The following is a 57671-nucleotide window of genomic DNA, read 5'->3' on the forward strand; positions in this document are numbered from 1 at the left end:
TTACAAAAGGAGACTGGGCAAATGCTGCAACTTATGCAAATGCTGCTCGTCAGGGATATGATTTAATGTCTGAAAAAGATTTTAAATCAGGATTTAATTCTTGTACAAACCCTGAATACATGTGGGGCGCTCAAATTATTGATGACCAAACGAACTGGTACATGTCTTGGTTCTATTATATTGGTACAAATAATAATGGTTCTCAAAATAGAGGTAATCCTAAGAAGATCAATATCAATCTTTATAGCCAAATTGATGCAAATGACTTCCGTCAGGATATGTGGCTTGAAAAAGCTCCAAATGTACATTCAGGATGGGAATCAGACGATAATTACGATAACTCTGATGACTTTTGGGCAGCTTGGGAAGATATTATTGAAACATATGATATGACCAAAAGCTTTTATACTCACCCATATATGGCAGTTAAATTTTTGAATGCTGATGGTGGTACAATTAATCCTGATGATGTTTTGTATATGAGAGCATCTGAAATGTATTTGATCGAAGCTGAAGCTTTAGCTCGCCAAGGTGGTAAGGATGCTGCTGCAACAACTGTTATTTCTGAATTAGGAAATGCTAGATTGCGTGAAGGTGCACCTGCTTATAATGTAGCGGCTAGAGGTTTAAGTTTACTAGAAGAGATCAAAGTAATGCGTAGAATCGAACTTTGGGGTGAAGGTCACCGTTGGTTAGATCTTTTACGTTACGATGAAGCTTTAGATCTTACAGGTAGTGGTGCTGAGCCTACTCGTTACCAAAAAGGATTTAGTCAACCTAAACCTTCTGTAAAGAATGAAAATTGGTTGTATCAAATTCCAATTGATGAGGTGAATGCAAATCCAAAAATGAATCCAAATCCAACTGCTTCTTTGTAGTTTTGATTTTTAAGTAATACTAAGAGGTTATCGAAAGATAACCTCTTTTTTTATGCAATTTTATTTACTTGTTATAGTTGATTCTAATTTTTAATATTTCTAAAGAATTCCGATATAACCGTATATTGGGTTGGGATTGACTTTCTGTATTCCTTAGCAGAGCTTATTCAGACTTAATCAATTAAAAATCAATGCAAATTATATACATAAGTTAGGTGTAACTTTTTATTATACAAACGTTTGCAAAAAGTCAGTAAAATTTCTTTTCTTTTCTTGTCTAAAATTGGGGAAACGCTACCTTTATCCATGTTAAACAACATGATAGACATACCTAGTTGTTAAACAAATTCAACAGCAATAAACTAATAAAACAGAAGAATTTAATCTAAGATTAAATCAAACAGTCATGAGTCAAAAGACAAAAGTCATTGAAAAGGAAGAAGTTGTAATTCGATTTTCTGGAGATTCCGGAGATGGTATGCAGCTAACAGGAACCCAATTTTCTGATACTTCCGCATTATTCGGAAATGATGTAGCAACCTTTCCTGATTATCCTGCGGAGATTAGAGCTCCACAAGGTACAGTAGGTGGTGTTTCGGGATTCCAATTGCATTTTGGTCACAGCGAGGTGAATACACCAGGTGATTTTGCCGATGTTTTGGTAGCAATGAACCCAGCAGCACTTAAAGCAAATTTAAGATGGGTAAAACCAAGTGGAACTATTATTGTAAACGAAGATAGTTTTACAGAGAGGAATCTTGAAAAAGCAGGTTATGATTCGGATCCTTTGCAGGATGATATGCTTGCGGATTACAATCTAATTAAAGCTAAGGTTACTACTCTAACAAAAGAATGTTTAAAGGATTCAGGACTGGATCAAAAAAGTATCATCCGAAGCAAGAACATGTTTACTTTAGGAATGGTATACTGGATGTTTGATCGTCCATTAGATCATACTGAAGAGTTTATAGGTAGTAAGTTTAAGAAGTATCCTTTAGTTGTAGATGCTAATAAAAAAGTTTTACGAGCAGGATACAATTTTGCTAAAACAATTGAGGCTTTAGCGTATAATTTTAGCGTTGCTCCTGCGAAAATTAAAAAGGGTACTTATAGAAATATTACAGGTAATAAGGCAACTGCCTGGGGATTGATTGCAGCTGCGGAGAAAGCAGGATTGGAATTGTTTTGTGGATCTTATCCCATTACACCTGCAACTGAAATTCTTCAGGAGTTAGCCGCTAGAAAAGATCTGGGTGTAAAAACATTCCAGGCTGAAGATGAGATAGCTGGTATTTGTACTTCAATAGGCGCTAGTTTTGCTGGTAACTTTGCCGTTACTACTACATCAGGACCAGGATTGGCCTTGAAAACAGAAGCTGCAGGTTTAGCTGTTATGACAGAATTGCCTTTGGTAATCGTGAATGTACAGCGAGGTGGACCATCAACAGGACTTCCTACAAAAACTGAGCAATCGGATCTATTGCAAGCCATTCACGGACGAAGTGGTGAGTGTCCAATGCCGGTAATTGCAGCAAGTACACCATCTAATTGTTTCGAGTACGCTTATCGAGCTAGTAAGATCGCATTGGAACATATGACTCCGGTTATCCTTCTTACTGATGGATTTTTAGCAAATGGAGCTGAACCTTGGCGCATTCCTAAAATGGCTGATTTATCGGATATTACTGTACCTATAGCAAAAGAAGGCGAAGAGTATCTGCCATATGCAAGAGATGAAGAGAAACTTGCAAGAAAGTGGGCTGTGCCAGGAACTAAAGGATTAGAACACAGAATTGGTGGACTTGAAAAAATGGATGTAGTTGGTACAGTATCTTATGTGCCAGAGAATCACCAGGTGATGACGGATATCAGATCGGAAAGAATTCGTCGCGTGGCTAATTTTATTCCTGATTTACCAGTAAAAGGTGAAGAAAATGCCGATGTATTGGTTGTTGGATGGGGAGGAACCTATGGGCACCTAACTACTGCAGTAAGAGAGTTAATTGCAGATGGTAAAAGCATCGCACTTGCACATTTCCATTATATTTTCCCACTACCAAAGAATACCGAAGAGGTATTAAGTAGATATAAAAAAGTTATTGTTTGTGAATTGAATGATGGACAATTTGCTGAGTATTTACGTAGCAGTTTCCAGGATATTAAATTTCACCAATACAATAAATTACAAGGATTACCATTTACAGTTTTGGAATTAAAGAAGAAGTTTAACGAATTATTGGAGGAGAAATAATCATGGCAGATTCATTATTAAAGCAAGCAGCCCCTGAGAAATTGACTCCAAAAGATTTTAAGAGTGATCAGGAAGTAAGATGGTGTCCTGGGTGTGGAGACCATGGTGTATTGAATTCGGTACAGAAAGCAATGGCAGCTTTGGAAATTCCAAAGGAAAAATTTGCCGTTATTTCTGGTATTGGTTGTTCATCTCGTTTCCCATATTATATGGATACTTACGGATTTCATTCAATTCATGGTAGAGCAGCAGCGATTGCGTCTGGTGTAAAATCAGCAAATCCTGATCTTGAAATTCTTCAGGTTTCAGGGGATGGTGATGCACTTGCAATTGGAGGTAATCACTTTATTCACGCAGTTCGTAGAAATATCGATATGACCATTCTTCTTTTCAACAATGAGATTTATGGTCTTACAAAGGGACAGTATTCACCAACCTCTAAGCAGGGAATGGTTACAAAAACATCTCCTTTTGGTACTATCGAGCAGCCTTTTCATCCAGCAGAACTTGCCTTGGGTGCACAGTCTAAATTTTATGCCAGATCAATTGATACCAATATCAAATTGACAACTGAAGTACTATTAGATGCATCAAAACATAGAGGAACTTCAATTGTAGAGGTATTGCAAAATTGTGTTATCTATAACGATGGAGCACATGCTCAGATTACAGATAGAAATACTAAAGATGAATTTCAGTTGACCTTACGTCATGGAGAACGAATGATTTTTGGTAAAGAGCGTAATAAAGGTCTTGTAATGGGAGGAAATGGTAAGTTGGTTGTTGTAACAATTGGCGAACATGGAATTGGTGAACAGGATATTTTAATTCATGATGCTCACAATCCAGATCCACATATGCACTGGTTGTTGTCTAATATGACAGCTCCGGAATATCCGGTAGCACTTGGTGTTATTCGAGATGTTGCTGCTCTTTCTTATGAAGAAAAAATGGTTCAGCAAATAAAGGATATTAAAGCACAAGCATCTATTAAGTGTATGGATGACTTGCTTAATAGCGGTGATACCTGGAAAGTAGAATAAGATTTTATTTTATAGATATTATAGTAAAGAGGAAACCATGAGTTTCCTCTTTGTTTTTTATGGATTTTTTTACCTATTTTCGGCAACCTTTTTTTAAGATAAAAATTATTCTAAAATAGTAAATATTAATATTGTTCAGGCGAAATAATGTGTCTTAAAAACAGATTGTAAACCACAATATTATTAGTATTTTGTAAGGATAATTATACTAGGAAACAAACACATTCAAAATATAAACAACACCTAATATGGAAGAGATTTCGATTTCTAAAATTTACAAAAGGAAGAAGAACGATCGGGATATATTTCAGGAATTGATGCCTTATAAAGTAAAGGAAATTCTTTTGATAGCAACCTATTACGACGCTTATACCATTGTGCGAGAAGGACAATTTTCGGATAAAATTGTGGGAGAATATCTACAGTTAAATTTGTATGCCGCACCACGATTTACGAGTGTTGCCACAAACGAAGAAGCTTTGGAAGCACTTGAAGATCGTCATTATGATATGGTGATTTTAATGGCTGGTTTGGATAAACAATCTCCTTTGGAACTAAGTCAACAAATTAAAACTGTAAATTCAGAAATTCCAGTATTGGTTTTAGTGAATAACAATAGCGATTTGGCTTATTTCGATCGCGCTGCTGATAAAATAAAGAACAATATCGATCGTGTTTTTGTTTGGAATGGTTCAACCAAGATATTCATGGCCATGACCAAGTATATCGAGGATAAAATGAATTTAGAAACAGATACCAAAAGTGGTGATGTTCGTGTGATTTTGCTTGCTGAGGATTCAGTAAAATACTATTCCAGATATCTTCCATTACTGTATACCTCGGTAATGACACAAACACAAAAAGTGATATCCGATGAAGGAGATATTGATGAGCTTCATAAAATTCTGAAAATGCGTGCCCGACCAAAAGTTATTTTGGTGAGTACTTTTGAAGATGCAGTGGATGTTGTTGATAAATATCTGGATAATTTGTTGTGTGTAATTTCTGATGTACGTTTTGCTAGAAATGGTAAACTGGATGATGATTCAGGTGTAGATTTAATAAAATATGTGCAGGCTAAAAACATGAAAATTCCATGTTTAATGCAATCGCATGATACAGATAATGCTATAAGAGCTATGCAGGTTGATGCTGATTTTATTAATAAAAACAGTGATACTTTAGCTTTAGATATTTACAATTTCATTTATACCAAATTAGGATTTGGTGATTTCGTATTTCGCAATCAAAGCGGAACTCGTGTAGCAGTTGCTAAATCAATGGAAGAGTTCGAGGAGAAATTAAAATACATTCCAGATGAATCTCTCCTGTTTCATTCCAAACGAAATGGTATTTCCACATGGCTTATGGCTCGTGGAGAAATTAATGTAGCCAAGAAATTACGACGTTATCAAATCGAAGATTTTAAATCTGTAAAGGACCTTAGAAAATTCTGTTTAGATGTATTTGAGGCTTCACGAATCAAACAATTGCGAGGTAGAATTATCCGATTTAGACCGAATATTGTAAATTCAAATCACTATATCGTCCGATTGGGACGAGGATCGCTTGGAGGAAAAGGTAGAGGATTGGCTTTCTTAAGTAACTTTATCGAAAACATTTATTTTAAGCGATTAATAAAAGACATCAATATATCTATTCCTCAAACCGCAATAATTGGTGTTGATGAGTATGATAATTTTATTGAGAAGAACAATCTTTACGATCAGATTTATCTTGATAAAAATTACAAGAAGGTAAAGGACTTGTTCCTAAAAGGTGATATTCCAGAGAAGTTGGGTAAAAAGTTGCGACAGTATTTGGAAGAAATGCACAAGCCTATTGCTGTTCGTTCTTCTGGTTTGTTTGAGGATTCCTTAATGCAGCCGTTTGCTGGAGTGTATGCAACCTATTTATTACCAAATAACGACTCTGATATTGAAGTTAGATACAATCAGTTGATTACCGCAATTAAATTGATTTACGCATCTATTTTTACTCCTGAAGCACAATCTTATTTTAGCGCCGTTGATTACAAGATTGAAGAGGAGAAAATGGCTGTAATTATTCAGGAGGTAGTTGGTCAGGAATACAATGGCAAATATTATCCAAATATTAGTGGCGTAGCTCAATCATACAATTACTATCCATTCTCTTATATGAAACCGGAAGATGGTTTTGCAGTTGTTGCAATTGGTTTAGGAAAATATGTTGTAGGAGGAGAGAAAACCCACCGTTTTTGCCCGGAGCATCCAAAATTACAATTGGCATCAATTGAGGATCAGATGAAAGATTCCCAGAAGTATTTTTATGCTATTGATATGCAAAAAGAGGATATCGATTTGATAAAAGATGGTGAAGATGCTGTTACCATTAAGTATCAATTATCAGAAGCAGAAAAAGATGGAAATCTATTGCATTGTGCATCGGTTTACGATTTTCAAAATGATCGCTTAGAGCCAGATTTATCTTTGAGAGGTCCTCGTGTTGTTGATTTTGCGAATATTTTAAAATACAATCAGGTGCCTATTGCTCACGCACTTAGTGTGATGTTGAATATCTTTAAGCAAGCAATGGGAGCGCCGGTTGAAATCGAATTTGCTGTTGATCTTACTAAAGGAAAGGATCACAATCCAACTTTCCACTTGTTACAGATTAAACCATTGATCCGTCAGGAAATGAGTGTTGATATTGATCTGTCGAAAGTAGAGCGCAATAAGTTGGTAATGTTAGCCAACAAAGGAATGGGGAATGGAAAAGTAGATCATATCCGCGATGTAATTTATATGGATTTCGATAAGTTCGACAGAATCAAAACTGAAGAAATGGCAGAGGAGATGGCTGTGTTGAATCAAAAAATGAAAGAACAAGATCGACAGTACGTTCTTTTTGGACCAGGTCGTTGGGGAACCAGAGATAAATTTACAGGAATTCCGGTACTTTGGTCTCAAATTTCTAATGCTAAGGTGATTGTAGAACAAGGATTAGAAGATTTTCCTTTGGATGCTTCCTTAGGGTCACATTTTTTCCACAATGTAACCTCAATGAATGTGGGTTATTTCTCTATAAAGAACAATTCGGAGCAGAATTTTGTAAATATGGAGTTATTGGAGAAGCAGGAGAAGATAGAACAAATGCATTACTTTAAGCACGTTCGTTTTAAAGAACCATTAGAGATTCTGATGGATGGAAAGAAACAAACTAGTGTAATTAGTTATAAATAAATGAAAGGAGGCGGTAAGCCTCCTTTTTTATTGCATAAAAAAAGCTGTTCATGTGAACAGCTTTTTAATATCTTAATGTAAGTTTTTATCCTTGATAAGAATCTACACCAGCGGTTTCCATTTTACGGTCTACTTTCTTTACTAAACCTTGGATTACTTTTCCTGGACCAACTTCGGTAAACGAAGAAGCACCATCAGCAATCATGTTCACCATTGTTTGAGTAAAACGAACAGGAGCAGTTAACTGCGCAACCAAATTCTTTTTAATCTCAGCAGGATCAGTAATTGGCATTGCATTTACATTTTGGTAAACGGCACAAGTAGGAGTTGCAAAAGTTGTATTCTCAATAGCTTCTTCCAACTCAACACGAGCAGGTTCCATTAAAGGAGAGTGGAATGCACCACCAACTTTCAAAGGTAATGCTCTTTTAGCACCAGCTTCTTTCAATTTTTCGCAAGCAACTTCGATACCTTTTATGCTACCTGAAATTACCAACTGACCTGGGCAGTTAAAGTTGGCAGGAACAACGATCTCGTCGATTTCAGCACAAACTTTCTCAACAGTTTCATCATCTAAACCGATGATAGCTGCCATAGTAGAAGGCTCCACTTCACAAGCTTTTTGCATTGCCATAGCACGCTGAGAAACCAATTTAAGACCATCTTCGAAAGATAGAGTTCCATTAGCAACCAATGCAGAAAATTCACCTAAAGAGTGACCAGCAACCATTTCAGGCTTGAAATCATCACCTAAAGTTTTAGCAAGAATAACAGAGTGCAAGAAAATTGCAGGCTGAGTTACTTTTGTTTGTCTTAGATCTTCGTCAGTTCCTTCAAACATTAAATCTGTAATGCGGAAACCTAAAATTTCATTCGCTTTTTCGAAAAGTTCCTTAGCAAGTTCCGAATTTTCGTATAGGTCTTTTCCCATACCAACAAATTGGGCACCTTGTCCCGGAAATACATATGCTTTCATATTCATTCTCAATTTAAATGTTTAATCCGTTAGACGGATCAATCATCATGGTAAGTTTTGAATTATTCGGGCACAAAGATATCTAATCCGTTCGCAATGTGCAATTTTAGTTTGCTTTCTGCCAACGGATTAATGTCGAAGTACCCTAAGTATTATTTATTTTAGATTGTCTTCGTAGATATTAGTCGTATAAACTCTTCACGAGTTGCAACTTTCTCAAATGCACCTGTAAAGTCAGAGGTAGTTGTTGTAGAATTTTGTTTTTGAACACCACGCATAGACATGCACATGTGTTGAGCTTCGATAACAACAGCAACTCCTAAAGGGTTTAAAGTATCCTGAATGCAGTCTTTAATTTGTGTAGTTAATCTTTCCTGCACTTGTAAACGACGCGCAAAGGCATCAACAACGCGAGCAATTTTGCTTAATCCGGTAATGTGACCATTTGGAATATAGGCAACATGAGCTCTTCCAACAAAAGGTAACATGTGATGCTCACACATCGAATAAACTTCGATATCTTTCACAATCACCATTTGTTTGTAATCTTCCTTAAACATTGCCGAGCGCAAAATATCTTCCGGCTTTATATGATATCCCTGAGTTAAAAATTGCATTGCTTTAGCAACACGCAAAGGAGTTTTTTCCAGACCTTCACGTTCCGCGTCTTCACCAAGTAATTCCAATACTTTTTTATAGTGATACATCAGTTCTTCTATGGTTTCCTGATCGTATTTTTCTATTTTTGTGAATCCCTTATTTTCTTGTCCGTTGATTGAAAATTCCATTCGTACTTTGTGTTTTAATTTAAGTCGATCTTTCGATCTGCAAAATAAGTATAAATTTCACCTATATAACAAACTTTTACGTGCTTTGTTTTAGCTAAGTTCTTGCATTGATGGATATTTTAATAGTAACTGATGGTTTTGAGAGTTTAAAGAGTTTCATAGGAAAGTTAATTCTTGTGGAAAATTTAGGTTCGAATTACGCTCGATTTAAATATAATGATTGTCAATTAGATATCTTGATCTCAGGATTAGGAAGTTCTATGGCAACCTACGAATTAACTAAGGCTGTAAATTCTCATGATTATGATTTGATAGTACATATTGGCAAGTGTTTTTCATTGAAAGATCAGATTGAAACAGAGAATTTTGTTTGTATAATAGATGATTATTTTGGTGATTTAGGCTTTGGAGTTGGAAGCGAATTTGGATCCTTATTTGATTTGAAGATTCGAAAGAAAAACGAATTGCCATTTAAGGATGAAATATTGGAAAATCATTTTATTTTGCCTGACTTGTTTCAGCAATTTAGAAAGGTAAGTGGTATTACATGTAATAGCATTCCATCAAAGCTTAATGATATTTCGAACAGTTATTTTAAAAATTATCCAGATGTAATTAGTATGGAGGCTGCTAATGTATTATATGTTTGCTTGAAAGAAAATGTGAAGTTGATTCAATGGTATTACGTTGTAGACAGAATTGAAAACTCCAGATCTAACTTTTCAACAAGTGAAAAGATGAGTAATGGAATTACCGAAAACCTGGAACTGTTTCTATCTGAAATGAAATTACAAGTGAATTAATTAAAGTGAACTAATACTGCTTTTCTGTAATAGATCGCTTGTAATAGACCACGAGCCAACATAAATCCTAACATGGCAATCCAAAGACCATGGTTTTCGAGAATGCCATTTAATGAATAGTAAAGTGGAATAAAAATTAATAATGTTGCTGCCATCATTGTTTTTCTCATGTAAACAGAGGCAGTAGCGCCAATAAATATTCCATCCATTAAGAAGGATGCAAAACTTAAGATAGGCAATAAAATAACCCACTTCAGATATTCCTGAGCAATTGAAATGGTTGATTCCGCATCGGTCAGAATGGATAGAAGATTAAGTCCAAAAAATCCATAAGCCGCGGTAAAAATACCACTTATTCCTAATCCCCAAATAAATAAAAGACGAATTACACGGGCTAAATTTTTGGAATTGTTTGCTCCAATAAATTTACCAACCAATGCTTCAGCGGCAAATGCAAAACCATCCATAAAGTAGGAGAAAATAAATAGAAATTGCAGCAGGAGAGAGTTAACCGCTAATATTTCCTTATTCACACTTGCTGATTCGGTTGTGAAAAAAGTAAAAACAAAAATAATGCACAAAGTTCTTATAAAAATATCCTTGTTGACCAAAAAGAAGTGTTTCAACTCATTCACTTTCGTCATGCCTTTTGCACTCCAATATTTGAATAATCTCCGGTAATATTTAGAAACAAAAAATATGGCTAGAGCTAAACTACAATATTGTGCAATAACAGTACCTAAAGCCACACCTCTAGCGTCCATTTGTAATCCATAGACAAAATAGGCAGAAAGACTAATGTTGATAACATTTCCTGTAATTGCTATCATCATTGGGATTTTAGCATTTTGCATGCCTATAAACCATCCGGTAAATGCATATAAACCTATTGTAGCTGGCGCTGCCCAAACCCGAATATAGAAATAGGATTTAGCAATTGTTTCTACAGAGCTCTCACTATCAATCAGCCAAAAACTAAGATTGGCAATTGGTTTTTGTAATACTAAAATGATAATACTTCCTGCAAATGCAACAGCTAAAGCTCTGGATAAAGAGAGAATACTTTCTCTTAAATTCCTGGCTCCATAGGCTTGTGCGGTTATTCCTGTTGTTCCCATTCTTAAAAATGCGAATCCCCAGTATAAGAAATTGAAAATAGTTCCTCCTAAAGCAATAGCACCAATAAAATCTACCTTTCCCAAATGTCCCATCAATGCCAAATCAACTATTCCTAATAAAGGAATGGTAATGTTGCTCACAATGTTTGGTACTGCTATGTTAAGAATTTTCTTATTCACTTCATGTTGCTTTTATTCGAGCACGAAAGTAGCTAAAAATCTCGGTTTTACCGATCGTAATACTGCGTGTAAAAATAAAAGACAAAAAAGTCTTTAAATTAATTGGATTTAATCTAGATAAAAATTAGTTTTGTTTTAGTGTTAATAAAATAGATCAATATTGTGAGTAAAACAGATACATATATGGCTTTTAAGCTACCAGAGTTAGCTTATTCATACGACGGATTAGAGCCGCATATAGATGCTAGAACGATGGAGATTCATCACTCAAAACATCATGCGGGATATACAAATAATTTAAATGTTGCAATTGCTGGAACCAATTTAGAAGGTGAAAGTATTGAAAGTATTCTTGAAAATATTTCAAAACATTCAGTAGCCGTTCGAAATAATGGTGGAGGTTTTTTTAATCACGACTTGTTTTGGAAGGTTATGTCACCAAATGGTGGAGGAAAACCAACCGGTGATTTATTTGCAGCTATCGAAAAAGATTTTGGATCGTTTGATTCATTTAAGGAAATATTTGCCAAAGCAGCAGCAACTAGATTTGGTTCGGGTTGGGCTTGGCTAGTAAAGCAGGCTGACGGAAAACTAGTTGTGTCATCTACTGCAAACCAGGATAATCCGCTTATGGATGTTGCCGATGTAAAGGGAACACCAATTTTAGGATTAGATGTTTGGGAACATGCATATTATTTAAAGTTTCAGAATAAAAGACCAGACTACATCTCAGTTTTTTGGGAAGTAGTAAATTGGGAGGAAGTGGCTAAACGCTTTCAGGATTAGTTTTGTTTATTGTTTTTTTGATTTTGGGGCCGGTTCTAATTTTAGAATCGGCCTTTTTGTATTTTTTTATTGAATAATTGAATTTTTATTGTGAAATTAAAGCTTAAATCAAAAAAGCAAAATCATGGAACACAAACTACCTAAATTGCCTTATGGTTTAAGTGATCTTGAGCCACACATTAGTCAAAAAACATTAGAGTATCATTATGGAAAGCACCATCAGGCTTACGTAACAAACCTAAACAAACTGATTAAAGGTACTGCATTTGAAATAGCAAGTCTTGAAGATATTGTGAAGCATTCCGAAGGTGGAATTTTTAATAATGGAGCACAAGTATACAATCATACGTTTTACTTTGAAGCGTTTCTACCTAATGGAGGAGGTGAACCAAAGGGATCATTACTAAAAGCGATAAAGGATAAGTTTACTTCTTTTGATGCTTTTAAAGAAGAATTCTCGAAAGCTGGTGCCACTCTTTTTGGTTCCGGCTGGGTTTGGTTAGTAGTTGATTCTGCAGGAAAGTTGAGTATAATTAAAAAATCAAATGCAGGCACTCCATTACGTGACGGATATAAGCCAATTTTAACAATGGATGTATGGGAACATGCATATTATTTAGATACTCAAAATGCTCGTCCGAAATATATTGAGAATTTTTGGAGTATTCTTAATTGGGGAGTTATTGAAAAACGATTTGAAGAATAATCTTGTAGTAAAATATCTAAAATAAAAAGGGGATTTCTGATTGAAATCCCCTTTTACTGCTATAAAAAGTTTATTTATAATCCTATCGAGAATCCTGCTTTGATATATAAATTGTTATCCAAGTCAAAATCTACTACTTTATCAGAGCCATCATTAAATTCAAAATTTCGTGTCAATGTGTAACCTGAATTCACGTTAAGGCTAATCTTTTTTGTAATTTTTTGATTTAAGAACAAACCTACGGCAACATTCATCATACGAATGTTATCAACTTTTTGATCGCTTCCGTCAGCAACAATATCATCCGTTAAGGTGAAATTTTCCCCAGCTAGAATTAAATTGGTTCCTATTAGAGTCGATTCACTTGCTTTGTAGTTGATATCAAATCTTGGAAATCCAAAGTTAATTGTCCACTTATTATTTGGCTTCCACATTAAACTTACAACAGGTAATGGCGCTGGAAATCCTAATGAATTTGAATACAATGCACCTAAACTTAGCATTAGATTTTTCTGTTTATTTATTGGTTTTGTAAACAAAGCCATTCCAAACAAATTTAATTCATCAAAATTAATAGATGATTCAAAATTTGAAGCCACGCTAGGACTAATGAAAGCATTAAAATACCATCCATTTTTTAATGGTTTTGCAAAACCAAAAGTGTAAGAAATAGAATGGAAACTTTCTAGTTCTGCATCTACAATTGGAGTTGTACCATAATCGATATTGGTTTTAGCATATTCAAATTTGTGAAAGAGCCTCGAACCTGGATTTTTTAACTTTTTAGGGAAAGTAATTCTAAAGTCATACTTTTCAAAAGAGACATCTCCTCCTTCATCTGAATTACCTTTACCTATAAAAGTATAATCTGCTCCATATCTTTCTTTATTAAATTGAGCTTGGGCAACGTAGGATGTGATAAAGAATACGATCGATAATAAAATTAACTTTTTGTGCATGATATTAAATTTGTATAGAAACAATTATAAGTGGGATTTGTTTACTTTGAATATACTTACTTTTTCTTTTTTTCCCTTTAACTGAATGTTATCTATAAAACTATAGCTAAAGGTATTTTGGTTTTCCAGTTCGCTAACTATCAATTTTGATGCCAAAAATTCTTCCCGGAACGAATTACATACACCTTGAATACGTGCAGCGGTATTTATTACATCTCCATGATATGCAACAGATCTTTTAATTACACCGACCTCTGCAGCCATAAGGGTGCCACCATTTAATCCAGCTTTAAATTGTGGGAGAAAACCATAGTTTTTAAGATAATGCTCCGATTTATTTTGTATTAATTCTTTAAATCGATAAAAAACTTTGATACAGTTTAAATTTTTGATTCCTTCATGATAAGGCCACATTAATACAACTTCATCACCAATGTATTGATAAATTGTTGCATCATATTCTTTTACTGCATTAGTTAAATCTGTAAAACAGTCTTGAATTAATTCACTGTATTTTACATGACCTAGTTTTTCCGCATAAGTGGTTGATGATTTTAGATCCATGAACAGAAAAATCAATTTGGTTTCTTTAGGATTACGAAATTTACCTAAGAGCAGATCGATAAGTACACCAGGTCCAAATTTTTGATTGATGATCTGCATAAGGATTATTCCTGAACTGACCAGGTAGGTATAAATTAAGATTTTAAAGAAATTACTTGATTTCACGAATGCTTTAATATCTAAAATATCAGATCTACTGATTTCCCCTTCAATTATGTATTGAGAGAGAATACCAATTACGAAAATACTAAATACCGTTAGCACGATATGCATAATGCTGTAAGTAAGAATTATTCGACCATATGATTGTTTCCTCAATTGATCTTGCTTCTTGTTTATTCTCATATTCATCAAACTAAATATGGTTCCCATTAAAAGACCAGCTAATAATAGATTTAATCCTTCCATTCTCTCCTTAAAAGGATCTTTAAGTTCTACTGGAATATCTACTTCCGGATTCATTTGTAGAAAATTCCACAGATAGATCAATAGAATCCAAATGGCGTTAATAGTGAGAAAACTCTTTATTTTATCTTTCGTAGATTTCTTAAGACTTAGCATTTGATTAGCAGGTGTTAACAGTTAAATACCTAGTTGTGTTTAGAATAAAGATAAAATAGATTTGATGAATTCTTTGATCAATAAAGAAAAATCAATTATTTTATACCGTAGTGGAGTATTGATCGTGCAAATAAAATATAAATTAATAAGATTTTAAATTAAATAATGTTAAAAGAATTAGTTGCTAAGAACAGAAGTTACAGGAGATTTTTTGAAGATGTTACCATTTCATCAGAACAAATTAGAGGCTGGATTGATCTGGCTCGATTGGGCGCATCGGGGAGAAATGCACAAAGTTTGAAGTATAAAGTGATATTATCTGAAGAAAAGAGAGAAAAAGTATTTGAAACTTTAGCTTGGGCAGGATATTTGAAGGATTGGTCGGGACCTGTAAAGGGAGAAAGACCATCGGCTTATGTAATCATGTTTAATGATGAAAAAATAGGTGAGAATTTTTTTAGTGATGATGGAATTGCAGCACAGAATTTGTTGTTAGGAGCTGTAGAAGATGGATTTGGCGGATGCATTATTCGTGCATTTAAAAATAAAGAACTTAGTTCTATCGTTAGTACTGAGGAAGGAAATAAAATTATTCAGGTTATTGCTTTAGGAAAACCAAAAGAGGAAGTGGTAATTGAAGAAATGAAAGATGATGATATTAAATATTGGCGTGATGAAAAAGGTGTTCATCATGTTCCCAAAAGAGCTCTTGATGAAATTATATTGGGAGAATTATAAATAACGACCAAGTTTTTTATTGGTTTTAAAAATATTTTCAAATGAAAAAGTTAATTATTAGTGGCCTGGCATTTGTTTGCTTGATTTTGGTGTCTGATTTACTTTCAGCTCAGAAATTAAGAGCCGATTCAATATTTTTCACTGGTGCTGTAATGGATCAAAAAGAATTAACAACTCTGCCTTATGCACATTACAAAGTGAATACAAAACAGGCAGGAACATCGAATGCTTTTGGTCGATTTTCGTTTTGGGTGAATTCAGGTGATACCATTCGTTATTCATATGTTGGTTATCAGGATGTTAATTTAATTGTTAGCGATACGCTGAAACAAGAAACTTATTTGTTTGGAGTATTTATGACCAAGGATACAGTTGCTCTTCAGGAAGTATTGATTTTGCCACGTTTTGGTAATTTTAAGGAGGCATTCATTAATGCAAAAGTGAATACTCCTGAATATGTTAGAGCAAAAAACAATGTAAATTCTGCTACTTATCAGGCATTAACCACACGACCGGAAAAGATGGATGCGAAAGCAAATACAGATTTACTAATCAACCAGCATGTGGTTGAAAGCCAGAATAAGACTATGGTACCTACCGAGATGGTTGCAGGATTGAGTACTGATAGAACTTTGCCTGAAATTAAACGATTAAAACGAAAGCGAGATCTTAAAATTCCTGATAATATTGTAACAGATAAAGAGGTAACAACTTTAAAGCAGATGTACAGGTACGGCATTAAGGAAGGGAAATAAAAAAAGCGGTGAATTTTCACCGCTTTTTATTTATCCTCTACTAAATAAAGCTTTTATTATTAGCATAGCCATTTTAGGATTTTCTTTTAACCTGCGAGTTGAATAACCAAACCAATCTTTTCCGAATGGAACGTAAACTCTCATGCTGTGACCTTTATCGAGTATCGATTTTCTTAGTTCTGGAGTAACTCCGTATAGCATTTGGAATTCGTACTGATCTTTTGGAACATTATACTTTTCAATCAATTTGTAAGCTCCTTCAACTAATGGTTTATCATGAGTTGCAATACCAGGGTACACCTTGTTGGCAAACATGAACTCCAAATCTTTCACAAAATTCTCGTTGATTTCTTCGTATTTTTTATAAGCAATTTCTTCAGGCTCAACATAAATACCTTTACACAAACGGTAATTTAGGTTGGAAGTTCCGTTCTGCATGTCCATCATGTTTTGCAGATCGTCTAGTGTTCTTTTCAGATAAGCCTGAACTACTAAACCAACATTATTAGGAAATTCAGCCTTAAGTTTTCTAAACATGGCAATTTCTTTATCAACACAAGGAGAATCTTCCATATCTATACGAATGAAATTGTTGTATTCTGCAGCTTTAGCAACAACAGTCCTGATGTTTTGATAGCAAACTTCTTCATCAATTAATAAACCAAAAAATGTAGGTTTTACTGAGTAGTTTCCGTCAATTTTATTGGCTTCAAAAGTTTCAATTATCTCAAGATAGGCTTCTTTATTTTCAGTTGCCTGATCTAAGTTTTTAATAAATTCACCTAATAAGTCTACGGTAACTTTAATGCCTTGATCGTTTAGTTTTTTTGATTCGTTTACAGCATCCTGTATGGTTTCACCTGCGATGTATCTTTTCGAAAAAATCCATACTAACTTTTTAGGCATATAGGGTAGGGTTGCTGCTATAAGTTTATTGAACATTGGGTATAATTTTTAATGGTTATTGTTTTTTTCTTGATCACAATGTAAATAGTATGAAGAAAAAAAAGAATGATGTTTATCAGCATATAAAAATTTGACCAGTTTGATAAGCAGTAATTATATAAGTGTAAATTTTGAATGAATAAGTATTTTTTAGTCTCCTTAGAAAAGCTATATTTGTTAGGCAAAATCAAAAAGACAAGATATCTGCCCTTTGTTATTAGGATATCTGATAAAACTTGAAAATTAAATTCTAAAATACCTATGAAAAATTTATCTATTGCATTAAATGCTGTGTTAGTTGTTGCTGTAGCAATTCTTTACTTTGTTCAATTCTCTGGTAAAGAAGAGACAAAAGAAGTTAAATCGGTAGCAGGCGAAGGTGCTGTAGTGTACATCAATACAGATTCATTGCTTAACAATTATAATTTTTCTCGTGATTTAAATGAGAAATTTCTAAAGAAGCAGGAAGATTCAAGAACTGATTTCAACTTTAAAGCACAGAAATTAGAGAAAGAAGCTATGGAGTTTCAGCGAAAGCTTCAAAACAATGGTTTCTTGTCACGCCAAAGAGCCGAAGAAGCTCAGCAAAAATTAATTGCAAAGCAGCAGAACTTACAACAGTTAGATCGTGAATTAAGCGCACAATTAATGGGTGAGCAAAACGAGAACAGCAAGCGTTTATTCGATAGCGTAACCAACTACTTGAAAGAGTACAATTCAACTCATAACTACAGTTTAATTTTGAGTACTACTAAAGGTGGAAATGTGTTGTTATCGCAAGATGGATTGGATATTACTAAAGAAGTTCTTGATGGCTTAAACGCGAGATATACTCCGGAAGCTAAGTAATATAAAATATCAAAAATATATGGGGCAGATTGGCATTTAAGCTATCTGCCCTTTTTTGTATCTTTGCCGCTTTAACAGAAATGAGATTATAGATGTGAGATATTAGATGGAAATGTGATAAAACACCAGTCTATTTCTAATAGGTCACTTGTCATAGCAAGATTATGAATGATAATCGTCTCATATCTAACGTCTCATATTTCATATTTAAATTAGAATGGCTTTTGCAGATAAATACCTAAAGAAACAAAGAATGTACTCTGAGTACATTTCAGATCCTGTTTCGGAAAAACTGAATATGATTGTAACGATTCCCTGTTACGATGAACCGGATTTGATTCCAAGTTTGGAGGCATTATGGAATTGTGATCGTCCGATAAATGAGGTGGAAGTAATTGTGATTGTGAATTCAGGGGAGCAGACAGGTGAAAGAGAACTTGCACAAAATGCAAAAACTATTGAGGAAGCAGAATCCTGGATGAAAGAGCATCAGGATGAAAAATTAAAATTTTACCTGATTCATCAACCCAATTTGCCAAAGAAATTCGCAGGGGTAGGTTTTGCTAGAAAGATTGCAATGGATGAGGCGGTAAGTCGTTTCAATAAAATTGATAAGGCAAATGGTATCATTACAGGTTTCGATGCCGATTCTGCTTGCGATGCAAATTACCTGACCGAAATAGAGAAGCTTTTTAAGAAATTTCCCAAAGCCAATGGCGCCAATATTTTTTACGAGCATCCATTAGAAGGGGAGGAATTTGAAAATCAGATTTACGATGCCATTTCTCAATACGAATTGTATTTACGATATTACATGTTGGCGATGCGTTTTGCTGGTCACCCACATGCATTTCATACGGTAGGATCTAGCTTTGCAGTATCCGCTAGTGCATACATCAAGCAAGGAGGAATGAATCGCCGACAGGCAGGAGAGGATTTTTATTTCTTACAAAAGATCATTCCGCTTGGAAAGTTTTACGAAATCAATACTACGCGTGTTATTCCATCACCGAGAGTTTCCGATCGAGTTCCTTTTGGTACAGGAAAAGCTATTTCCACTTTTGTTGATGAGGGAATTGTTGATTATCAAACCTACAATTATTCTGCTTTTAAAGAATTGAAATCCTTTTTCGATAAGGTCGATGATTTTTTTGGAGTCGATTACGATACTTATTTGAATGATTTGTTGGTATCTCTGCCAGGATCGGTTCGCAGTTATTTGAAAGAAGATAACTTCTTTGAAGCTTTGGACGAAATCAATAAGAACTGTGCTTCGATAGAAACATTTAGAAAGAAATTTTTTGCTGCCTTCAATGCCTTTAAAGTATTGAAGTATCTGAACAATGTTCACGAACAGTTTATCGATGAGGAGAGTATTGTTGTTTGTGCTAAACAGTTATTAGCTGATTTAGGAATCGATACCAAAGGAATTTATTCGGCAAAAGAGTTGCTGGAAATTTATAGGGAATACGAAAAGCGGGATTAATTATAAACAGTTTGAAAATATATAAAAGGGAGTTTTAGAACTCTCTTTTTTTATTTAATGAATTGAACTATAGTGAGTTTTTTAAGGAGAGTATATTTAAAATTCAACAATTACTCTAGTAAGTGTTAAAAAGATAGTATACTAAGTTTAGAAAAGATACTCTACTAAAAATATTTATTTGGAGGTATAAAGATTCTACACTGAAGAAAGGGAGTATTAATCTTCTTCAATCACAATGAAAATATCCTCATTTTCCTTTTTCATGAGATATTGTTCACGTGCATACTTTTCCAGGTTTTTACGATTGGTTTTTAACTCGTGAATTCTCTTTTTGTCATTTTCTATCTTCTCCAGAAAATAAGTTTTTTCCTTTTCTAGGGCTTCAATGGTTGACTCGTTTGATTTTCTTTCTAAAATCGAATTATGATCTCCTATAAACAACCAGGTATAAAAAATCAGGAAGGTAATGGTGTATTTACTCCTGATCATCCGAGGGATATATTTTTTTGCTTGTTTAAGAATCATTGATTTATCTTTCGGGCTAAATTACGAATAAAGTACAAAAGTAGAAAGGTGAAAAAGTAGAAATATATTTTAATAAAAAAACGATCGAAGTAAACTCCGATCGTTTTAATCCAAAATAAATCATGTCATTGGAAATCGGAACAAATCCGATTTAACTTTCCAATATTTTTAAGCTTGAAATTAGAATTTATTTTCTCAAATCTTACATCTAATATCTCGCATCTCTTTTTTTAGTCTTCCAAAAAGTTTGGATACATATAATCTACTGGAGGAACAAATGTTTCTTTGATAGTTCGTGGAGAAACCCAACGAAGTAGGTTAATCATAGAACCAGCTTTATCATTTGTACCAGAACCTCTAGAGCCACCGAATGGCTGCTGACCTACAACTGCACCAGTTGGCTTGTCGTTGATATAGAAGTTACCAGCAGTGTGAGTCAAACGCTTCACTAATTTTTCAATTGCATAACGACAGTTAGCGAAAATACCACCTGTTAGTGCATACATTGAAGTTTGATCCAAAATATCCAAAGTCTCATCTACTTTCTCATCATCGTAAACGAAGATGGTAATAACAGGACCGAATAACTCTTCTTCCATTGTAATGTAATCAGCTTTTTTAGCTAGAATTACAGTAGGTGCGATAAAGTAACCTACAGACTTGTCGTAAGTACCACCAGCTACGATTTCAGCATCAGGAGAAGCTTTTGCTTCGTCAATTGCAGAAGCCAATTTGTCGAAAGAAGCCTCGTCGATAACTGCATTGTGGAAGTTTGTGAAATCTTCAGTTCCACCCATTTTGATCTCAGCCAAGTCAGCTTGAACCAATTCTAACACCTCAGCCCATTTGCTTTCAGGAATGTAAGCTCTTGAAGCAGCAGAACATTTTTGTCCTTGATATTCGAAAGCACCGCGAATAATTCCGGTAGCTACATCTGTTGCATCAGCAGTTGGATGCATAAAAATGTAATCTTTACCACCAGTCTCACCTACGATACGTGGATAAGTTTTGTATTTGTGAATGTTGTTACCAATAGTTTTCCAGATATCCTGGAATACACCTGTTGAACCAGTAAAGTGAATACCAGCAAAATCAGGAGAATTGAAAATAACATCAGAAGCATCAGGACCTGATACATATACCAAGTTAATTACTCCATCAGGTACACCAGCTTTTTTGAAAATCTCCATTAAAACCTGAGCAGAATAAACTGCAGTTTTAGATGGTTTCCAAACAACAGTATTACCCATCATTGCAGGAGCACTTGGAAGGTTACCAGCAATAGCAGTAAAGTTGAAAGGAGTTAATGCGAAAATAAATCCTTCTAATGGACGCTGCTCAACGCGATTCCAAACACCTTTTGAAGAAACAGGCTGTTGCTTGTAAATCTCAGTCATATACTGAACATTGAAACGCAAGAAGTCAGCAATCTCACAAGCAGAGTCGATCTCAGCCTGGAAAGCATTCTTTGATTGTCCCAACATTGTAGCTGCATTAATTTTCATGCGGTAAGGACCAGAAATTAATTCAGCTGCTTTCAAGAAGATAGAAGCACGATGTTCCCAAGCAAGATTTTCCCATGCTGGCTTAGCCGCTAGAGCAGCATCAATAGCCATTTGGATGTTTTCCTTACTTCCTTGGTGGTAATGTCCCAAAACGTGCTGGTGATCGTGCGGAGGAGTCATGGCTTTTAAATTACCAGTTCTAACTTCTTCGCTACCAATGTACATAGGTACATCAATCACTTCAGAACGCATGTTTTTAATTGTAGCTTGCAATTCAGCTCTTTCAGGAGTTCCTGGTGCATATGAGTAGATAGGCTCGTTGGTTGCAACCGGAACATTGTATATACCTTTTGGCATGATAATATTTGTTTAAGGGTTATTTTATTTCTGTTTTCTTATACTCTCTGAGCAAATCTAAAAAAAAAACAATTCATGATTTATGAGTATTATCATGAATTAAAATTTCATGAAAATACCTCAGGTTTAGAATTTCACAAGAATTTGTGGAAAAGAGTAATTTTATACTTATGATTTTTATTTGTCGTCGGATAGTTTTCGAATCTTAATATTAAGATATGCCATTGTAATGGTAACTATGGGACTGAGAATATTAAAAAAGCAAAATGGAGCGAAAGCTGCCGTTGCAATTCCAAGTGCACCTGCTTGTGCAGCACCACATGTATTCCACGGAACCAAAACGGAGGTAACCGTTCCCGAATCTTCAAGAGTACGACTCAATACCTCAGGTTTTAAATCTTGATCTTTATACGATTTGGCAAACATTCTACCAGTTACTACTATAGAAATGTATTGATCGGAAGCAGTTAAATTTAAGAATCCACAACTAACAGCTGTGGTTGTAACCAACGAGCCCGTAGAATGTACAGCCTTTAACATGGTTTCGGTGATTTTCTTTAAAATTCCAGCAGTTTCCAGTATGCCACTAAAAACCATGGCGGTTAAAATTAGCCATATTGTGTTTAGCATTCCTTTCATACCTCCAGTAGATAGTAAATCTTGAATGTTTTCATTTTCAACAGGAACGCTTATATCTGTAAATATGGATTTCATAACTGTATCGTATGAAGCCTGAATAAATGAAGTGCTATCAGATAATTGATAGATGATCTGAGGTTGAAAGATGATGGCAAAAATCCCTCCTATTAATGTACCGGCAAAAATTGCAGGCAATGCAGGTACTTTTTTACTGATGATTACAAATAATAGTACAGGAACCAAAAACAACCAAGGAGTAATGGTGAAGTTTTCTTTTATGGCTGATTGTACTTGTCGAATGCTTTCAGGGTCTATTTCACCATGCTTGGTCAAACCTATTACCAGAAAAATTACGAGTGTTATTAATATAGAGGGTACTGTAGTGTACATCATGTATCGGATGTGTACAAACAGATCCACATTAGCCATAGCGGGAGCCAGGTTTGTTGTATCGGAGAGAGGAGAGATCTTGTCACCAAAATAAGCCCCGGATATTATTGCTCCTGCAACCAAAGGAGGATTGATTTCCATGGCATTTCCAATTCCCAATAAGGCTACACCTATGGTTGCAATGGTTGACCAGGAACTACCGGATACTACGGAAACAATAGCACATATAACAACCGATAGCATTAGGAATAACTTAGGATTCAGGAATTCCAATCCATAATAGATCATTGCAGGCACAACACCCGATATCATCCAGGTTCCTGCCAAAGAACCTATCAGTAATAAAATCAGCATAGAAGGCATGGCAGTACCAATACTTTTCACAAAACCCTTTTGAATGTCTTCCCAACCTTTCCCATGACGAATGGCAATTATTCCACCAACTGCTGCCGCAATGAGTAAAGAAAATTGATTGGCTCCGGAAATAGCATTATCGCCAAAAACTATTGCATTAATACTAAGAAGTAGGATTAGCAGAATTATAGGAATAAGGGCTTCGCCCAAAGAGAGGCTTTTCTTTTGCAGGTTCATATTTTGGGTGTTGGGTTAGTTTTAGAGTGCATGAACTTACAAAAAACTATCGGAAAGTACAGATTATGTTTTAATTATTACTTTCTTACTATTAAGTTTGATAGTTAAGATGAGGTGACAAATGTTGAAATCGAAATATTTTGACTTTGTAACGATACATTGGTCGTATCCATCGAAAAAAATTCAATAAAGAAAACACATTCTCTTATTTTGATTGTAGATAATGGTAGTCTCCGCGGATAGCCAATTGTTCACAAATAAAAATATTGACACATGAAAACTAAACAATTTAAATTCAGCTGTCTGTTTCTGCTAATTCTTTTTGCCACTCAATCTTGTGTGGTGAGTTCCTTACATCCTTTATATACCGATAGTGATAGAGTGCATTTGGATGAATTGAATGGCGTATGGATGGAAGAAGATAAAACCAGATATGAGATTACTACGATTGTAGATTCTACAGGATTAGAAGTAAAAAAAGATAAAACAACCCCTAAAGGAATGAGTAAGGAAGAAGCTTTTTTTAATGGATCTGGTGGTAAAAAGAAGAAAGCTAGCATTGAAGAAGAAAATGCATTTTTTGAAGGGAAATCAAAAAAAAGAAACTATAGCGAGGCAGATAAGAATAAAATTGAAAATTTCTTTTTTAATCCTCAATTGAGAAAACATTATCAGATAAAAATTTTCTCGGAGAAGGATACCAGTATATTCGATGGAAAACTTTCTAAATTAGATGGGAATTATTTTCTGGATATCATACCAAATAAAAAATGCTTGGAGAATAAACTAGAAGAGAGTTATATGAGTGCGTTAATTGCCAGAACACATGGTTTTTTCAAACTTGATATTAAAGATGATGAATTAATGATTAATGGCATAGAGTATGACGATTTTGAAGAACTATTAAAGAAAAAAAGAATCAGAATTGAATATGTGGAACGAGATGATAATATCATTATTACTGCAAAGACGCCAGATATTCAAAAATTCCTGATCAAGTTCGCAGATGACAAGATGTTTAATGATCCTAAGGAAGCATTGATTTTAAAGCGTGTAAAAAATTAAACTCAATTTAAAGACGGATTCTCCATAAAAGAATAAAATGATCGATCGAGTTAAAAATAGTTTAAGCAAGTTCATTCAGAACAGAATTCTTCAACACTTTCTGTTTTGGATGGCTTCCTTCTATGTGTTGGTGCAGTTTTTTGCTCTTGAGGATGAAATAACGGATATAGATATTGTTTATACATTGCTTTTTCATATTAGTTTGGTAATTGGTGTTTACTTGAATACTGCAATATTGATTCAATTTTTACTGAAAAGAGAAAAGTATAGCTTGTATTTTATAGGCTTGGTGACTTTATGGTATGGTACTGCTTTTATCAATCAACTTACTTTCGAAAAGTTAAGCGATAAAATTGCGCCAAATTATTTTTTCATATCCTCTTACGAAATCGATGATTTGTTAAAGTTTAGTTTTGTATACATTGCTATGAGTACTTTGTTAAAATTATCTAAATCGTGGTTTCAGGTTCTGGAAACAGAAAAGGAATTGGAAGCCTTAAAACGAGAGCAAGCCGAAACAGAGCTGCAGGCATTAAAATCGAATATCAATCCGCATTTTTTATTCAACAACCTAACCTCATTGTATGGATTGGCAAGAAAGAAGGCTGACGAAACACCGGAATACATTTTAAAGTTATCGGCTTTAATGCGATACATGATTTACGATACCAAAGATAAATTGGTCTCTTTAGATAAGGAGTTGGATTACATTGTGAATTACCTTGAATTGCAAAAGCTACGATGCGACAAGACAACCAAGATTAAATACGTAATCACTGGAGAATTGGATTCACATCAGATTGTGCCTTTTTTGTTAATTCCTTTTATCGAAAACAGTTTCAAGCACGGAGGAATGAATCAAAACGATAAAAATATCATCGATTTATCGGTAAAAATTGATGAGGAGGTTTTAGAAATGCATTTGAAGAATTCCATACCAATAAGTGTAGGATCAGAGATTGATGGAATTGGTGGATTTGGAATTGAGAATGTGAAAAGCCGATTGCAATCATTTTACCAAGATCGATACAGTTTAGATCTAAGTAAAAATGAGGTGGAATTTACCGTAAAACTCAAACTAAACCTAAAATGAACACACCCAAAGAAAATACATATACCTGCCTGATTGTTGAGGATGAACCCATATCTCAAGAAATATTGGAAGTTTACATACAGGATTGTCCGCAATTGTTACTTAAGGGCGTTTGTAATGATGCCATTGAGGCAAATACTATATTACTCAATCAAAAAATTGATCTTTTGTTTTTGGATATCAATATGCCCAAACTAAACGGTATTGAATGGCTTAAAAGTTTAGATGAGGTGCCTGAGGTAATTTTTACCACCGCTTATCCCGAGTATGCAGTTGAAGGATTCGATCTGAATGCATTAGATTATCTGTTGAAACCATTTTCGTTTAATCGATTTTTAAAAGCGGTAAACAAGTTTACAGGTTTGCAAAAAAACTTGGCAATAAGTGATTTATCTTCAGATCTCACAATTACTGTAAAGTCGAATAAGAAAACCTACTTGATGAAAACATCCGAACTTAATTTTATTGAATCGGATGGAGATTACCTAAAGCTTTACCGCGATGAGGATTGCATTGTGATTCATGAAACGCTTAAAGCATTTCAGTCCAAACTTCCCCAAAATAACTTTTTGCGTGTGCATCGATCCTTTATCATTAATCTTAAAAAGATAGATTATTTGGAGGGGAATCAGGTGTGTATTGCAAATCAGATGATCCCCGTTGCAGTGAGTTATCGGGAAGGGCTGAAAGAATTACTCTAAACTAGTGGACGGACCTTTAAAAGGGGAGGAATTTGTTACAAGATGCGGGGAAATGTGAAATGAGTTGGAGAAAATGCCTCCGGAGTGCGGGAAATTACATCAAAGCACAGGAAAACCACTCACAAGTGACAGAAAGTCAGACAAAAGTGAGGGGAATTGCTAAAAAGCTGGGGGAACTGCTAAAAAGTGACAGAAAGTCATAAAAAAAGAGCATCACCAGTTGTGAAGCTCTATATTTGTTTTTGATGTTCCCACTTTAGGTGAGGATACCAATAATGAGTAATTATTTTTATTCTTCCAATGTTGTTAGTTCGTGATAACGAGTAGGAACCATTCCAATGGTATCCAATAAATGCTGATCTTCGTTAATGGTCATGTTTTCTACCGTTAGTAGTTTGTCACCAAAGAAAATTGAGTTAGCACCGGCAAGGAAACAAAGCGCCTGACCTTCCTGACTGTAGTGAGTTCTACCGGCAGCAAAGGCAATTACCGTTTTAGGCATTAGGATACGAGCTGTTGCAACTGCACGAACCATTTCAAAAATGCCAATGGTTTCTTTCCCGTAAAATGGAGTTCCTTCAACCGGAACCAAAGAATTCAGAGGAACATTGTAAGGGTGAACTTCCTGGTTCGATAGGGTACGAAGCATTTCAATTCTGTCTTCGTCGGTTTCACCCATTCCTAAAATTCCACCTGAGCAATAAGAAATACCAGCTTCTTGTAAATTGGCAAGAGTCTCTAAACGATCGGCATAAGTTCTGGTTGTGGTAATGTTAGGATAATGACGCTCCGAAGTGTCGATATTGTGATTTACGGCAGTAATTCCCAAATCAGCCAATTTCTTCGCTTTGTCTTTGTTGATCATTCCCATGGTACAACATACCTCCAATCCCATTTTCTTAACTTCTGTAATCATTTCAGCCATTTCGTCGAAACGATCGTCACGATTTCCATCTCTACCAGCCGAGCTCAAACAAACACGTTTTACACCGTTTTCTTTTGCGAATCGGGCTTCTTCCAAAACCTTTTCCAAACTTAATTTTTCTGGTTTAACATGAGTGTTGTAACGAGCCGATTGTGCACAATACTTACAATCTTGAGAACACGCTCCGGTACGAACCGAAATTAATGTGTTCATGTTCATTTTTGTAGAATCATGATATTGGCGATGCAGATTAGCTGCACGATTTACTAAATCTAAAAGTGGAAGGTCATAAATTTCTTTAACTTCTTCGTAGGTCCAGTTGTTTCTAATGTCAGTCATAATAGAGGTTCTTTAATTTTTTAATTTACGGGAATAAAAATGTGCCGAAAGAACCTTGCTAACTTTTTTAGAGGATGCTATTCGACCAATTGTACTATTGCTTGTGTTTTGCACAACAAGCATTTGAATGAATTCTGCACTGAGTGCTTCCAATTCATCCGTTTCATTTTTCTCCCGTCCGTTTTCAGGTAAAAAGCAAAATCCGGAAAAACCGCATTCTTTCGATGGAACCAGTAGATTGTAACTGGTGTTCATGTTGGAAATTTTAATCTCTTGATTCATGCTGGCAAATGCCGCATACGATTTCCTGCTCCATCGTCTGAATACCTGTAAATCCGACCTTTGATTACCGATGTTTGATACAGACGTCATAAATTCTTTTTTTTATTGAAGATAGTAAGATAATGATTCTTGCTAATTCGGAGTCAAAAGTATTATTTTTTTTCTTTTTGGATATGATTATACAACATATAGATCGCGATGATGAAGGAGTGTTATATTGCAGGGTGCCAAATATTATCAAAGGTGTTCAATGTGTTCTCATCATTAGTTTAGAACACTGTCGTGATTTTTTATTTGGGGATAATTCCCTATTGGATGTTTAATTAAAACATCTAATTTTAGCCTTCCAATTCACACTTTGTGATGTCAAAATCTTCTAAATACTCTCTTTTTTTCTGATTAAGAAATCATTTTAATCAGGTTACAGTTTGTATGAAAAGAGAAATTGTTTTGCAACCTATTTTAAATTAGAAAAATGAGATACCTGAGTTTACTACTATTATTAGCGATAAGTTTATCGGCATGTAATTTACAAAGCCCCAATAAAAGCGAAATAGATAAACAGGGATTACTGGGTAAAGCAATTCAAGAAAGAGATAGAGATTTAGCCAATGGTTTAATTGAAAAGGGAGGTTCTGTGAATTTAGCAGATTCGTTAGGAATAACGCCTTTACATTGGGCTGCCAGAAGAGCAATGAAACAGGTCGCTTATACATTAATACAAAATGGAGCAGAGGTTAATACCGTTGACAGTTTTGGTTTTACAGCATTCGATTATGCAAGAAAAACGAACAGTAAGGAACTGGTTCGAATACTTTTGGAAAATGGAGCGTCTGCGTTTTGTAATGAGGAAAACGATATTTTCGATGGACCGTTTGTAGATTTAAGACCGGAAGGTAGATATGCATACTATCTTAAAAATAATCCTACCAAAAAAAGTGTATTTCTGGAGGGGAAATATCTTGCTGATACTTGTTCAACTTTTACAAGTTGGTTAGGAAAACAAGAGGTTTATCCATTAATTAAACCTGAAATACCTGCATGGAAAACTAATACTAAAGAGCCAATTGTTGTTTTAGGTGACGTGCATGGAGAATTCGACCGTTTGATTAATACACTGCGAGAACAAAATGTAATTGATACAGAAAATAAATGGAGTTTTGGTAAAGGGCATCTTGTTTTTGTTGGCGATATATTCGATAGAGGAGCTAAAGTAACAGAGATTCTTTGGTTCATATATCGATTGGAGCACGAAGCTAAAAAAGCTGGTGGAAACCTGCATTTTGTCTTTGGAAATCATGAGTTAATGATTTTAAACAATGATAATCGTTACATTAATGATAGGTATAAGAGTTTGTGTAAGCCATTAGGATTGGAATACGCTTCCTTATTTCATTCCAATTCGGTATTAGGAGAGTGGTTAAGAACCCGAAATTCCATTGTCCAAATTAATGATTATCTGTTTGTGCATGGAGGAATATCAGAAGATCTTTTAGATAATGATCATACTGCTGATAAAGTAAATCACACAACTCGTCAGTATTTGACTGGTGGAATTAATGCTGATAATATGGAAGATTGTAAAGAAATTTTCTCTTCTACAGGTCCATTTTGGTATAGAGGCTATTTTATGGAACGATCAAAATACGACAAGATTAGTAAGGAAGGTGTTGATCGTATTTTAGAAAAGCTAAATGTTAAGACCATTGTGGTTGGACATACCGAAGTAGATCAGATATCTGAATTCTTTAGTGGGAAAATTATTGATGTGAACATTCCAATGCGAGATGGAGATTTGCCATTGCAGGCACTTTTAATTCAGGATGGAGAAATAGTAATAACGGGAAATTAAAATCAATAGTTGACAAGCAATTTGATTAGAAATATATAGAATGAAAAGAGTGATAGTGTGTAATCTATCACTCTTTTTTATTTGTTAAAAGTTTTTAGTAGAATTCAGTGTTTTCACGCCAATCAGCATGTCGTAATTTAGGGCGATATCGTGATAATATACATAAATCACATAATCATTCTCAGTTTCCCAGTGATTGCCTTCGATATAACCGGTATCTGGAATTTTACTGCCATGTTCAACCAATGCATATTGATAGTTGTAATATCCCTGTTTAAGGAAAATTGTAGCTAAATAAGAACCGGAATCAAAATCGTAATGCATCTTGTTTCGTTCGTTGCATTGCCAGTTGTTAAAATTTCCATGAACGTAAAGGTCCCCGTGCTTCAATTCATTATCGAATGGAAGTTGAAATGTAATGTATGCATAATCGGCTTCGGTGGCAGGCTCATCTCTTTCCTGTACTTCAACCAAATAGTTTCCATTTATATCCTGATCGAAAATGTATTGCTTAAAATGGCGATTATTTCCAGGCGAGGTTATAACATGAGTTGTATCGTCTTTTGTTGTAATTTCTCTAATAAAACGGGTTTGATATCTAAAACTTTTAAGGTCGAAATGGCGAAATTCATTGCCTCCCGGAAATACATTTTCCGATTCGTAATCGAAAACCAATTCGTTTTTACGGATAAAAATCGGTTTTAAAACTTTTTCGGTTCCATCAATTCGTCTGTTTTGTGTTAAAACCACATGCAAATCAAGATGAGGATTGTCAATCGAAAAACTTGGGTGATGAATGCTAAAATCTACTTCCTGATGTGTTTCACGTTTATCTATCGCTATAGGATGCTTAATTTCTCCAGTGATTTCTACCTTTTTATCAATTATCTTGAACCGTTGTCTAATCACTACTTTTTCAGGATCGTAGTCTTCGTATACTTCAATAACATAGTTGCCCGATAGTTTTAGTTGGATATCATCATTAGGGATTTTTAGTTGATAATGTACGTAATTGATATTGGTATTGAATGAATGTTCGTAATCTGTGATCTGATTTTCGGTAAATCCATCGATATAATCAAACTCACTTAATCCGGAAGAGTACCAATTTTTGTCACAATGGACGATTCTGTAAGAGTAATCCTGAATATTTTCTTTAATTTCATCAAAAGAAAAAAGGATTTGATTGTCTCCTTTTAGCTCAATTACTGCTTCGGCAAGCTCCCATCCTAAAGGATAAGCTTGAACAGTATAAATACTCTTTTTCTTTATTTGATTGGTGTAAATGAATTCATTATCGTATTCGGAAGCAAATAAAGAAGATGATATTATGGTTAAATATAATATTGTTGATATAAGGAAAATATTACGCATATTGATATGTATATATATTGGTTAAAAATAAACTAAAAACTAAGAAATTAAGAAATTGCTTTATATATTTGTGTTCGAAAAAATTACATGTATTATAGAACATTTAAACAAACGTTTTAAAACACATGTACTTACTGCACTATATTATGAATTAGTGTTTAATTTAGTAATTTTGTCGCAAATTAATAAAATCAAATAGTTTAACATGTCTGAAGTTAAAAAGATCAAAAAAGGCTTAGATATTAAGCTGATAGGAAAGGCTGAAAAAGTACTTGAAAAAGCTGATCGTTCTGAGACATACGCAATTAAACCTACCGATTTCCCCGGATTAACACCAAAATTAAAAGTTAAGGTTGATGCTGAAGTAAAGGCTGGAAGTCCTTTATTCTTCGATAAGTATTGCCCTGAAGTTAATTTTGCTTCGCCGGTGAGTGGTAAGGTAATAGCCGTAAACAGAGGAGAACGAAGAAAGATTTTAGAAGTAGTAATTCAAGCCGACGCAGAAATCCAGTACGAAGAGTTTAAAAAAGCTGATCCGAATGGTCTTTCTCGCGAAGAGATTAAAGAAGAATTGTTAAAAAGTGGTTTGTGGTCATTCGTGCGTCAGCGTCCTTACGACGTTATCGCGAATCCATCAGATACACCAAAGGCAATTTTTATCTCGGCTTTCGATACTGCACCATTGGCTGCTGATGTCGATTTCCTATTAGAGGGAGAAGCGGAAGCTTTCCAGGCTGGTATCGATGCACTTGCAAAACTAACCGATGGTAAGGTTCATTTGAATATTAATCCAAACATGAATCAGGCTAAAGTATTTTCTGATGTGAAAAATGCTAGCGTGAATCAATTCTCAGGAGCTCATCCTGCAGGAAATGCTGGAGTTCAAATTCACCACCTTGATCCAATCAATAAAGGAGAAATTGCTTGGGTGGTAAGTCCACAAGAAGTTGTTTTCATCGGTCGTTTGTTCAATAAAGGTATTTACGATGTGAGTCGTAAAGTAGCTCTTTGTGGTTCAGAAGTAAAAACCCCATGTTATTTCGAAATGATTTCGGGTGCTTCGGTTCGCAATGTATTGAAAGGAAAATTGAAAGATGATGAAAAGATCCGTGTAATCTCAGGTAATGTTCTTACAGGAACTCATATTTCGGAAGACAATTATTTAGGAGCATACGATTCTCAAATTACTGTAATTCCTGAAGGAGATCAATTTGAATTTTTGGGATGGGCTATGCCAGGATTGAAGAAATTTTCAATGTCGAAAACTTTCTTCTCATGGATGACTCCAAAGCGTGAGTACAGATTAGATGCTAACCTTAATGGTGAGCACCGTGCTTATGTTGTAACTGGAGAATACGAGAAGGTTCTTCCAATGGATGTATTACCAGTACACTTAATCAAATCTATTTTGATTGAAGATATTGATCAAATGGAGCAACTAGGTATTTATGAAGTAGCTCCTGAAGATTTTGCTCTTTGCGAATTTGTTTGTACGTCGAAAATTAATGTACAAGATATCATTCGTAAAGGAATTGATCTGATGATTAAGGAAATGAGCTAAGAAAAAACGGATAATATTATATAATGAAAGCACTAAGAAAATTTCTTGATAAAAAGAAACCTTTATTTGAAAAAGGAGGGAAATATGCGAAGTTGCAGTCTACTTTCGAGGCTTTTGAAACTTTCCTATATGTTCCTGATATCACGTCAAAAACGGGTACTCATGTAAAGGACGCTATCGATTTGAAGCGTACTATGTCAGTAGTTGTTTTGGCATTGATACCATCTTTGTTGTTCGGTATGTACAACATTGGATATCAGCACTTCCTTTCGACTGGAGAATTGGCTTCAGCTGGATTGGTTGAGTTGTTTGTATATGGTTTAATTAAAGTATTACCAATTGTTGTAGTCTCATACGTAGTTGGTTTGGGAATTGAATTTGCTTTTGCTCAGGCAAGAGGACACCAGGTTAACGAGGGTTTCCTTGTTTCGGGTATGTTAATTCCTTTGGTTATGCCTATTGATGCACCACTTTGGATGGTTGCAGTTTCTACTGCATTTGCAGTTGTTATTGGTAAAGAAGTATTCGGTGGAACCGGAATGAACATTTGGAACCCTGCTTTGGTTGCTCGTGCATTCTTCTTCTTTGCTTATCCATCGAAAATGTCTGGTGATGCGGTTTGGATTGCAGAGAAAGCAGATAGTTTTTCGGGAGCAACTCCATTGGCACATGCTGCTTCTTTGGCAGATTTTAAAGGAGGAACAGATGCTGCTACCTCAATCATTGAACAACATTTAAGCAATTCATGGGATATGTTTGTTGGATTAATCCCTGGATCGATTGGTGAAACTTCTACAATTGCGATTCTTATTGGAGCAGTTATTTTAATTGCCTCAGGAATTGGAAGCTGGAGAATCATGTTGTCAGTATTTGCTGGAGGTTTCGTAATGGGAACGATCTTTAATTTAATCGGATCTAATGCTTATATGACTGATATACCTGCCTATCAACACTTAATTATGGGAGGATTTGCATTTGGTGCGGTATTTATGGCTACCGATCCTGTTTCAGCAACTCAAACAGCTCGAGGAAAATACATTTACGGATTTTTAATAGGTCTATTGGCTGTATTAATTCGAGTGGTGAATGCAGGTTTCCCTGAAGCTATGATGTTGGCTATACTTTTTATGAACACATTCGCTCCATTGATCGACCACTATGTTGTTCAAGGCAACATTAAGAGAAGATTGAAACGTGTTAAGGTAAATGCTTAATTAAAAAAAACGTTTAAAAATGAATACTCAAAGCAATACATATACATTTCTTTATGCTGCCATTATGGTAGTTGTAGTTGCGGCTGTGCTTTCTTTTACATCATTGTCATTGAAGCCACGCCAAAACATGAATAAAGAAATTGAGAAAAAGCAAAACATTCTTAAGGCTGTGAATGTTGCTTCGACTCCGGCAAATGCGGTTGAGCTTTACGACAAATACATTGTGAAAGCTTTAATTGTAAATGTTGAGGGTGAAACTACATCAAACGATAAGTCTGAAACTTTTAAAGTGGATTTGAAAAAGGAAAATAAGAAAGATCTTGCTGTAAGAAAACTTCCTGTTTTTGTTTTTAATAAAGAAGGAGTTGGCGAAAAATTAATTATTCCTGTTCGAGGTAAAGGTATGTGGGGTCCTATTTGGGGTTTCATCTCTATGGAATCGGATCGTAAAACCATTTTTGGTGCTACTTTCGATCACCAAGGAGAAACACCAGGTTTGGGTGCTGAAATTGCAAATGCAGAATTTCTTGCTCCATTCACCGGAAAACAGATTTTTGATCAAGCTGGCGTGTTTACTTCACTAAAATTGGTGAAAGGAACAGCTTCTACTAATCCACATGCATTTGATGCTGTATCAGGTGGTACTGTTACTTCAAAAGGTTTAGAAGCTATGCTTCAGGATAACCTAAGTAGTTATGAAAAGTTTTTAAAATCTTCAAAATAAGCAAAAGATGAGCGATAAAGAACCATTATTCTCAGCTAAGAATCGAAAATTGCTTACCAATCCGATTGGTACAGACAACCCGATTACCATTCAGGTATTGGGTATCTGTTCGGCCTTAGCTGTAACAGCAAAATTGGAGCCAGCGGTTGTCTTAACAATTTCTGTTATGGCCGTTTTGGCACTTGCTAATGTTATAGTTTCACTACTTAGAAATACTATCCCTTCACGAATTCGTATCATTGTTCAACTTGTAATTGTTGCAGCATTGGTAATTCTTGTAGATCAAATTCTTAAAGCATTTGCTTATGAGGTAAGTAAACAGCTTTCGGTATTTGTCGGTTTGATTATTACCAACTGTATTATCATGGGACGTTTAGAGGCTTTTGCTCTTGGAAACAAACCATGGCCAGCTTTTCTTGATGGAATTGGAAATGCTGCTGGATACGGTATCATTCTTGTGATCGTAGCTTTTTTCCGTGAATTATTAGGATCTGGAACCCTTTATGGATATAAGGTAATTCCTGATGCTGTTTATGCAATGGGATACGAGAACAACGGGTTAATGATTCTACCTCCAATGGCTTTGGTAACTGTAGGTATTATTATCTGGGTTCAAAGATCAAGAGATAAATCTTTAATTGAGTCGAACTAGTAAAGAAAAATCGAAACATGGAAAATCTGATTAATATATTTATCAAGTCGATTTTTATCGACAACATGGTGTTCGCATTCTTCTTTGGAATGTGTTCATATCTTGCAGTTTCTAAAACTGTAAAAACTTCTATGGGACTTGGTTTGGCAGTTATTTTTGTATTGGGTATTACAGTACCTATGAATTACATGCTAAACAAATACATATTGGCTGAAGGAGCTCTTGTATGGCTTGATCCTTCAATGGCAGATGTTGACTTAAGCTTCTTAAGTTTCATCATGTTTATTGCGGTTATTGCCTCAATGGTACAATTGGTTGAAATGATTGTTGAGAAATTTGCTCCGGCACTTTACTCATCTCTAGGTATTTTCTTACCTCTTATTGCTGTAAACTGTGCAATTTTGGGTGGATCTCTTTTCATGCAAGAAAGAGACTATTCAACTTTGGCTGAAGCGACTTCATTTGGTCTTGGATCAGGTATTGGTTGGTTACTTGCAATTGTTGGTATTGCAGCTATTCGCGAGAAAATTCGTTACTCTAACATTCCTGCTCCTCTAAGAGGTCTTGGAATTACATTTATTGTAACCGGATTAATGGGAATTGCTTTTATGAGTTTTATGGGAATTAAACTATAAGCTGATAAAAAACAGTAAAATTTAGTTTTAAAAATTAATCGAACTAGAGATGATATTATTAACAACACAGGGAACTGTTATTTCCATAAGTATAGCTGTATTCTTACTTGTGACCCTGATTCTAGTTTCTATACTTTTGTTTGCAAAGAAGAAACTAACTCCATCAGGAGAAGTAACGATTGATATTAACGATGGTAATCAAAAATTAGTTGTAGAGCCAGGTAATACTCTATTGGGTACTTTAGGTGCTGCTAAAATCTTTCTTCCATCCGCTTGTGGTGGAGGTGGAACATGTGCAATGTGTAAGTGTCAGGTTCATGACGGTGCAGGTAGCATTCTTCCAACAGAAGTTGATTACTTTACTCGTAAAGAAGCACAAACCAATTGGCGTTTGGCTTGTCAGGTAAAGGTGAAAGAAGACATGTCTATGTCGATTCCTCAGGAAATTTTAGGAATAAAGAAATGGGAATGTGAAGTTGTTTCAAACGGAAACGTTGCTACTTTCATTAAAGAATTTGTTGTAAAATTGCCAGAAGGCGAAATTCTTGATTTTAAATCGGGTGGATACATTCAGATTGATGTACCAAAGATCGATGTTGATTTCAAGGATATGGACATAGAGGAACAGTATAGATCTGATTGGGATCAGTTTAAGTTGTGGGATCTTAAGATGAAGAATCCAGAGCCAACTTATCGTGCTTACTCAATGGCTAACCACCCAGCAGAGGGAAATATTGTAATGTTGAACATTCGTATTGCAACTCCACCTTGGGATAGAGTTAACAACACATGGCTGAATGTAAATCCAGGAATTTGTTCATCTTTCATCTTCTCGCGTAAGCCAGGGGATAAGGTAACAATATCGGGACCTTACGGTGAGTTCTTTATTAAAGAAACCAATAACGAAATGATGTTTATTGGTGGTGGTGCTGGTATGGCTCCAATGCGTTCTCACATCTTCCACTTGTTCCACACTGTGAAAACGGGTCGTAAGGCGACTTTCTGGTATGGTGCTCGTTCATTGAAAGAGGTGTTCTATGCAGATCAGTTCGATGCTATCGCAGCTGATTTCCCTAACTTCGAATGGCATTTGGCACTTTCTGAGCCACTACCAGAGGATAATTGGGAAGGACCTACAGGGTTTATTCACCAGGTGATTTACGATAACTACTTATCTAAACATGATGAGCCGGAAGATATCGAATATTATTTGTGTGGACCTCCTATGATGAATTCAGCTGTTGAAAACATGCTGTATGATATGGGAGTACCAGATGAAATGGTTGAGTTTGACGATTTCGGATGATAAAAAATATAAAACAAGCCTCGAGAAATCGAGGCTTGTTTGTTTTACAGAGCTTGTGTATTTTCATAGCGAATTAAGAATTAAATCATGAGAAAAACATTTCTTCTTACCCTTGTTGGTTTAAGTGTTCTTTTAGGAGCATGTCAGGATCAAAAGGAAAAATATCATTTTAATGAAGGTCAGATTTTTGGCACCTTCTATCATATCATTTATGAGTATCCACATCAGGAAGGATTACAAACTGAAATTTTAGAAAAACTAAATGAGTTTGATTATTCCTTATCAACTTATAAAGTAGAATCGGTAATTTCAAAAGTGAATAACAACGATTCTACTGTTGTATTGGATCATTATTTTAAAACGGTTTTTGAAAAAAGTGAAGAGGTCGCTAAAATTACAGATGGCGCTTTTGATTGGACGGTTGCTCCTTTGGCTAATGCCTGGGGATTTGGATTTAAAAATAAGTTGGATCCAGACCAAATTCCGGTTGATAGTTTATTGGCTATAGTTGGATATCAAAAAGTGAAATTAGAGGCTGGAAAAGTGATTAAAGAGGATCCTAGAATCATGTTTGATGCCAGTGCCATTGCCAAAGGTTATGGTGTTGATGTTGTAGCTGATTTTTTGGAAACAAAAGGGATTACCAATTACATGGTTGAAATTGGTGGTGAAATTCGAGCAAAAGGACTAAGTAATAAGGAAAGATTATGGAGGGTTGGAATTGATAAACCAATCGATGATCCATCGAGCTTATCCCGACAAATTCAAGATGTAATAGAATTGGATAATGGCGCAATGGCTACTTCTGGTAATTACCGACAATTCTACGTGAAGGATGGTAAAAAATATGCTCACACTATCGATCCAAGACTGGGATATCCTGTGCAGCACAGTTTGCTTTCTGCTTCGGTTATAGCACCTGAATGTATGACGGCAGATGCTTATGCAACAGCATTTATGGTTCTGGGATTAGAGAAAAGTATTGAGATTGTAGAGAAAGATCCGCAAATGGAAGCTTATTTTATTTATGCTGACGATAAAGGAAATCTTAAAGTTTACATTACCGAAAGTTTAAAGGGTAAAATTTTACAATAAGATCTAGAAGTTATCGGTTTTCTGTCTGCCTACGTCTGCAAAAATGTAGTTGTTATGAAATAATACAAACAGAGATCAACGGAAAACCGATAACCATAATAGCATAATTACTTTACTTCGCAATTTTCTGACTCTTCATCTTCACACCCACAAGAACTACATCCTCCACCTGTGAATTTTGCATTTTTGTCGAATAGTAGTTTAATTGCAAAACCAGCAAATGCAAGCAGCAATAAGAAAAGCGAAAGCAATAATATTTTAAAAAATACAAGCATGGTTTTTAGTTTTGTACTACTAACTAATTACGAACTTAAATCGTGTAAGGTTGTATTTTGGAAAGAGATTTAGATCTTTTTAACTTTTAAGATTAGTTAAGTACTTATAAAGATTGTAGTTCTTTATCAAGAAGACTCATTTTACTGCTCTGTTTAGCATTTCTTCCTTTTGCTTGCTCCATTTTGTGCTGAGTAGTTGCACACGCAATTCCCCTCTTTTTCAGCTCTTCATTTTTTCCAATGTGTAGTTCAGGAAATCTACCATTCTTTTTAATTAGTATAGATATTGCTAATCCTATAAAGGCAATTCCCAAAATAACTACAGTTATAAGTAAAACTTTTACAATCATTTGAATAATTCTTAATAATTTAAAGGCAAAGATATCATTTCAGTCTTGTAAGACCAAATGAATGCAGATTTTAAGGTCTGAAATACTTGTTGAGAATTTTCTTATTTAGAATTATTCTTGCTAAATTTGATTTTGATAAAATCAAAATAATTCTGTTAAATAAACACACTAACATACTTAGGATATTGAAATAAGGGGGAAACTATTTCAAGTCCGACAAATACAAAAATATGTCTGAAACAATAAAGGAAAACAAAGAAGCGAATGATGAAAATTTATCCTTTGAAGATTTTACTTCCGAAGTTCTTAAGGATTATCGCATAGCAAATATTAGTCGTCAGTTAAGTATTTTGGGGCGGAAAGAAGTACTTACCGGAAAAGCTAAATTTGGAATTTTTGGTGACGGAAAGGAAATTGCTCAAATCGCAATGGCAAAATCGTTCAAGGAGGGTGATTGGAGATCTGGATATTATCGAGATCAAACATTTATGCTTGCATCAGGAATGCTAACTCCAGAGGAATTTTTCGCACAATTATTTGGAGAAACACAGCTAGACAAGAATCCTGCAAATGGAGGTCGCTTAATGAATAACCATTATGCTTCCCGAAGTTTAAATGAAGATGGGAGTTGGAAGAATTTAACCAAGCAGAAAAATTCATCTGCCGACATTTCTCCAACAGCGGGTCAAATGCCACGTTTATTGGGATTGGCATATGCTTCTAAATTGTTCAGGGAAAATAAGGAATTACATCAATTTAACGAATTTTCTATAAAGGGAAATGAAGTTGCATTTGGAACCATTGGCGATTCAAGTACATCTGAAGGACATTTTTGGGAGACCATTAATGCAGCTGGTGTTTTAAAAGTACCAATGGCAATGAGTGTTTGGGATGATGGTTGGGGGATTTCTGTCCCGAACAAATATCAAACAACCAAATCGAATATATCCGAAGTTTTAAAAGGCTTTGAGCAAGATGAAAAAGGAGATGGATATTTAATATACAAAGCTAAAGGATGGGATTATCCAGCTCTTTGTAAAATGTATGTAGAAGGAGTTGAACTTTGCCGTAGAGATCATACACCAACATTATTTCACGTGACTGAAATGACTCAACCTTTAGGACATTCAACTTCAGGATCGCATGAAAGATACAAGACAAAGGAGCGATTGGAATGGGAGAAAGAATTTGATCCAATCAAAAAAATGAGAGAATGGATTCTTTCAATGGAGTTGGTTGAAGGTGCAAAATTGGATGAAATAGAAGCTGATGCCATCGAAGAAGTGAAACAAGCCCGTAAGGCGGCATGGAAAACTTTTATCGATCCGATTAAAAAAGAACGTGATAATTTGATCAAGTTGGTTGAAAATGCCGGCTGTGATTGCAAAAAAACGGAAAGAATTGACGCTATCACCAATGGATTAAAGAAAATTATTAATCCGGTACGTAAAGATAATGTTAGTGCGGCAAAGAAAATTCTAAGACACATTTGTTCAACCTGTGAAAGTTTTAAACCATTAAAATCTCAGTTGCAAGAATGGTTAAAGAATACAATAGAAGAGAATCATGAAAGATACAGCAGTTACTTGTATTCTGAAACAGAATTAGGCATCCAGAATATAAAAGCTGTTGATCCAATATATAGTGATACCTCTAAAACTGTGAATGGTCGGGAAGTACTTCGTGATAATTTTGAGAAACTATTTACTAAATATCCATTGCTTTTGACCTTTGGTGAAGATACTGGCTTTATTGGCGGTGTGAATCAAAGTTTAGAAGGAATGCAGGAAAAGTTTGGAGAGTTAAGAGTTACCGATACCGGAATTCGCGAAGCTACCATTCTAGGGCAAGGTATTGGCTTAGCTTTACGAGGAATGCGTCCAATTGCTGAAATTCAGTATTTTGATTATCTATTGTATGCTTTGCAAACCATGAGTGATGATTTGGCAACCATGCAATATCGTACCAAAGGTGGTCAAAAAGCGCCGGTGATAATTCGTACGCGTGGTCATAGACTTGAGGGAATTTGGCATTCAGGTTCTCCGTTAAGTATGGTTATAAATTCTATCCGTGGGGTACATGTTTGTGTTCCAAGAAACATGACTATTGCCGCAGGATTATACAATACACTTTTAGAATCGGATGAACCAGCTTTGGTTATTGAACCATTGAATGGATATCGATTGAAGGAAAAGCTTCCTGACAATTTGGGAGAGTTTAAAACTTCGTTGGGAGTACCTGAGGTTTTAAATGAGGGTTCGGATATTACTTTGGTAACTTATGGATCATGTGTTCGAATTGCAGAAGATGCAGTTAAGCAATTGAAAGATTTTGATATTTCAGTGGAACTAATTGATGTACAAACATTACTGCCATTTGATGTGAACAGTCGAATTCTTGAATCTGTTAAAAAGACAAATCGAATTGTATTTTTCGATGAGGATGTTCCAGGTGGAGCAACTGCATTTATGATGCAGAAGGTTTTGGAAGATCAGAAGGCATACTTTTACCTAGATTCAGAGCCTAAAACAATTACAGCAAAAGATCATCGTCCGGCTTATGGAACAGATGGAGATTATTTTTCAAATCCTAACGCAGAGGATGTCTTTGAATTGATCTATGAGATAATGAGGGAATCAAATCCAGATAAATTTCCTTCGATATATATTAACTAGGCTTATTTTTAAGTAAAGTTTTAATCCGTAAAAATTTATTTACGGATTTTTTGTGTTCCCTGTCACCCATTATTACTTGCAACTTGTTATATAAGTGTTCGAAAGATTTTAAGTAGTTTTTCGAAAAAACTTTTAGTTAGTAATAGTTGGATGTAATGTGGTAATTCTTACAACGATAATGACTAATCGAGCTCAAATATAAAGAGCAACAGCCGTTTCATTGAGACGGCTGTTTTTTGTTTGTCAAGTTTTTTATTCTATGAATTGAAATTTTCCAATTCTTTGTCACCCATTTTTTAGATGAACCTGTTTTAGTATTGTTCGAGGCGAGAATTAGGGGTCTTAAATCGAATGTTTTTAGTATGTAGTGCCTATGTAATTAGGTGATGTAAAAATATCAGGGCACAATTTTAAAGGCTATATTATATAGCAATAAGCAGTCATTCTTAGGGGGAGTGACTGTTTTTTTATGTGTAAATCTCAGTTATAAAATAGTTAGTACTAAGGCAAGCATGTTAAATTTTGTTAAAAATGAATTTTCCTGTCACCTTTTTACAATTTTACACGTCTTTAGGGTATAAGTTTTTAGTTAGTGTTGGTTTGATACATTGTGGTTAGTGGTAAAATTGTCGTAATAGATAATTACAAATCAACATAAAATATAAACCTGGCATTATTCTTTTCTGTAGAATGCCAGGTTTTTTGTTTTAATATCTTTTTCCAATAAATTTTACAATTAAAAATAGAATAGTAAAGCCCAGTGGAATTAAAAGCCATGAAGAAACTCCGTAAGCTGCAGGTAATAAACCAGCAAATATTGCAACTGATCCAACGGTTAATGCATATGGAAGTTGGGTTCTGACGTGTTCTATATGATTACATGAACTTGCTAAAGAACTTAGGATGGTTGTATCTGAAATAGGAGAACAATGATCACCTAAAACAGAACCTGCCAGAATTGCTGAGACCGTTATATAGAAAATGTTCATACTCTCAATGTTATTCATTCCAGCGGAGTGACAAAGAGCCCAGGAGGCTGGTAATATTAAGGGATAAAGAATAGCCATCGTACCCCAGGATGATCCTGTCGAAAAAGCAATTAATGCGGATAATATAAATGTAAATGTAGGCAAGAATTCAGGTGGAACATCTGTGGCAATTAATAAATTGGATATAAAATCAGCAGTATGCATGTCTTTTGTAATATCAGCCAGAGCCCAAGCCAAAATTAAAATAAGTATTGCTGTAAGCATAGTTTTAAAACCGCTTACCAACGCATCAATGGTTTTTTTAAGGTTTAAAATACCTTGACTAATACTTAATGCTGCAGCTACCAAGACAGCAGAAAGTGATGACCATAATAAGGCTAAATAAGAATCGGAAGATCCTATGATATGGGATAGTTTGGTGCCAAATGCTATGTTTGAATCATTCCAAATAGTTGTATCCCAACCAGTATATATTAATCCTGCAAAAGTTCCTAATATTACTATTAATACAGGAATTCCAGCATTGTACCAACGCGTCGGTATATTCTCTGATATATGGATGCTTTCTTCTTCATTTAATTTTTCTTTTGAGACTATATTTTCAGGATTTCTTTCACCGGTTCGACTTCTTTTTTCGGCTTTATACATTGGACCAAAATCCCTTTTCATGATAACTAACATTAGAATGAAAAATAGGGTAAAGAAAGGATAAAAGCGGGTCGGCAATGAATTCAAAAATATACTATAAGGACTTTCGATGATATTTATTTGAGAGGTAGCTGATTGAATGTAACTTAACTCAATTCCAATCCAGGTTGTAATCATTGCAATAGAGGCAACAGGAGCAGCTGTAGAATCAACAATATAAGCCAATTTTTCTCTTGAGATTTTCAACTTATCGGTTACAGGTCTCATTGTATTACCCACTACCAAGGTATTTGCATAGTCATCAAAGAAAATAAGTACGCCCAATATCCAGGTAACTAATTGTCCTGATCGGTGACTGTTTGCAAATTTTGATAGTTTATTTACTACACCTTGCATTCCACCATTTTTTGTAATAAGGTTCACCATAGCACCTATTAACATTGAAAATACAATTATTGATATATGACCTGAGTCGGTTAAAGATTGAATGATATATGTATCAGATATCGCAAAAATTGCTTTAAAAAATGCAGTTAAAATTGATCCTTCCTGAAAGGAATAAATAATCAAAGTACCTGAAAATAAACCTACAAATAAAGCTGAAAACACTTCCTTAAATAACAAAGCCATAACAATGGCAATTAAAGGAGGTAATATCGACATCCATAAGGGGATGGCTGAAAAAGATTTGGATTGTTCTATATTGTATATTTGAACATTCACCTGCTGTTTTCCTTTAAAAACATATGGAATATGAATGTTGTTTTTAGTTGGAACGAGCTTAAAATGTTTTTGATTGACAACCACTTCTAAACTGTCATTCGTATTTTGCCATTCTTGATCAAGTAGAATTTTAATTTCAGAATTTATGTCGGCAACTATTATTTTCGGCAATTCTATTTCAAAAGATGTAATTTGTTTTTTTTGTTGAATTGTAGAGGAAAAAACATAGTGAAAATTGGACAATAAAAATAGAAGGAGTATAGTTCGGACTAAGTATTTGTACATTGTATAGGTATTTTAATAGGATGAAATAAATATACCGATTTTGTTTACTTTATGCTAATAAATTCTACTTATAGCTTAAGAAGTTTACATTATGAAATTCTTTTTTTCTTTGGTAAAATTGGTTATTTTGTAATCAGGAACTTAATTTAATAGGTGTGGACGAAACTTCAGATATTTTTAGAATCGAGAACAATAATATTAATCCGGAAAAGGGAAAAATACTTATAGCTGAACCTTTTTTAGAAGGACGTTATTTCAAGCGATCCATTATATTATTGGCAGAGTTTAATGAAGACGGAGCTGTAGGTTTTGTTTTAAATAAGCCGATAAACTTATCGGTTGATGAGGTATTAATAAATATTGCCCACTTCGACGGTGATGTTTATATAGGTGGACCCGTTGATACCAATCGAATTTACTACATACATACTATTCCAAAGCTGATACCGAATAGCATTCACATTTTTGATAGTCTCTATTGGGGAGGTGATTTTACTGTTTTAAAAGACCTTATAGAGGAGAAAAAGGTATTGCCGCATCAGGTTCGTTTTTTTGCAGGATATGCCGGTTGGAGTGCTGGTCAGTTGGGAGAGGAAATTCAAGAGCACTCATGGTTAGTTAGCCAAACAGAAGTGAATAAAATTATGAATCTGGAGAATCAGAATTTGTGGGAAGAATGTTTAAGAAATTTGGGTGGGAAATATAGAATGTGGTCCAATTTCCCAGAAAACCCGAGTATGAATTAAGAACTAAAAGCAGTTCTATTCAATTCTTCGATTAAAAGTTTAGCGGTTTTATTAAAAAACCTTCTTTCCTGAAAAGCAACAACCCAATTGATACCTACAATAGCATTGGTAAGGAAAATTTCGTCTGCATTTAGTAGGTCATCAACGGATAAATCACAATCGTCGTAAATTGTTATTCCCAGATTAATTGCCGCTTCAATAATTTGCTCTCGCATTATTCCAGAAACCGCACCACTATCGGTACCTGGTGTTAAAAGAATATTATCTTTTACAATAAACAGATTGGAGCTAATGCTTTCAACAAGATTTCCTCTCTCATTAAGTAACAAACAGTCATCCAATTGTAATTTCTTTTTGTGATTTCCAGCCATTATAAACAGAAGAGAATTTCCTGTTTTAAACTGCGAAAGAATACCATTTGTTTTTTTTATATCCTGATAAATATCAATTTGTAATCCTTTTTTATTAAGATGATAATGATCGTGATCCAGACGAGAAGTCTCAATTAAATAGGATATAGTATTGTCAGTAGGAGTGTATAATCCACCATCATTTCTAAATACAGATAAACGAATTCGTGTTCCGCTAAAAGCTTTATTTTTATTGATTAAATAAGTAATATCTGTACGAACTTTCTCTTTAAAATTGGAAGGATAAACCATACCAATAGTTCTCATTGCCTTTGAAATTCGATTCAGGTGTTGATCTAGAAATTGAATTTCGGTGCCGTTGGCATGTATGGTTTCAAATAGCGAGTCTCCATACTTAAAAGCTCTGTTTTGAGCGCTAAAAATAGCTTCGTTTTTTAAAAATAATTCTCCGTTAAGACTGATGTATTCCTCAGGTTTCATATTAAATTTCTCCTCTTAGAATTTGATCGCAATACTTACTAATATTCTCGTTAGCATCAACTTTAATACCTTTTATACCAGCAGCTTCAGATGCTTGCTTGTCTCTGGGACTATCTCCAATCATATAAGATTTTTCCTTATCAATGTCAAACTCATTTATTGCCTGCTGAAAGAAATAAGGGCTTGGTTTACGACATTGACAAGCAGCAACACTATCGTGATGAGGACAAAAGTAGATTTTCTCAATTTTAATATTCTCCTTTTCCAGAATACATAGGAGGTGAGAATGAACTTTGTTTACATCATCTTCCGTGTAAATACCTTTTGCTACACCTCCCTGATTGGTAACAATGAACAATAGGTAACCAGCATCAGAGAATTTTTTCAAAGAAGGAATTATACCTTCATTGATAAGAAAATCTTCAACACGGTAGATGTAATAATGACCAATATCGGAGTTTATTACTCCGTCTCGATCAAGAAATATAGCTTTTTGCATGTCCTAAAAATTGAGAATCTTCTGCAAAAATACTGAGAATAATTGTGGATTAAGGAGGATTGGAAAGAGAAATCCAAACAAGGCACCATAGAAATGGGCACTGTGACCGATATTATCAATATTTTTTTTCCCCATGTAATAGGAGTAATAAAGATAAGCAGCTCCAAAAATAATACCTGGAATAGGTATCACAAAGAACAAATAAACGGGTTGTAATGGAGCAAAAAATATAGTAGCAAATACAACTGCTGAAGTTGCGCCTGAAGCTCCAACCGCATTGTAATGATAATGATCGCGATGTTTTCTTAAATCGTATAAGGTGGAAATTACAATGGCACTTAAATATAAAGTGAAAAAATAGAACACTCCAGCAGATCCAAAATTGTCAGTTAAATAGTATTCTATGGCATCACCAAAAAAATAGAGGACGATCATATTTACCAATAAGTGATCCCAATTTGCATGTAAAAAACCATAGGTAATTAATCGGTACCATTGATTTCTTTTTAGAATTTGATACGCATTAAACTGATATTTGTACAGTAATTCATTGTTTTTAAATGCTGCAATTGAAGTTAATACTGTAATGGCAATTATTATAATGGTCATATATTTCTTTCTTAAAATGCTTCGACAAGTTTCACTGTAAGTGCCGATCTTCCTTGATCGTAACCTGCCGATTTGTATTGAACTCTGTTATTGGTTATCCCTTTTGAAACAATATATTCAGATGCTTTTTTTGCCCTTTCTAAACTTAGGCTTTTATTTTCTCTCTTTCCTAGATCTGAATTGGTGCAACCAATTATTTCTATTGCAATATTAGGATTTACTTTTAACAAACCCGCCAAATTATTTAATTCATTTATTGTGTGTTCTCCTAAATTTGAAGAACCATTTTCAAATTCTACACCATATAGCTGCATCAATTCATTTCGATTGAATTTTTGAAGTTCAATTTGCTCATATTTGTCTGATGTATATCTGTAATTGTTTAAGACTTTGGTGAAATAGCCTTCTTTATAGATGATAATGTCATATGATTTTGAAGGATCCATCTCTTTTTCAAAATCACCATAATCATCCGATTCGCAGAAACTATTGATTTTATAAGTTTGATTGATAATTTCAACACTTGCATTTTCAACCGATCGACCAGTATACTGATTAATTATGCTACCCTTGAATATTACCCAAGGAGTTTGTTCCATTGCAATATTTAATTGTTTGGTGTTTTGTGTTTGGTTGGCGAAATATAAAATTCGTTTGGTTTTGTAACCTGGTTTGCTCACTATTAAGCTGTAATTTTTTCCTTTATAAATATCCAAGTTGAAAATGCCTTTCTCATTGGTAAGATCAATTTTTTCTTTCGAGAGATTATCAATAAGGACAACTTCAACACTATCTAAGGCTTGTTTGTTTTTAACATCTACAATTCTGCCTTTTAGAATTTTAATTTTATCCGGATTGCGCTCAAATAAGAAAATATCATCGTTTCCATCTCTATTGGAAGAAAAATAGCCCATTTCTTTATTTGCTTCGATAAGATATGCGAAATCATCTTTTTGAGAATTAAAAGGAGGACCTAAATTGATTGGGTAGGTCCATTCGTTTTGAGTAAATGTAGTTTTAAAGATATCTAAACCACCAAAACCAATATGACCATCGGATGCAAAATACAAATAGTTATCAGCTGCAATAAACGGAAACATTTCGTTTCCGGAAGTATTTACAGCAGGACCAAGATTAATTGGTTTACTCCAAACAAAGCCTAATTTTCTACATACATAAATGTCAGTTCCTCCATATCCACCTTTCATATTAGATATGAAATAAAGGTTTCTACCGTCAGGAGAAATGCTTGGATGTCCTATTGAATAGTTTTGTCCTGAGAAGAGAAACAATTCTGGTTTGTCCCACGATTTGCCATTAAATCGAGCAGTATAGATATTTAATTCCGATTTTCCTTCCAAATTCAAATTCCCTTTGTTTCGAGTGAAGTAAACGAATTTTTCATTGGGTGTAAAACAAGCTGGTCCCTCGTGATATTTTGTGTTGAATGCGCCATTGAAAGGAACTGGCGAAAGAAACTTTTCATCGCTTCTTTCAGAATAATACAAGTCTAAATAATGCTCACCAGTTCTACCATCTTTTGTTCTGGATGTTTCATTTGGTCGTCCCGATACAATTACCAATCCATCTTTAAATAGTGCAGATGGAAAATCGGATTGTGGAGTATTTATATTTAGAGAACTGACAGTGTACAATTCCTGATCTTCCAATTCTTTTATACGTTTACAAGACAGTATAAGATTGGCAATATTTTCATCTTTAGGATTGTATTTGATGTATTTGCTATACCAGATTAAAGCTTCAGTATAGTTTCTGTTTCTTTTTAATAAATTTGCATACATCAGAAAATCTTTTGAGTCAGCATTCTCTTGTCCAACCAAATTTTCTATTAAATTGATAGCTTTAGCATGATTATCGGTTTGAATGTAACAGCAGGCAAGCTTTCTTTTTACATCAATATTATTTGTAGTTTCAAGTACCTTCTTGTAATAATATTCAGCATTTGAATATTCTTCATTATTGAAAAAACGATCGCCTTTTTGTACAAGTTGACTTTGGGCAAAAACACTAAAGTTTCCTGCCAAAATTAGAAGTGTTGCAAATAGAAAATTCAATCCCGGGTTACTGTTCATAGTCCTTAAAAATAACGAGGTGAAGTAATTCGGCTCTTTTTTAATGATAGATTGTAATTTAATATTATTTCATGATTTGTGAAGCCTTTTGAACGATATTTTCCAAAATATTTTTCATAAGAATATGAAAATCTTAGTTTTTGACTTAATTGATATCCTAACAATCCAGCCCAGGAATCATCAGTTCTGTATCCAGCTCCAATCGATACTCCTGATCTGTGCAAAAATTCAAGATTAACATTAGCAATAGCCTTACCCGAATGTTGTTTTACTAATAATAGTGATGGTGCTAATTTCAATTCATGATTTAAATCCAACTTTGTACCGGCACCAACATAAAAAGGAATATTTTTTGCTTCGAATTTCATATTTTCCGAAAAACCTTCCGTTGATGGTTGATCGTTGGATAACAATCGGGGAGCAGAAAATCCTACATAGAATTTTGGTGTATAGTAGTAAAAACCTATCCCAAAGTTAGGAACCCAAGTTGAGACATCCTGATCTGGAAAAGCAGGATCATCAGGCGAAGGAAAATTGGGATCAAAAGTTGTTAAATCACTCCACTTAATTTGTTTGTTAATAACTCCAGCCTGAATTCCCAGTGATAAAATTCCCTCATAACTTAACTGTAGATGATAGGCATAGTTTAGAAAAATGGCATTGTCTTTCTGAATTCCAAAGCTATTATTGTAGACAACTGCACCTAAGCCAAAATTGGTGCGGTTTATAGGAGCTTGAATTGAAACTACAGCAGTTTCAGGTGAGCCTTCAACATCAACCCATTGATTTCTGTATGCTAAAACAGCTTCCATAAACTGGCTACTTCCAGCATAGGCAGGATTGTAAAAAAGACGATTATATGTATAATTTGAAAAACGGATGTCCTCCTGTGCCACTGAGTTTTCAATGGATATAAGTAAACATCCGATATATAATACAGTTCTTAGGGTTCGATTCATTCTCAGTATTTAACAACGATATAACCACTTTTTACATACTCTTTATCTTTAATAATTAACTTAAAGAAATAGGTTCCTTTGGGCAGTTTGTCCCCAGGACCAAGTTTAACTCCGGTGCTGTTATAGCCACCATCCCAAGCATCTTGGTTACTGTAGTTTCTTTTTTCAAAAACTTTTGTTCCCCAGCGTGAGAAAACGATAAACTCGTTTTCGGGATAGTTTTCGATACCCTTGATGTAAAATTTGTCGTTAATGTTATCGTTGTTAGGCGAAAACGAAGAAGGTATAAACAATTCAACCTGATTAGGATCTAACACATTTACCAAAATCAAAGCTTTATCGCACTGATTGGCTGCATTACACACTTCATAGTAAATGGTATCCGTACCAAAACTCATTTCGTAAGGATAGTATACCATTAGAGTATTATCTTCTATCAAATAAGCCTTTCCAAATTGATCTGTTTGTTTAAGAATGCTCGTTTCAATATCTCCATTATCTGATATTTTATCATTCTTAAGAAAATCAATTTCAATATAAACCACTTCATTGTTTGAACTTAGATTCGTAATAGATACGGTATCGTTACGTACAATAGGTGATTGCCCGAAACTTGCTTGTGCGCTAAGCAAAAGTACAAGTAGTAGTAGGTGAATGGGTAAATTTACTCTCATATTAGGGTATTGCGTACAACTTAAGTTTTTTTAATGTTACGCTGCCTCTAATGGAGAATCTTAAAAATTAATTCTTTTAATAGATCTCCATGTTTGGTACTTACATCGCCATATCCTTTCGATTTTAAATCGTACTCCCGCAACATCTCAATAATTGATACCAATTTCTTGGGATTGTATTTTGCCGAAGCTTGTTTATAATCTTTTACGAAATACGGATTGATTCGTAAGCTTGAAGCAACAACTTTTTCGTTTGTTTTATTTTTTATAAAATAATACTTCAAAACTTTGGAGAAATACGAGTGCAATAGGGCAATGGTTACAACCATTGGATGATTTTTTTCGTTTGTCGAAAAGAAATTTATGATTTGATTGGCTTTAAACACATCTTTTTTACCTAATGCATTTTGGAGCTCAAAATTATTGTAATCCTTTGATATACCGATATTTTTCTCGATGTCATCGGGAGTAATTGTACTTCTGTTGGTAATATTTATGGTTAACTTTTCAAGGGCATTAGTTATTTTGCCTAAATCGTTACCTAAAAACTCGGCAAGAAGGAATGCTCCCTTTGTATCTATATTGTATTTTAATCCTGATGCATATTTTTTTATCCAATCAGGAACCTGATTATCATAGATTTTTTTGGATTCGAAAAGTACTCCATTTTGGGCGACTTCCTTGGTGAAATTCTTTCGTTTATCTAATGATTTGTATTTGTAATTGATCACCAGAATAGTAGATTTCAAAGGATTCTTAACATAGGAAGATAATTGATCGATATTCTTAATATTTTGAGCCTCTCGAATCACTACCAACTGTTTTTCAGCCATCATAGGAAAACGTCTTGCGGTTGTCACAATGGTTCCTATATCAGTATCCTTGCCATAAAGAATGGTCTGATTAAAGTCCCGTTCCGATTCGGCAAGTGCATTTTCAATAATGTAATCGGTAATTTTATCAATAAAAAAACTTTCATCTCCCATTAAAAAATATACAGGAGCGTACTCTTTCTTTTTAAGGCTTCGTAATATCTCTTCGTAAGTCATTTTGCTGATCTTAAAATCTAAGGTGTTTTACCGATTGACGGTTGTGCATGATTTCTTTTAAAGCTTCAATTCCCACTTCCAAATGTTCATTTACGAAATTACTGGTCACATCAGCATCACTTTTATCTGTTTTAACACCCTCTGAAATCATCGGCTGATCTGATACTAAAAGCAAAGCTCCAACAGGAATTTCATTGTAAAAACCCACTGTAAATATGGTTGCCGTTTCCATATCAATCGCCATAGCTCTTGTTTTGGTCAGATATTTTTTAAAACGCTCATCGTATTCCCACACTCTTTTATTTGTAGTAAATACAGTTCCGGTATAGTAATCTTTATTTCTATCGGATATTACCTGAGAAACTGCCATTTGAAGACTGTAGGCAGGTAATGCCGGTACTTCAGGTGGCAAATAGTCATTTGATGTTCCTTCGCTTCTAATCGCTGCTATCGGCAGTATAAGATCTCCTAATTTGTTCTTTCTTTTTAAGCCACCACATTTACCCAAAAACAATACTCCTTTAGGTTTAATCGCACTTAATAAATCCAAAACCGTTGCAGCATTCGGACTACCCATTCCAAAGTTGATAATCGTTATTCCATTTGCTGAGGCATTAGGCATTGCCTTATCCTCACCCACAATTTCACAATTATGCCATTCAGCAAACAACTCAACGTAATGGTTGAAGTTCGTTAATAGAATATAGGGTGTGAAATCAGCAAGCTCTCTTCCTGTATATCTGGATAACCAGTTTTTAACAATTTCTTCTTTAGTCTTCATTTGTTGGAGTAATTTAAATAGGAATAATCTTGTACCTTTAGCCTGTTAATGGCTTTTTATGGAAAACTTAAATTTACCAACTTATTCCTTCAAAATAAAATCTGAGCTGCAAAGAAAACTAATTTTTGACAGTATTCGAAAGAAGTATATTGTATTAACACCAGAAGAATGGGTGAGACAAAATTTCATTCGATATTTGATTGAAGAAAAAGGTTATCCTGCCTCATTAATAGCAGTCGAGAAAAAGGTAGATGTCAATCTTTTACCTCAACGTAGCGATATCGTTTTATACAATAGCAAAGCAAACCCTGTAATGATTGTGGAGTGCAAATCAGTAAAAATTAAAATTACGCAGGATGTGTTCAATCAGGTTGCACGATACAATATGAAACTTAGAGTTCCATTTTTAGTAGTGACGAATGGACTAAGACATTTTTGCTGTTATATGGATTATGAGAAGAAGAGTTTTCGTTTTTTGGAAGATATTCCTGAATACAAAACTATTAAAGATCTCTAGAGTTTATTTTCTGTAGAAGGTATTCATCCAGCCAGCCATCAGAAGTACTGATCCAATCTTTTTTTGAACCAATAATCTCAAATCCATTGTTCTGAAATAACCTTAAGCTATTTTCATTTTTAGAAGTTATATTGCAATACAATTGATGTAATTGAAGAACTTTAAACGCATACTCGCAAAGTGTTTGTAAAGCTTCCGAGGCGTATCCTTTTTGTTGGTTTTCTTTGTTGTGAATTAAAATGCCAACTCCTGCTCGACGATGGTATGGATCAAAATCAAAAATATCAATTAAGCCAACAGGATTTTCATTATCAGCTCTTTCAATTACAAGTCGTAATTGTTTGGTTTCAAAAATATCAAGATGCGAACTTTCCAGATATTGTTTTAATACAAACAGAGAAAAGGGTTTCAATGTATGGCTAACCTCCCAAATAGAGGAATCGTTTTCCCATTTGTATAATAGTTTTAAATCGGTTGGTTCCAGTGCCCGCAGACGAATATTTTTATTGTTGAGAACTTGCATTATTAGTGTTTCTTATACCATTTAAGTTCACGGGTAAAGGCATCTAAATAACCTTTTTTGGTTACCGATGACAATCGACTTTTAGCCTGAGAAAGAGAAGAGAATTTTTGGAAGGTATACCTCGATAAACCATCATTTCCTTTATAGACTGACATGTTACTTTGATCTAAATTTTTAAAATAATTTAATGGGCGGGCATTTTGCAATGCCATTACCTGTATGGTATAATAATTCGAATTATTACCCACTTTATTTTCAGGTAAGCTTTCACCGTGTAACGATTTTCTCACGAAAGCATCCCAATACCCATTTTTAAGAGCAGTTCCCAAATCTCTTATAGCCTCACTCTTGGAAGAATATGATCCAAAGGTATATCTGTACAGACCGTTTTGGTCAACGAACATATTTACATTACCCAAATCTTTAAAATAGGACAAAGGGCGAGGATGTCTTAGGGCCATTAACTGAATGGTATAGTTTGAGTTTTCGCGATATTTCATACCCGAATACAGTAATTGATCATTGATCACCGTACGAACAAAAGCGTCCCAATATCCCATTCGAATCAAACGATTCATTTCTTGAATAGCTTTGTGATATGACTTGAATTTACGATAGGTATATCGTGTAAATCCATCACTACCTTTAAAAACTTTTACATTGTCAAGATTATCGAAAAATTCAGCTTCAATTGGCAGGTTTAATGCCATAATCTGAATGGTATAATAGGTTTCACCACCAGATTTTTCTTTCACCAAATTGTTTTTAGATAAAATTCTGATTTTTGTAGTTTTAAACCCTTTTTTAACAATTGTTTTTTGCGCTTTTGAGGCTTCTTTATAATTTTTAAATTTTCCGTAGGTATAATGATAACGCTTATTAGGACCAAGCGTTTCGATAACTCCAGCAAGTTCTTCAAACAATTCTGGTTGAGGCGAATTAAAGTTTCCTAAGTCCAAAGTAAAGGCAAGATCACCTGCTGCAATTGCTTCCACATTTGCTTTTTGATTGTCAATAGCGGAACCTTTACTCAGTTTTTTATCAGTAATTATTTTCTTCTTATTGATTGTCTTTTTCTTTTCTTCCTCTTTTCTATTGGTATTTGTTTTTTTCTTGTTTGCTCCAATTACAGGAAGTCCAGGAGTAACTTTTGGGACTATTGGAGTAAAAGTTTTTGTATCACTTCCACTAGTTGTCGATTTCTGATTAGGTGTATTAGTTTCCTTTTTATCCTCAACTTTTGTAATAGGTTTTTTAACCGAAGTTAAACTGTCTTTTTGAACCATATTGTTGATGATCTCATCCACAGCTTTTGTGCTAGGTTCAGTCAAAATACTGTCTTTTGTTAATGGTTCAGTAAATGTTTTATCCTCAGGAATTGAATCTACCTTGGAAGCAATAGAACCAACTTCATTCAATTTACTCTCTTCAAAATCGATCAACTCAATAGTTTGAGGATAATCTGGTTCATCCTTAGTTCTTAATGTGAGTGGCAATAAGGTAATTACACTGTGGTTTTCCTTATTGGCAAACTCAGGTGGAATATTTAAAACTGTACGAAGCGTACGATATCCTTCGGCTACAATTTCAATATCATATTTTTTTCCAGCATCGATAATAAACAGGAATTTTCCTGTTGCTGAATTCGGAGTATAAATTCCAATGGTTTGATTGTTTTGACTTACCGTAATCTTGGAATTTCCAACAGGAGTACCATTTGAGGTCACAATTTTTCCTTTTAAAACAAATAATCCAACCTTATCGGCGTCGGGAGTTTTTATTAGGAAAATATCGGTTCGTCCCAAACTACCTTTTCTATAAGAAGCGAAATAAGCTCGCTTTCCATCAGGTGTTGGCGTGTAATAAATATCGTCATCAGTCGAATTAATTGGATAACCAATATTTATAGGAGTTGTCCATCTTCCCTTAATTTTCACACTTTTAAAGATATCTAAACCACCCATAGTTTTATGACCGGCTGAACTAAAGTAAAGTGTCTTCCCATCAGGATGAATAAAAGGAGCATCATCGTTGTATTCAGTATTGATTGCGGGACCTAGATTTTTGGCTTTTCCCCATTTTCCGTTAGGAAGTTTGGTAACAGTATAGACATCCATTCCACCATATCCGCCAGGACGGTCGCTCGAAAAATAAATGGTTCTACTATCAGCCGAAACAGAAATATGACTCTCTTTACTTTTAGAGTTGATGTTTGGTCCAAGTTTTTTAGGATCAGACCATGTACTACCATTTAATTTACTCACATAAATGTCTCCACCTTCAGATTCTTTTCGATTTAAATATCCTGCTTTGTATATATATAGTTCTTGTCCGTCAGCGGATATTGAGATAGAGGCATCGTGATCGATGGTATTTAAATTGGCGATACCTGTTGGCATGGACCAGGAGCCATTTACCAAATGTGAAATGTAAATATCTTCGAAATATTGTCCATCTATGTCAATTTTACTACCGGTTCCGTTTCTTCTTGAAGTAAAAACCATTGTACTTTCATCAGCAGTAACTCCAGGACTGTGTTCAGCAAATTCAGTATTAATTTTATTTCCCAGATTTACGATAGAGATATTGATCGGATTTTTGACCAATTCCAATCCATTCTTACACATTTTAATTTCACGTTGAATTTCATTTCTGAAACTGGTGTTTTGTGGTGAAATGATTTGTAGTAAATCTTTGTAAACCCTTAATGCTTCTCTAAATTGATAGTTGGTATGATATGCTTTTGCAAGATTGTAGTACACATCCATTGAAACATTGTTCTTTGAGTTAGTGTACTGAATTGATTTTTCAAGGTAGGCAACGGCTTTTCCTTTTTCCGATACGATGTTTAGGTAGCAAACACCTAATTTAAAATTAAGATCTGCATTTCGCGAGGATTGCTCTAAAAGTTCTCTGTATATACCAGCAGCTTTGGAATAATTTCCATTTTCTAGAAATCTTTCTGCTAATTGATACCTTCTCTTATCTGCAATCTTTTGTTTTTTGGGACTGGCATTAAGAGAGTATGGGGTACACACCCCTATTAAAATAGAGAGTAGGACCATAAACAAGAACTTCGTAAGTGAAGAATTCTTATTCAAACAAAGGTCTGTAGGGCAGTTTATATGGTTTAAATTAATTAACAATAACTAAATATAACAGATACGAGTTAATATTCAATAGAGATTTAGTAAAAAATACCAATTTGTTAATAAAAAAGTACCTTTTACCAGCTATTTCTAAAATCTTATAAAAGTAAGGAACATAAAACTACTTTCGATTGCAATTCGGATAAAAAAATTACAATTTTTGAGTAATTGCTTAATTCGGGGCAATAAAAAACCGCTGAACTAGGTTCAACGGCTCTTTTTATAGTGTATTTGTAAGATTATACAGTTCTGCTGATATCGAAATTCTCCAGGTATTCAGCAATTCTTTTTAGGAACATTCCACCTAAAGCACCATCTACCACGCGATGATCGTAAGAAAGAGAAAGAACCATAATATTCCTGATTCCAATTGTGTCTCCTTGCGGTGTTTCAATTACAGCAGGTTTCTTTTTTATTGCTCCAACGGCTAAAATTGCAACCTCAGGCTGATTAATAATAGGAGTACCAGTTGTGCTACCAAAAGCACCTAAATTGGTAATGGTAAATGTACTTCCTTTAATTTCATCCGGTTGTAGATTGTTTGAACGAGCTCTGTCTGCTAAATCATTAACCGTTTTGGTAATGCCGGTCAGGTTTTTCTCATCTGCAGATTTAATAACTGGAACAATTAAATTGCCACTTGGCAGCGCAGTAGCCATTCCAATATTGATGAATTTTTTACGAATGATTTTATCTCCATCAACCGAAACATTAACCATTGGATAGTCTTTCAAAGCTTTAGTAACAGCTTCAACAAAAATAGGAGTGAAGGTTAATTTCTGACCTTCTTTCTGCAAAAATTCATTCTTTACTTTATTTCTCCATTGTACCAAACCAGTAA

The 57671-nt window shown here is 34.6% G+C and carries 51 protein-coding genes (2 of these 51 running past the window's edge); 25 read left to right on the forward strand and 26 right to left on the reverse strand.

Annotated features, from left to right (window positions below):
* From GCQ56_RS02485 to GCQ56_RS02500, 4 genes are all read left to right on the forward strand, one after another.
* Positions 1-878, forward strand: partial view of a RagB/SusD family nutrient uptake outer membrane protein gene (locus GCQ56_RS02485; RefSeq protein WP_152732809.1) — the 3' portion only. It extends 736 nt beyond the left edge of the window; 878 of the gene's 1614 nt are visible here — the last part of the coding sequence; its start codon lies off the left edge, out of view; its stop codon occupies positions 876-878.
* 406 nt (positions 879-1284) lie between these two features.
* A complete protein-coding gene (locus GCQ56_RS02490) occupies positions 1285-3129 on the forward strand; it encodes a 2-oxoacid:acceptor oxidoreductase subunit alpha (RefSeq protein WP_152732810.1) in 1845 nt (614 codons plus the stop codon).
* A gap of 2 nt (positions 3130-3131) precedes the next feature.
* Positions 3132-4172, forward strand: coding sequence for a 2-oxoacid:ferredoxin oxidoreductase subunit beta (locus tag GCQ56_RS02495; protein WP_152732811.1), 1041 nt, complete (start codon positions 3132-3134; stop codon positions 4170-4172).
* A 248-nt stretch (positions 4173-4420) separates the two neighbouring features.
* The gene (locus tag GCQ56_RS02500) at positions 4421-7396 is read left to right on the forward strand and encodes a PEP/pyruvate-binding domain-containing protein (protein ID WP_152732812.1); all 2976 of its coding nucleotides are present in this window, start codon (positions 4421-4423) and stop codon (positions 7394-7396) included.
* Between the two features lie 85 nt (positions 7397-7481).
* Here the strand turns inward: GCQ56_RS02500 and fabD are convergent, their stop codons facing one another.
* Entirely contained in the window at positions 7482-8372 is an 891-nt protein-coding gene (fabD, locus tag GCQ56_RS02505; protein ID WP_152732813.1) for an ACP S-malonyltransferase, read from the reverse strand.
* Positions 8373-8533: 161 nt separating this feature from the next.
* Complete coding sequence (gene folE / locus GCQ56_RS02510) at positions 8534-9160, reverse strand: GTP cyclohydrolase I FolE (RefSeq protein ID WP_152732814.1); 627 nt, start codon at positions 9158-9160, stop codon at positions 8534-8536.
* A gap of 110 nt (positions 9161-9270) precedes the next feature.
* Here folE and GCQ56_RS02515 point away from each other — a divergent pair, with 110 nt between their 5' ends.
* Positions 9271-9963: a hypothetical protein gene (locus GCQ56_RS02515; protein ID WP_152732815.1), complete on the forward strand. Its 693-nt coding sequence runs from the start codon at positions 9271-9273 to the stop codon at positions 9961-9963.
* Here GCQ56_RS02515 and GCQ56_RS02520 read toward each other — a convergent pair.
* Positions 9960-11261 (reverse strand): MATE family efflux transporter, encoded by a 1302-nt coding sequence (locus GCQ56_RS02520; protein ID WP_299992960.1) that lies wholly within the window; start codon positions 11259-11261, stop codon positions 9960-9962. The genes GCQ56_RS02515 and GCQ56_RS02520 overlap by 4 nt on opposite strands.
* Positions 11262-11444: 183 nt before the next feature.
* On the opposite strand from GCQ56_RS02520, the gene GCQ56_RS02525 reads away from it, so the two are divergent.
* Both GCQ56_RS02525 and GCQ56_RS02530 read left to right on the forward strand, forming a co-directional pair.
* Entirely contained in the window at positions 11445-12047 is a 603-nt protein-coding gene (locus GCQ56_RS02525) for a superoxide dismutase (protein WP_152733299.1), read from the forward strand.
* A gap of 124 nt (positions 12048-12171) precedes the next feature.
* Positions 12172-12753 carry a superoxide dismutase gene (locus GCQ56_RS02530; RefSeq protein ID WP_152732816.1) on the forward strand — a complete coding sequence of 194 codons (582 nt, stop codon included), beginning with the start codon at positions 12172-12174 and terminating at the stop codon, positions 12751-12753.
* A gap of 74 nt (positions 12754-12827) precedes the next feature.
* Here the strand turns inward: GCQ56_RS02530 and GCQ56_RS02535 are convergent, their stop codons facing one another.
* Positions 12828-13712: a DUF6268 family outer membrane beta-barrel protein gene (locus GCQ56_RS02535; RefSeq protein WP_152732817.1), complete on the reverse strand. Its 885-nt coding sequence runs from the start codon at positions 13710-13712 to the stop codon at positions 12828-12830.
* 24 nt (positions 13713-13736) lie between these two features.
* Positions 13737-14738, reverse strand: a complete 1002-nt coding sequence (locus GCQ56_RS02540) for an adenylate/guanylate cyclase domain-containing protein (RefSeq protein ID WP_193323694.1) — start codon at positions 14736-14738, stop codon at positions 13737-13739.
* A gap of 264 nt (positions 14739-15002) precedes the next feature.
* Here GCQ56_RS02540 and GCQ56_RS02545 point away from each other — a divergent pair, with 264 nt between their 5' ends.
* Positions 15003-15575, forward strand: a complete 573-nt coding sequence (locus tag GCQ56_RS02545) for a nitroreductase family protein (protein WP_152732819.1) — start codon at positions 15003-15005, stop codon at positions 15573-15575.
* Positions 15576-15616: 41 nt separating this feature from the next.
* Positions 15617-16330 carry a hypothetical protein gene (locus GCQ56_RS02550; protein ID WP_152732820.1) on the forward strand — a complete coding sequence of 238 codons (714 nt, stop codon included), beginning with the start codon at positions 15617-15619 and terminating at the stop codon, positions 16328-16330.
* Between the two features lie 30 nt (positions 16331-16360).
* On the opposite strand, the gene GCQ56_RS02555 is transcribed toward GCQ56_RS02550, so the two are convergent.
* A complete protein-coding gene (locus GCQ56_RS02555) occupies positions 16361-17272 on the reverse strand; it encodes a proline dehydrogenase family protein (protein WP_152732821.1) in 912 nt (303 codons plus the stop codon).
* A 264-nt stretch (positions 17273-17536) separates the two neighbouring features.
* Here GCQ56_RS02555 and GCQ56_RS02560 point away from each other — a divergent pair, with 264 nt between their 5' ends.
* Both GCQ56_RS02560 and GCQ56_RS02565 read left to right on the forward strand, forming a co-directional pair.
* Entirely contained in the window at positions 17537-18124 is a 588-nt protein-coding gene (locus GCQ56_RS02560; RefSeq protein WP_152732822.1) for an OmpH family outer membrane protein, read from the forward strand.
* Positions 18125-18341: 217 nt separating this feature from the next.
* Positions 18342-19610 (forward strand): glycosyltransferase family 2 protein, encoded by a 1269-nt coding sequence (locus GCQ56_RS02565; RefSeq protein WP_152732823.1) that lies wholly within the window; start codon positions 18342-18344, stop codon positions 19608-19610.
* A 216-nt stretch (positions 19611-19826) separates the two neighbouring features.
* Here the strand turns inward: GCQ56_RS02565 and GCQ56_RS02570 are convergent, their stop codons facing one another.
* The 3 genes from GCQ56_RS02570 to nhaC form a co-directional block, all read right to left on the reverse strand.
* Entirely contained in the window at positions 19827-20099 is a 273-nt protein-coding gene (locus GCQ56_RS02570; protein ID WP_193323695.1) for a septum formation initiator family protein, read from the reverse strand.
* A gap of 266 nt (positions 20100-20365) precedes the next feature.
* Positions 20366-21997 carry an L-glutamate gamma-semialdehyde dehydrogenase gene (pruA, locus tag GCQ56_RS02575; RefSeq protein ID WP_152732825.1) on the reverse strand — a complete coding sequence of 544 codons (1632 nt, stop codon included), beginning with the start codon at positions 21995-21997 and terminating at the stop codon, positions 20366-20368.
* Between the two features lie 177 nt (positions 21998-22174).
* Positions 22175-23617, reverse strand: coding sequence for a Na+/H+ antiporter NhaC (gene nhaC / locus GCQ56_RS02580; RefSeq protein WP_152732826.1), 1443 nt, complete (start codon positions 23615-23617; stop codon positions 22175-22177).
* 273 nt (positions 23618-23890) lie between these two features.
* On the opposite strand from nhaC, the gene GCQ56_RS02585 reads away from it, so the two are divergent.
* From GCQ56_RS02585 to GCQ56_RS02595, 3 genes are read left to right on the forward strand one after another with little or no spacing between them, the layout of a single operon-like run.
* On the forward strand, positions 23891-24682 hold the full coding sequence (locus GCQ56_RS02585; protein ID WP_152732827.1) for a hypothetical protein: 792 nt from the start codon (positions 23891-23893) through the stop codon (positions 24680-24682).
* 37 nt (positions 24683-24719) lie between these two features.
* Entirely contained in the window at positions 24720-25775 is a 1056-nt protein-coding gene (locus tag GCQ56_RS02590; protein ID WP_152732828.1) for a sensor histidine kinase, read from the forward strand.
* Positions 25772-26476 carry a LytTR family DNA-binding domain-containing protein gene (locus tag GCQ56_RS02595; RefSeq protein ID WP_152732829.1) on the forward strand — a complete coding sequence of 235 codons (705 nt, stop codon included), beginning with the start codon at positions 25772-25774 and terminating at the stop codon, positions 26474-26476. Before GCQ56_RS02590 ends, GCQ56_RS02595 begins: the two co-directional genes overlap by 4 nt.
* 289 nt (positions 26477-26765) lie before the next feature.
* Here the strand turns inward: GCQ56_RS02595 and bioB are convergent, their stop codons facing one another.
* Together bioB and GCQ56_RS02605 are read right to left on the reverse strand one after the other, a co-directional pair.
* Positions 26766-27740, reverse strand: a complete 975-nt coding sequence (gene bioB / locus GCQ56_RS02600) for a biotin synthase BioB (RefSeq protein WP_152732830.1) — start codon at positions 27738-27740, stop codon at positions 26766-26768.
* Between the two features lie 12 nt (positions 27741-27752).
* Positions 27753-28112, reverse strand: a complete 360-nt coding sequence (locus GCQ56_RS02605; protein ID WP_152732831.1) for a hypothetical protein — start codon at positions 28110-28112, stop codon at positions 27753-27755.
* Between the two features lie 385 nt (positions 28113-28497).
* Between GCQ56_RS02605 and GCQ56_RS02610 the strand changes: the two genes are divergently transcribed.
* Positions 28498-29874, forward strand: coding sequence for a metallophosphoesterase (locus GCQ56_RS02610; protein ID WP_152732832.1), 1377 nt, complete (start codon positions 28498-28500; stop codon positions 29872-29874).
* An 84-nt stretch (positions 29875-29958) separates the two neighbouring features.
* Here the strand turns inward: GCQ56_RS02610 and GCQ56_RS02615 are convergent, their stop codons facing one another.
* Positions 29959-31248 carry a DUF5103 domain-containing protein gene (locus tag GCQ56_RS02615; protein ID WP_152732833.1) on the reverse strand — a complete coding sequence of 430 codons (1290 nt, stop codon included), beginning with the start codon at positions 31246-31248 and terminating at the stop codon, positions 29959-29961.
* A gap of 205 nt (positions 31249-31453) precedes the next feature.
* Between GCQ56_RS02615 and GCQ56_RS02620 the strand changes: the two genes are divergently transcribed.
* The 7 genes from GCQ56_RS02620 to GCQ56_RS02650 all read left to right on the forward strand — a co-directional run bounded on the left by GCQ56_RS02620 (position 31454) and on the right by GCQ56_RS02650 (position 38435).
* Positions 31454-32809: a Na(+)-translocating NADH-quinone reductase subunit A gene (locus tag GCQ56_RS02620; RefSeq protein WP_152732834.1), complete on the forward strand. Its 1356-nt coding sequence runs from the start codon at positions 31454-31456 to the stop codon at positions 32807-32809.
* Positions 32810-32832: 23 nt separating this feature from the next.
* Positions 32833-34023: an NADH:ubiquinone reductase (Na(+)-transporting) subunit B gene (locus tag GCQ56_RS02625; RefSeq protein ID WP_152732835.1), complete on the forward strand. Its 1191-nt coding sequence runs from the start codon at positions 32833-32835 to the stop codon at positions 34021-34023.
* Between the two features lie 19 nt (positions 34024-34042).
* Positions 34043-34747, forward strand: coding sequence for an NADH:ubiquinone reductase (Na(+)-transporting) subunit C (gene nqrC / locus GCQ56_RS02630; RefSeq protein WP_152732836.1), 705 nt, complete (start codon positions 34043-34045; stop codon positions 34745-34747).
* A 7-nt stretch (positions 34748-34754) separates the two neighbouring features.
* The gene (locus tag GCQ56_RS02635) at positions 34755-35399 is read left to right on the forward strand and encodes an NADH:ubiquinone reductase (Na(+)-transporting) subunit D (RefSeq protein WP_152732837.1); all 645 of its coding nucleotides are present in this window, start codon (positions 34755-34757) and stop codon (positions 35397-35399) included.
* Positions 35400-35416: 17 nt separating this feature from the next.
* Positions 35417-36034, forward strand: a complete 618-nt coding sequence (gene nqrE, locus GCQ56_RS02640; protein ID WP_152732838.1) for an NADH:ubiquinone reductase (Na(+)-transporting) subunit E — start codon at positions 35417-35419, stop codon at positions 36032-36034.
* A 49-nt stretch (positions 36035-36083) separates the two neighbouring features.
* Positions 36084-37340 carry an NADH:ubiquinone reductase (Na(+)-transporting) subunit F gene (gene nqrF / locus GCQ56_RS02645; RefSeq protein ID WP_152732839.1) on the forward strand — a complete coding sequence of 419 codons (1257 nt, stop codon included), beginning with the start codon at positions 36084-36086 and terminating at the stop codon, positions 37338-37340.
* An 87-nt stretch (positions 37341-37427) separates the two neighbouring features.
* Positions 37428-38435 (forward strand): FAD:protein FMN transferase, encoded by a 1008-nt coding sequence (locus GCQ56_RS02650; RefSeq protein ID WP_152732840.1) that lies wholly within the window; start codon positions 37428-37430, stop codon positions 38433-38435.
* A 107-nt stretch (positions 38436-38542) separates the two neighbouring features.
* Here GCQ56_RS02650 and GCQ56_RS02655 read toward each other — a convergent pair whose 3' ends face one another.
* Complete coding sequence (locus GCQ56_RS02655) at positions 38543-38710, reverse strand: membrane or secreted protein (protein ID WP_152732841.1); 168 nt, start codon at positions 38708-38710, stop codon at positions 38543-38545.
* Positions 38711-38814: 104 nt separating this feature from the next.
* Positions 38815-39060: a hypothetical protein gene (locus GCQ56_RS02660; RefSeq protein WP_152732842.1), complete on the reverse strand. Its 246-nt coding sequence runs from the start codon at positions 39058-39060 to the stop codon at positions 38815-38817.
* A gap of 230 nt (positions 39061-39290) precedes the next feature.
* Between GCQ56_RS02660 and GCQ56_RS02665 the strand changes: the two genes are divergently transcribed.
* Entirely contained in the window at positions 39291-41735 is a 2445-nt protein-coding gene (locus tag GCQ56_RS02665; protein ID WP_152732843.1) for a thiamine pyrophosphate-dependent enzyme, read from the forward strand.
* Between the two features lie 707 nt (positions 41736-42442).
* Here the strand turns inward: GCQ56_RS02665 and GCQ56_RS02670 are convergent.
* The gene (locus tag GCQ56_RS02670; RefSeq protein WP_193323696.1) at positions 42443-44266 is read right to left on the reverse strand and encodes a Na+/H+ antiporter NhaC family protein; all 1824 of its coding nucleotides are present in this window, start codon (positions 44264-44266) and stop codon (positions 42443-42445) included.
* A 269-nt stretch (positions 44267-44535) separates the two neighbouring features.
* On the opposite strand from GCQ56_RS02670, the gene GCQ56_RS02675 reads away from it, so the two are divergent.
* Positions 44536-45126, forward strand: a complete 591-nt coding sequence (locus tag GCQ56_RS02675) for a YqgE/AlgH family protein (protein ID WP_299992956.1) — start codon at positions 44536-44538, stop codon at positions 45124-45126.
* Here GCQ56_RS02675 and GCQ56_RS02680 read toward each other — a convergent pair.
* From GCQ56_RS02680 to GCQ56_RS02715, 8 genes are read right to left on the reverse strand one after another with little or no spacing between them, the layout of a single operon-like run.
* The gene (locus GCQ56_RS02680; protein WP_152732845.1) at positions 45123-45977 is read right to left on the reverse strand and encodes an aminotransferase class IV; all 855 of its coding nucleotides are present in this window, start codon (positions 45975-45977) and stop codon (positions 45123-45125) included. The two genes, GCQ56_RS02675 and GCQ56_RS02680, sit on opposite strands and share 4 nt — an antisense overlap.
* Before the next feature lies 1 nt (position 45978).
* Entirely contained in the window at positions 45979-46476 is a 498-nt protein-coding gene (locus tag GCQ56_RS02685) for an HAD-IIIA family hydrolase (protein WP_152732846.1), read from the reverse strand.
* Positions 46477-46479: 3 nt separating this feature from the next.
* Positions 46480-47085: a rhomboid family intramembrane serine protease gene (locus tag GCQ56_RS02690; protein ID WP_152732847.1), complete on the reverse strand. Its 606-nt coding sequence runs from the start codon at positions 47083-47085 to the stop codon at positions 46480-46482.
* Between the two features lie 11 nt (positions 47086-47096).
* Positions 47097-49178: an OmpA family protein gene (locus GCQ56_RS02695; protein ID WP_152732848.1), complete on the reverse strand. Its 2082-nt coding sequence runs from the start codon at positions 49176-49178 to the stop codon at positions 47097-47099.
* A gap of 5 nt (positions 49179-49183) precedes the next feature.
* Complete coding sequence (locus tag GCQ56_RS02700) at positions 49184-50137, reverse strand: type IX secretion system membrane protein PorP/SprF (RefSeq protein WP_152732849.1); 954 nt, start codon at positions 50135-50137, stop codon at positions 49184-49186.
* A gap of 2 nt (positions 50138-50139) precedes the next feature.
* Positions 50140-50811 carry a gliding motility-associated C-terminal domain-containing protein gene (locus GCQ56_RS02705; RefSeq protein WP_152732850.1) on the reverse strand — a complete coding sequence of 224 codons (672 nt, stop codon included), beginning with the start codon at positions 50809-50811 and terminating at the stop codon, positions 50140-50142.
* Positions 50812-50858: 47 nt separating this feature from the next.
* Positions 50859-51860, reverse strand: coding sequence for a DNA polymerase III subunit delta (holA, locus tag GCQ56_RS02710; protein WP_152732851.1), 1002 nt, complete (start codon positions 51858-51860; stop codon positions 50859-50861).
* Positions 51861-51870: 10 nt separating this feature from the next.
* Entirely contained in the window at positions 51871-52641 is a 771-nt protein-coding gene (locus GCQ56_RS02715; RefSeq protein ID WP_152732852.1) for an AMP nucleosidase, read from the reverse strand.
* Between the two features lie 58 nt (positions 52642-52699).
* Between GCQ56_RS02715 and GCQ56_RS02720 the strand changes: the two genes are divergently transcribed.
* Complete coding sequence (locus GCQ56_RS02720; protein ID WP_152732853.1) at positions 52700-53158, forward strand: type I restriction enzyme HsdR N-terminal domain-containing protein; 459 nt, start codon at positions 52700-52702, stop codon at positions 53156-53158.
* Here GCQ56_RS02720 and GCQ56_RS02725 read toward each other — a convergent pair.
* The 3 genes from GCQ56_RS02725 to GCQ56_RS02735 form a co-directional block, all read right to left on the reverse strand.
* Positions 53145-53681, reverse strand: a complete 537-nt coding sequence (locus tag GCQ56_RS02725) for a GNAT family N-acetyltransferase (protein ID WP_152732854.1) — start codon at positions 53679-53681, stop codon at positions 53145-53147. The genes GCQ56_RS02720 and GCQ56_RS02725 overlap by 14 nt on opposite strands.
* A gap of 2 nt (positions 53682-53683) precedes the next feature.
* Positions 53684-56746, reverse strand: coding sequence for a PD40 domain-containing protein (locus tag GCQ56_RS02730; protein WP_152732855.1), 3063 nt, complete (start codon positions 56744-56746; stop codon positions 53684-53686).
* A gap of 323 nt (positions 56747-57069) precedes the next feature.
* Positions 57070-57671, reverse strand: partial view of a dihydrolipoamide acetyltransferase family protein gene (locus tag GCQ56_RS02735; protein WP_152732856.1) — the 3' end only. 703 nt of this gene lie beyond the right edge of the window; the window shows 602 of its 1305 coding nt (coding positions 704-1305); its start codon lies beyond the right edge, outside the window; it ends in the stop codon at positions 57070-57072.

Source organism: Marinifilum sp. N1E240, from assembly GCF_009295825.1.
Classification (GTDB): domain Bacteria; phylum Bacteroidota; class Bacteroidia; order Bacteroidales; family Marinifilaceae; genus Marinifilum_A; species Marinifilum_A sediminis.

Bases quoted from the DNA above. Each gene is read 5' to 3' on its own strand.
- GCQ56_RS02490 (WP_152732810.1), top strand. From the start codon at position 1,285: ATGAGTCAAAAGACAAAAGTCATTGAAAAGGAAGAAGTTGTAATTCGA.
- GCQ56_RS02495 (WP_152732811.1), top strand. From the start codon at position 3,132: ATGGCAGATTCATTATTAAAGCAAGCAGCCCCTGAGAAATTGACTCCA.
- GCQ56_RS02500 (WP_152732812.1), top strand. From the start codon at position 4,421: ATGGAAGAGATTTCGATTTCTAAAATTTACAAAAGGAAGAAGAACGAT.
- fabD (WP_152732813.1), bottom strand. From the start codon at position 8,372: ATGAAAGCATATGTATTTCCGGGACAAGGTGCCCAATTTGTTGGTATG.
- folE (WP_152732814.1), bottom strand. From the start codon at position 9,160: ATGGAATTTTCAATCAACGGACAAGAAAATAAGGGATTCACAAAAATA.
- GCQ56_RS02515 (WP_152732815.1), top strand. From the start codon at position 9,271: ATGGATATTTTAATAGTAACTGATGGTTTTGAGAGTTTAAAGAGTTTC.
- GCQ56_RS02525 (WP_152733299.1), top strand. From the start codon at position 11,445: ATGGCTTTTAAGCTACCAGAGTTAGCTTATTCATACGACGGATTAGAG.
- GCQ56_RS02530 (WP_152732816.1), top strand. From the start codon at position 12,172: ATGGAACACAAACTACCTAAATTGCCTTATGGTTTAAGTGATCTTGAG.
- GCQ56_RS02535 (WP_152732817.1), bottom strand. From the start codon at position 13,712: ATGCACAAAAAGTTAATTTTATTATCGATCGTATTCTTTATCACATCC.
- GCQ56_RS02540 (WP_193323694.1), bottom strand. From the start codon at position 14,738: ATGAATCCGGAAGTAGATATTCCAGTAGAACTTAAAGATCCTTTTAAG.
- GCQ56_RS02545 (WP_152732819.1), top strand. From the start codon at position 15,003: ATGTTAAAAGAATTAGTTGCTAAGAACAGAAGTTACAGGAGATTTTTT.
- GCQ56_RS02550 (WP_152732820.1), top strand. From the start codon at position 15,617: ATGAAAAAGTTAATTATTAGTGGCCTGGCATTTGTTTGCTTGATTTTG.
- GCQ56_RS02555 (WP_152732821.1), bottom strand. From the start codon at position 17,272: ATGTTCAATAAACTTATAGCAGCAACCCTACCCTATATGCCTAAAAAG.
- GCQ56_RS02560 (WP_152732822.1), top strand. From the start codon at position 17,537: ATGAAAAATTTATCTATTGCATTAAATGCTGTGTTAGTTGTTGCTGTA.
- GCQ56_RS02565 (WP_152732823.1), top strand. From the start codon at position 18,342: ATGGCTTTTGCAGATAAATACCTAAAGAAACAAAGAATGTACTCTGAG.
- GCQ56_RS02570 (WP_193323695.1), bottom strand. From the start codon at position 20,099: ATGATCAGGAGTAAATACACCATTACCTTCCTGATTTTTTATACCTGG.
- pruA (WP_152732825.1), bottom strand. From the start codon at position 21,997: ATGCCAAAAGGTATATACAATGTTCCGGTTGCAACCAACGAGCCTATC.
- nhaC (WP_152732826.1), bottom strand. From the start codon at position 23,617: ATGAACCTGCAAAAGAAAAGCCTCTCTTTGGGCGAAGCCCTTATTCCT.
- GCQ56_RS02585 (WP_152732827.1), top strand. From the start codon at position 23,891: ATGAAAACTAAACAATTTAAATTCAGCTGTCTGTTTCTGCTAATTCTT.
- GCQ56_RS02590 (WP_152732828.1), top strand. From the start codon at position 24,720: ATGATCGATCGAGTTAAAAATAGTTTAAGCAAGTTCATTCAGAACAGA.
- GCQ56_RS02595 (WP_152732829.1), top strand. From the start codon at position 25,772: ATGAACACACCCAAAGAAAATACATATACCTGCCTGATTGTTGAGGAT.
- bioB (WP_152732830.1), bottom strand. From the start codon at position 27,740: ATGACTGACATTAGAAACAACTGGACCTACGAAGAAGTTAAAGAAATT.
- GCQ56_RS02605 (WP_152732831.1), bottom strand. From the start codon at position 28,112: ATGACGTCTGTATCAAACATCGGTAATCAAAGGTCGGATTTACAGGTA.
- GCQ56_RS02610 (WP_152732832.1), top strand. From the start codon at position 28,498: ATGAGATACCTGAGTTTACTACTATTATTAGCGATAAGTTTATCGGCA.
- GCQ56_RS02615 (WP_152732833.1), bottom strand. From the start codon at position 31,248: ATGCGTAATATTTTCCTTATATCAACAATATTATATTTAACCATAATA.
- GCQ56_RS02620 (WP_152732834.1), top strand. From the start codon at position 31,454: ATGTCTGAAGTTAAAAAGATCAAAAAAGGCTTAGATATTAAGCTGATA.
- GCQ56_RS02625 (WP_152732835.1), top strand. From the start codon at position 32,833: ATGAAAGCACTAAGAAAATTTCTTGATAAAAAGAAACCTTTATTTGAA.
- nqrC (WP_152732836.1), top strand. From the start codon at position 34,043: ATGAATACTCAAAGCAATACATATACATTTCTTTATGCTGCCATTATG.
- GCQ56_RS02635 (WP_152732837.1), top strand. From the start codon at position 34,755: ATGAGCGATAAAGAACCATTATTCTCAGCTAAGAATCGAAAATTGCTT.
- nqrE (WP_152732838.1), top strand. From the start codon at position 35,417: ATGGAAAATCTGATTAATATATTTATCAAGTCGATTTTTATCGACAAC.
- nqrF (WP_152732839.1), top strand. From the start codon at position 36,084: ATGATATTATTAACAACACAGGGAACTGTTATTTCCATAAGTATAGCT.
- GCQ56_RS02650 (WP_152732840.1), top strand. From the start codon at position 37,428: ATGAGAAAAACATTTCTTCTTACCCTTGTTGGTTTAAGTGTTCTTTTA.
- GCQ56_RS02655 (WP_152732841.1), bottom strand. From the start codon at position 38,710: ATGCTTGTATTTTTTAAAATATTATTGCTTTCGCTTTTCTTATTGCTG.
- GCQ56_RS02660 (WP_152732842.1), bottom strand. From the start codon at position 39,060: ATGATTGTAAAAGTTTTACTTATAACTGTAGTTATTTTGGGAATTGCC.
- GCQ56_RS02665 (WP_152732843.1), top strand. From the start codon at position 39,291: ATGTCTGAAACAATAAAGGAAAACAAAGAAGCGAATGATGAAAATTTA.
- GCQ56_RS02680 (WP_152732845.1), bottom strand. From the start codon at position 45,977: ATGAAACCTGAGGAATACATCAGTCTTAACGGAGAATTATTTTTAAAA.
- GCQ56_RS02685 (WP_152732846.1), bottom strand. From the start codon at position 46,476: ATGCAAAAAGCTATATTTCTTGATCGAGACGGAGTAATAAACTCCGAT.
- GCQ56_RS02690 (WP_152732847.1), bottom strand. From the start codon at position 47,085: ATGACCATTATAATAATTGCCATTACAGTATTAACTTCAATTGCAGCA.
- GCQ56_RS02695 (WP_152732848.1), bottom strand. From the start codon at position 49,178: ATGAACAGTAACCCGGGATTGAATTTTCTATTTGCAACACTTCTAATT.
- GCQ56_RS02700 (WP_152732849.1), bottom strand. From the start codon at position 50,137: ATGAATCGAACCCTAAGAACTGTATTATATATCGGATGTTTACTTATA.
- GCQ56_RS02705 (WP_152732850.1), bottom strand. From the start codon at position 50,811: ATGAGAGTAAATTTACCCATTCACCTACTACTACTTGTACTTTTGCTT.
- holA (WP_152732851.1), bottom strand. From the start codon at position 51,860: ATGACTTACGAAGAGATATTACGAAGCCTTAAAAAGAAAGAGTACGCT.
- GCQ56_RS02715 (WP_152732852.1), bottom strand. From the start codon at position 52,641: ATGAAGACTAAAGAAGAAATTGTTAAAAACTGGTTATCCAGATATACA.
- GCQ56_RS02720 (WP_152732853.1), top strand. From the start codon at position 52,700: ATGGAAAACTTAAATTTACCAACTTATTCCTTCAAAATAAAATCTGAG.
- GCQ56_RS02725 (WP_152732854.1), bottom strand. From the start codon at position 53,681: ATGCAAGTTCTCAACAATAAAAATATTCGTCTGCGGGCACTGGAACCA.
- GCQ56_RS02730 (WP_152732855.1), bottom strand. From the start codon at position 56,746: ATGGTCCTACTCTCTATTTTAATAGGGGTGTGTACCCCATACTCTCTT.